The sequence below is a fragment of the Gardnerella vaginalis 1500E genome (genome assembly GCF_000263595.1).
Classification (GTDB): Bacteria; Actinomycetota; Actinomycetes; order Actinomycetales; family Bifidobacteriaceae; genus Bifidobacterium; species Bifidobacterium vaginale_E.
Genome location: NZ_ADES01000014.1, coordinates 115,344 through 173,014 on the forward strand (window position 1 = coordinate 115,344; position 57,671 = coordinate 173,014).

At 46.3% G+C, this 57,671-nt stretch carries 47 protein-coding genes (2 of these 47 cut by a window edge); 9 read left to right on the forward strand and 38 right to left on the reverse strand.

All coding sequences use genetic code 11. The features are described 5' to 3' along the window. On the forward strand, positions 1-1,941 hold the 3' portion of the coding sequence (locus CGSMWGV1500E_RS01725; protein ID WP_004128806.1) for a DUF4037 domain-containing protein. The gene continues 168 nt to the left of window position 1, outside the view; only the last 1,941 of its 2,109 coding nucleotides appear in the window; its start codon lies off the left edge, out of view; the stop codon is at positions 1,939-1,941. Beyond that, positions 1,938-2,609, forward strand: a complete 672-nt coding sequence (locus CGSMWGV1500E_RS01720; RefSeq protein WP_329503494.1) for a DUF4125 family protein — start codon at positions 1,938-1,940, stop codon at positions 2,607-2,609. The genes CGSMWGV1500E_RS01725 and CGSMWGV1500E_RS01720 overlap by 4 nt, the downstream gene beginning before the upstream one ends. A 269-nt stretch (positions 2,610-2,878) precedes the next feature. On the opposite strand, the gene CGSMWGV1500E_RS01715 is transcribed toward CGSMWGV1500E_RS01720, so the two are convergent. From CGSMWGV1500E_RS01715 to sufU, 5 genes are all read right to left on the reverse strand, one after another. Continuing rightward, the gene (locus CGSMWGV1500E_RS01715; protein WP_080572233.1) at positions 2,879-3,541 is read right to left on the reverse strand and encodes a DUF3800 domain-containing protein; all 663 of its coding nucleotides are present in this window, start codon (positions 3,539-3,541) and stop codon (positions 2,879-2,881) included. Positions 3,542-3,727: 186 nt separating this feature from the next. Further along, positions 3,728-4,351 (reverse strand): type IV toxin-antitoxin system AbiEi family antitoxin domain-containing protein, encoded by a 624-nt coding sequence (locus CGSMWGV1500E_RS01710; RefSeq protein WP_004128812.1) that lies wholly within the window; start codon positions 4,349-4,351, stop codon positions 3,728-3,730. 179 nt (positions 4,352-4,530) lie between these two features. After that, the gene (locus CGSMWGV1500E_RS01705) at positions 4,531-5,193 is read right to left on the reverse strand and encodes an HAD family hydrolase (protein WP_004128814.1); all 663 of its coding nucleotides are present in this window, start codon (positions 5,191-5,193) and stop codon (positions 4,531-4,533) included. A 57-nt stretch (positions 5,194-5,250) separates the two neighbouring features. Continuing rightward, on the reverse strand, positions 5,251-5,703 hold the full coding sequence (locus CGSMWGV1500E_RS01700; protein ID WP_004128816.1) for a metal-sulfur cluster assembly factor: 453 nt from the start codon (positions 5,701-5,703) through the stop codon (positions 5,251-5,253). 35 nt (positions 5,704-5,738) lie between these two features. Further along, the gene (sufU, locus tag CGSMWGV1500E_RS01695; RefSeq protein ID WP_004128817.1) at positions 5,739-6,485 is read right to left on the reverse strand and encodes a Fe-S cluster assembly sulfur transfer protein SufU; all 747 of its coding nucleotides are present in this window, start codon (positions 6,483-6,485) and stop codon (positions 5,739-5,741) included. A 357-nt stretch (positions 6,486-6,842) separates the two neighbouring features. On the opposite strand from sufU, the gene CGSMWGV1500E_RS01690 reads away from it, so the two are divergent. Further along, positions 6,843-7,517: a DUF3800 domain-containing protein gene (locus CGSMWGV1500E_RS01690; protein ID WP_004128820.1), complete on the forward strand. Its 675-nt coding sequence runs from the start codon at positions 6,843-6,845 to the stop codon at positions 7,515-7,517. 69 nt (positions 7,518-7,586) lie between these two features. Here CGSMWGV1500E_RS01690 and CGSMWGV1500E_RS01685 read toward each other — a convergent pair whose 3' ends face one another. From CGSMWGV1500E_RS01685 to CGSMWGV1500E_RS01595, 20 genes are all read right to left on the reverse strand, one after another. Next, entirely contained in the window at positions 7,587-8,930 is a 1,344-nt protein-coding gene (locus CGSMWGV1500E_RS01685) for a SufS family cysteine desulfurase (protein ID WP_004128822.1), read from the reverse strand. A gap of 96 nt (positions 8,931-9,026) precedes the next feature. After that, positions 9,027-9,803, reverse strand: a complete 777-nt coding sequence (gene sufC, locus CGSMWGV1500E_RS01680; RefSeq protein WP_004128824.1) for a Fe-S cluster assembly ATPase SufC — start codon at positions 9,801-9,803, stop codon at positions 9,027-9,029. A 9-nt stretch (positions 9,804-9,812) separates the two neighbouring features. Further along, the gene (sufD, locus tag CGSMWGV1500E_RS01675; protein WP_004128830.1) at positions 9,813-11,084 is read right to left on the reverse strand and encodes a Fe-S cluster assembly protein SufD; all 1,272 of its coding nucleotides are present in this window, start codon (positions 11,082-11,084) and stop codon (positions 9,813-9,815) included. Further along, a complete protein-coding gene (gene sufB, locus CGSMWGV1500E_RS01670) occupies positions 11,084-12,625 on the reverse strand; it encodes a Fe-S cluster assembly protein SufB (RefSeq protein WP_004128833.1) in 1,542 nt (513 codons plus the stop codon). The genes sufD and sufB overlap by 1 nt, the downstream gene beginning before the upstream one ends. Positions 12,626-12,879: 254 nt before the next feature. Further along, on the reverse strand, positions 12,880-14,562 hold the full coding sequence (locus CGSMWGV1500E_RS01665) for a CTP synthase (RefSeq protein ID WP_004128835.1): 1,683 nt from the start codon (positions 14,560-14,562) through the stop codon (positions 12,880-12,882). Positions 14,563-14,622: 60 nt separating this feature from the next. Then, positions 14,623-15,078: a type II 3-dehydroquinate dehydratase gene (gene aroQ, locus CGSMWGV1500E_RS01660; protein ID WP_004128837.1), complete on the reverse strand. Its 456-nt coding sequence runs from the start codon at positions 15,076-15,078 to the stop codon at positions 14,623-14,625. 19 nt (positions 15,079-15,097) lie between these two features. After that, entirely contained in the window at positions 15,098-16,765 is a 1,668-nt protein-coding gene (locus CGSMWGV1500E_RS01655; RefSeq protein WP_004128838.1) for a bifunctional shikimate kinase/3-dehydroquinate synthase, read from the reverse strand. After that, on the reverse strand, positions 16,762-17,949 hold the full coding sequence (aroC, locus tag CGSMWGV1500E_RS01650) for a chorismate synthase (RefSeq protein WP_004128841.1): 1,188 nt from the start codon (positions 17,947-17,949) through the stop codon (positions 16,762-16,764). The genes CGSMWGV1500E_RS01655 and aroC overlap by 4 nt, the downstream gene beginning before the upstream one ends. A 47-nt stretch (positions 17,950-17,996) precedes the next feature. Beyond that, positions 17,997-18,503 carry a hypothetical protein gene (locus CGSMWGV1500E_RS0106125; protein WP_032843581.1) on the reverse strand — a complete coding sequence of 169 codons (507 nt, stop codon included), beginning with the start codon at positions 18,501-18,503 and terminating at the stop codon, positions 17,997-17,999. A 70-nt stretch (positions 18,504-18,573) separates the two neighbouring features. Then, positions 18,574-19,761 (reverse strand): endolytic transglycosylase MltG, encoded by a 1,188-nt coding sequence (mltG, locus tag CGSMWGV1500E_RS01645; RefSeq protein WP_004128844.1) that lies wholly within the window; start codon positions 19,759-19,761, stop codon positions 18,574-18,576. A 46-nt stretch (positions 19,762-19,807) separates the two neighbouring features. Continuing rightward, positions 19,808-20,266 (reverse strand): Holliday junction resolvase RuvX, encoded by a 459-nt coding sequence (gene ruvX / locus CGSMWGV1500E_RS01640; RefSeq protein ID WP_004128848.1) that lies wholly within the window; start codon positions 20,264-20,266, stop codon positions 19,808-19,810. Positions 20,267-20,320: 54 nt separating this feature from the next. Then, complete coding sequence (gene alaS / locus CGSMWGV1500E_RS01635) at positions 20,321-23,005, reverse strand: alanine--tRNA ligase (RefSeq protein WP_004128851.1); 2,685 nt, start codon at positions 23,003-23,005, stop codon at positions 20,321-20,323. Between the two features lie 137 nt (positions 23,006-23,142). Further along, on the reverse strand, positions 23,143-23,388 hold the full coding sequence (locus CGSMWGV1500E_RS01630; RefSeq protein WP_004128853.1) for a hypothetical protein: 246 nt from the start codon (positions 23,386-23,388) through the stop codon (positions 23,143-23,145). Further along, entirely contained in the window at positions 23,388-23,837 is a 450-nt protein-coding gene (locus CGSMWGV1500E_RS01625) for a DUF948 domain-containing protein (protein WP_004128855.1), read from the reverse strand. Before CGSMWGV1500E_RS01625 ends, CGSMWGV1500E_RS01630 begins: the two co-directional genes overlap by 1 nt. Before the next feature lie 150 nt (positions 23,838-23,987). After that, on the reverse strand, positions 23,988-24,662 hold the full coding sequence (locus tag CGSMWGV1500E_RS01620) for a histidine phosphatase family protein (RefSeq protein WP_004128857.1): 675 nt from the start codon (positions 24,660-24,662) through the stop codon (positions 23,988-23,990). Positions 24,663-24,812: 150 nt separating this feature from the next. Then, on the reverse strand, positions 24,813-25,439 hold the full coding sequence (rpsD, locus tag CGSMWGV1500E_RS01615) for a 30S ribosomal protein S4 (RefSeq protein WP_004105277.1): 627 nt from the start codon (positions 25,437-25,439) through the stop codon (positions 24,813-24,815). 257 nt (positions 25,440-25,696) lie between these two features. Next, positions 25,697-26,494: an ABC transporter ATP-binding protein gene (locus CGSMWGV1500E_RS01610; protein WP_004128867.1), complete on the reverse strand. Its 798-nt coding sequence runs from the start codon at positions 26,492-26,494 to the stop codon at positions 25,697-25,699. Positions 26,495-26,498: 4 nt separating this feature from the next. Further along, complete coding sequence (locus CGSMWGV1500E_RS01605) at positions 26,499-27,710, reverse strand: ABC transporter permease (protein WP_004128871.1); 1,212 nt, start codon at positions 27,708-27,710, stop codon at positions 26,499-26,501. Positions 27,711-27,755: 45 nt separating this feature from the next. Next, positions 27,756-28,148 (reverse strand): DUF4418 family protein, encoded by a 393-nt coding sequence (locus CGSMWGV1500E_RS01600; RefSeq protein WP_004128873.1) that lies wholly within the window; start codon positions 28,146-28,148, stop codon positions 27,756-27,758. Between the two features lie 141 nt (positions 28,149-28,289). Then, a complete protein-coding gene (locus CGSMWGV1500E_RS01595) occupies positions 28,290-30,965 on the reverse strand; it encodes an ATP-dependent helicase (protein WP_004128876.1) in 2,676 nt (891 codons plus the stop codon). A gap of 144 nt (positions 30,966-31,109) precedes the next feature. Between CGSMWGV1500E_RS01595 and CGSMWGV1500E_RS01590 the strand changes: the two genes are divergently transcribed. The 4 genes from CGSMWGV1500E_RS01590 (at position 31,110) to CGSMWGV1500E_RS0106130 (ending at position 36,307) form a co-directional block, all read left to right on the forward strand. Then, positions 31,110-31,691, forward strand: a complete 582-nt coding sequence (locus tag CGSMWGV1500E_RS01590) for a xanthine phosphoribosyltransferase (RefSeq protein ID WP_004128879.1) — start codon at positions 31,110-31,112, stop codon at positions 31,689-31,691. Between the two features lie 694 nt (positions 31,692-32,385). Further along, positions 32,386-33,606: a thiolase family protein gene (locus CGSMWGV1500E_RS01585; protein WP_004128881.1), complete on the forward strand. Its 1,221-nt coding sequence runs from the start codon at positions 32,386-32,388 to the stop codon at positions 33,604-33,606. Positions 33,607-33,685: 79 nt separating this feature from the next. Further along, positions 33,686-35,020 carry a hydroxymethylglutaryl-CoA reductase, degradative gene (locus CGSMWGV1500E_RS01580; RefSeq protein ID WP_004128883.1) on the forward strand — a complete coding sequence of 445 codons (1,335 nt, stop codon included), beginning with the start codon at positions 33,686-33,688 and terminating at the stop codon, positions 35,018-35,020. Positions 35,021-35,044: 24 nt separating this feature from the next. Continuing rightward, positions 35,045-36,307 carry a hydroxymethylglutaryl-CoA synthase gene (locus CGSMWGV1500E_RS0106130; RefSeq protein WP_032843584.1) on the forward strand — a complete coding sequence of 421 codons (1,263 nt, stop codon included), beginning with the start codon at positions 35,045-35,047 and terminating at the stop codon, positions 36,305-36,307. A gap of 250 nt (positions 36,308-36,557) precedes the next feature. Here the strand turns inward: CGSMWGV1500E_RS0106130 and CGSMWGV1500E_RS01575 are convergent, their stop codons facing one another. The 10 genes from CGSMWGV1500E_RS01575 to mvaD form a co-directional block, all read right to left on the reverse strand. Continuing rightward, positions 36,558-38,105 (reverse strand): zinc ribbon domain-containing protein, encoded by a 1,548-nt coding sequence (locus CGSMWGV1500E_RS01575; protein WP_004128897.1) that lies wholly within the window; start codon positions 38,103-38,105, stop codon positions 36,558-36,560. Positions 38,106-38,402: 297 nt separating this feature from the next. Beyond that, on the reverse strand, positions 38,403-38,849 hold the full coding sequence (rplI, locus tag CGSMWGV1500E_RS01570) for a 50S ribosomal protein L9 (RefSeq protein WP_004128899.1): 447 nt from the start codon (positions 38,847-38,849) through the stop codon (positions 38,403-38,405). A 16-nt stretch (positions 38,850-38,865) separates the two neighbouring features. Further along, entirely contained in the window at positions 38,866-39,114 is a 249-nt protein-coding gene (gene rpsR, locus CGSMWGV1500E_RS01565) for a 30S ribosomal protein S18 (RefSeq protein ID WP_004105399.1), read from the reverse strand. A gap of 108 nt (positions 39,115-39,222) precedes the next feature. Then, positions 39,223-39,828 (reverse strand): single-stranded DNA-binding protein, encoded by a 606-nt coding sequence (locus CGSMWGV1500E_RS01560; protein ID WP_004128901.1) that lies wholly within the window; start codon positions 39,826-39,828, stop codon positions 39,223-39,225. Positions 39,829-39,927: 99 nt separating this feature from the next. Next, positions 39,928-40,224: a 30S ribosomal protein S6 gene (rpsF, locus tag CGSMWGV1500E_RS01555; protein WP_004128903.1), complete on the reverse strand. Its 297-nt coding sequence runs from the start codon at positions 40,222-40,224 to the stop codon at positions 39,928-39,930. A 255-nt stretch (positions 40,225-40,479) separates the two neighbouring features. Further along, on the reverse strand, positions 40,480-41,628 hold the full coding sequence (locus tag CGSMWGV1500E_RS01550) for a PfkB family carbohydrate kinase (protein ID WP_004128906.1): 1,149 nt from the start codon (positions 41,626-41,628) through the stop codon (positions 40,480-40,482). A 245-nt stretch (positions 41,629-41,873) separates the two neighbouring features. Beyond that, entirely contained in the window at positions 41,874-44,327 is a 2,454-nt protein-coding gene (locus CGSMWGV1500E_RS01545) for an ATP-dependent DNA helicase RecG (protein ID WP_004128909.1), read from the reverse strand. 108 nt (positions 44,328-44,435) lie between these two features. After that, a complete protein-coding gene (gene rpmB, locus CGSMWGV1500E_RS01540) occupies positions 44,436-44,630 on the reverse strand; it encodes a 50S ribosomal protein L28 (protein ID WP_004128912.1) in 195 nt (64 codons plus the stop codon). Between the two features lie 139 nt (positions 44,631-44,769). Next, positions 44,770-47,124 (reverse strand): type 2 isopentenyl-diphosphate Delta-isomerase, encoded by a 2,355-nt coding sequence (gene fni, locus CGSMWGV1500E_RS01535; RefSeq protein ID WP_004128916.1) that lies wholly within the window; start codon positions 47,122-47,124, stop codon positions 44,770-44,772. Continuing rightward, positions 47,121-48,245 (reverse strand): diphosphomevalonate decarboxylase, encoded by a 1,125-nt coding sequence (gene mvaD / locus CGSMWGV1500E_RS01530; RefSeq protein WP_004128919.1) that lies wholly within the window; start codon positions 48,243-48,245, stop codon positions 47,121-47,123. The genes fni and mvaD overlap by 4 nt, the downstream gene beginning before the upstream one ends. Before the next feature lie 372 nt (positions 48,246-48,617). Between mvaD and mvk the strand changes: the two genes are divergently transcribed. Together mvk and CGSMWGV1500E_RS01520 are read left to right on the forward strand one after the other, a co-directional pair. Then, entirely contained in the window at positions 48,618-49,637 is a 1,020-nt protein-coding gene (mvk, locus tag CGSMWGV1500E_RS01525) for a mevalonate kinase (protein WP_329503500.1), read from the forward strand. Between the two features lie 344 nt (positions 49,638-49,981). Further along, entirely contained in the window at positions 49,982-50,452 is a 471-nt protein-coding gene (locus tag CGSMWGV1500E_RS01520; RefSeq protein WP_004128925.1) for a hypothetical protein, read from the forward strand. A 546-nt stretch (positions 50,453-50,998) separates the two neighbouring features. Here CGSMWGV1500E_RS01520 and CGSMWGV1500E_RS01515 read toward each other — a convergent pair. The 3 genes from CGSMWGV1500E_RS01515 to CGSMWGV1500E_RS01505 form a co-directional block, all read right to left on the reverse strand. Next, positions 50,999-52,336 carry a hypothetical protein gene (locus CGSMWGV1500E_RS01515; protein WP_004128928.1) on the reverse strand — a complete coding sequence of 446 codons (1,338 nt, stop codon included), beginning with the start codon at positions 52,334-52,336 and terminating at the stop codon, positions 50,999-51,001. Positions 52,337-52,735: 399 nt separating this feature from the next. Next, on the reverse strand, positions 52,736-53,704 hold the full coding sequence (thiD, locus tag CGSMWGV1500E_RS01510) for a bifunctional hydroxymethylpyrimidine kinase/phosphomethylpyrimidine kinase (protein ID WP_032843619.1): 969 nt from the start codon (positions 53,702-53,704) through the stop codon (positions 52,736-52,738). A 313-nt stretch (positions 53,705-54,017) separates the two neighbouring features. After that, on the reverse strand, positions 54,018-57,671 hold the end of the coding sequence (locus CGSMWGV1500E_RS01505; RefSeq protein WP_004128936.1) for a hypothetical protein. Its footprint extends 5,916 nt past the window's final position; only the last 3,654 of its 9,570 coding nucleotides appear in the window; the start codon falls outside the window, past its right edge — the gene reads right to left on this strand; it ends in the stop codon at positions 54,018-54,020.

A 57,671-nucleotide genomic window follows, 5' to 3' on the forward strand; every position in this document is an offset into this window, starting at 1 on the left:
ACCGAAGAAACCGCATCAACCACAAAAACCGCGCAAACCAATTCCCTGCAGCTTTCAATTCTCAACGAAATCATGGGATTTTACCGTTCGCGCGGCGAACACGCAAAAAATCAGTCAATCATAAATCGCGCTCTAAATCTGGCCGATTCCATGCGCATAGCTGGCACCGAAGCCGGCACGACCACGCTAATCAACGCCGCCACAAGCCTTCGCGCGGCTGGCAGCTACGAGCGCGCAGCAGAAATATATTCTCAAGCTATTAAAGAATCATCGAAAACACTAAAACCAAACGATAGAAAACTCGCTGCCCTTCACAACAATCTTTCAATGCTTTATAGCGAAACAGGTAACACGAGTGAAGCAATTGATGAGCTTAATCAGGCGCTTGAGATTTTGCAAAATACGAGCACAGATCCTGATCACGACATCGATATTGCCGCTACGCACACGAATATTGCGCTTGCTATGTTGCAGGAGTGCTCACATCCCAACACCAGCACAAACAGCAAATCCGCAACTCTTGAATCCGCTTTTAATCACGCCTCGACCAGCGTTCGCATGTACGTCGCTGGAAATAACGAAAATCAACCGCACTACGCTTCTGCTTTGGCAGGTTTTGCGCAAGTTCAGTGCGCGCGCGGCGAGTACGCTCAGGCGGCGGAAAGTTACAGTAAAGCGCTTGATTTGATTGCGAAATGTTACGGAAAAGATAGCGAATCTTACGCGATTACAGCGGAAAATTTGCAGCAGACACGCAAGTTAGCAGAAAAAGTTACGGCGAGTGGCGCGGCGAATGTGATTCAATACGATTCGGAAAAGTCGCAAGCAACCGATGAGCAACAGCCAGAGTCAAATAAAACCATAAAATCAATCAAAACTGTAAAAACAGAAAATAATCCAAAAATAACAACCGGCATGCAACTATCGCAATCATACTGGCAAACTTACGGAAAGTCGTTACTCGATCAGCCAAAATTTGCGATGTACAAAAATCGCATAGCTGCAGGATTAGTTGGTCACGGTTCGGAATGTTACGGTTTTGACGACGAGATTTCGCGCGACCACGATTTTGGTCCCGGCTTCTGCTTGTGGCTCACCGACGAAGATTACGCGAAAATCGGCGCGGATTTGCAAAACGCTTACAACGCACTTCCGAAGAAATACGCCGATTTTGAATCTCGCAGCGAAACGCCGCGCGCCAAATCTTGCGAAAGCAGCAAGCGCGTCGGAGTATTTCGCATAAGCGAATTTTTCGAAAATCTAACCGGCTTCCCCACTGCCCCAAGCGAAAACGAGCCGCATTTATGGCTGTCCTTAGATGAGTCAACGCTTGCAGCAGCTACGAACGGAAAAATTTTCGCGGACCCACTTGGAGAGTTCTCAAAAGCTCGGCAAAGCTTCAAACTCATGCCGGACGACGTGCGAATCTCACTAATCTCCAGAAGACTTGGCATGATTTCACAAGCCGGCCAATACAATTTCCAACGCATGATAGCTCGCAAAGATGCATCCGCCGCGTGGCTTTCTATAAACGAATTCGTGCGCGCAACCGCTTCCCTCGTTTTTCTGCTCAACAATCCCGTAACCGCAGGCTACTTGCCTTACTACAAGTGGCAGTTTGAGGCATTGCGAAAGCTAAGCAATCGCATGGCTTCCAGGCTTCCGGAAGTGTGCGGCAAACTTGAGTCAGTAATGCGACTTTCTTCCGCTGCTTGCTTTGGTGGCGACGGCTCCGGCGGCGACGGTTTTGGAGAAGGTGGCAAAGGAGCGGGAATTGCGCAAAAGCAAGTTACGCAAATAATTGACAGTATTTGCGAGGATATTGTGCGCGAGTTGCAATACGAGGGCTTAAGCGATTGCGGCGAAACTTTTTTGGAATGGCAGCGGCCGTATGTTGAAGCGCATATTAATTCGCGCGCTGTGTGCTTAAGGAGCTTATGATGTGTGATTTATTGGCAACGAAAGCGCAAAATCAGAAAGCGCAAAATCCAAGATCAGAAAAGCTTGCGGAAGAAATTACAAAACTCGAGTGGGATCAGTTTCAGCTTACGCAAAACGAAGGCGGACGCGCGAATTGTCAAGGAAACTGGCCGACTTTTCACATTATGCGCGTGAGTCAGTTTTTGGCGTGGCCGCTCAATTTGCAAGAGTCTTATAAGCAGGATCTTGAGCGTGCGAATAGCGGTGGCCGCAATTTGATTACGGAAAAGTATGCGCGAATGATGGAGTCTACTGCGCCGGAAATTTTTGAGCGCACGATTAAGCCTTATATTAAGCCGATTTTAGAGCCTAGAAAAAGTTCGCAGGAGCAGATTATTTTAACGCAAGTTGAGTGGGCTGCGGATTTTCGCGAGCGCTACCCGCATTTAGGTCTTGCGATGCGCGTGCTTAAAACTAGCGAAGATACGGCAGAAAATACGTCTTTTGAAACGTATTTGCGAGGCGAATTAAGCACGTATTCTGACGCAACTTTCGCAAAATACCAGCGTTTTGTGAATAACTTGCGCGCGGAAAATCTAAATCTTACGCAAATGATAATCGCGAATACTGTGCGCATGTATGGCTACGATTCACTCGAAGCGGCTGAGATAGAACAACGACCCGCCTAAGCACATTGCCTGAGCCTAATAATTGCATAACACATTTCAAGCTCCTTCAAAATGCCAGACAGTTACAGCAACACAAACTACAGTATGTTGCTAACGTTATTTTAATTTGATACAATTTTAGGTAGTCCCTCGAATAGTCACCCGCTGGTGTGCGTTTCTTTACATAACGTAATGAATAGAGGGACTATAATTTTTTATCTGTTCTTTTCGAAATCAGTACAGAAGTTATCTGTTATTTGCGGCAAAAAATTTTGCAGATTAGCAAAATTTTATTTGTCATCTGTAAACACCCAATAAGTTCCAAATGGCTTATTAGTCCTATAAGCAAAAGTATTAAAATGCGCTAATGCTTTTTGGTTACCAGTTTCTAATTTTGCGCGAACAGCTCCAGCGGTCATATCCGCCAATTGAATCATTGGATTGGTTTTTGAATCAACAAAATCAACCTTACTTAATGTTCCTGGACATACTTTATTAACTATATTCATTAGATAATCTGCATCAGGAATAGAAAAAGCGCGAGTATCCTGCCCATCAATATACAAAATACATTCCTTGACCGCCCCAAATGTGTGCGTAAAAAGCTGACGTATCATATAACTTTTTAGTAGCCTAGGATTACTTAATAAATTTTTACTACGAATTTTAGTTTTGTCTGCAATAATTACTCGTACGTGATAATTGGCTAATTTCATGCAATCAAAAAACACATCTTTAAGCTTAGGATGCGTTTTATTATATTTAAATTCTCGATCATACTTATGAAAGAATTCACCATTTTGTTCCTCACACCTTGCTGTTTCCATCAACTTCCAAGCATGAGTAATGTCTTCAATAGTATCGAAAATACACGCTGCTATCACGACATATCTCGTCGAACCTCTGTCGTATTTAAACCCAGAGTCACCAGAATCGTCTATATAAGCAAACATAAATTAAACTATACAAAATGTACATGAATTGTAGATTATGAATTTATGAATTTAAAATACCATGCGTAGTTTTGATCGAATTATCGCACACTTTCGTGCTGGTTTTACCCTCACGAACAATGCTTTTGTGTATTACGCAAACGCTGCGTAACACTATCTCTAATTGCAGTACTTTTATTACTACTGTTATTCATCGAGAATCTCCAAAATATCGTCAACTTGCCGAAGAATACCAAATTGTTTGGCATATTCGCGCAATCTATGTACGTTTTTATTAGGATTCCTCACATACGCACGCAAAGCCTTACCAAATATCTCTGAATCCTGACACCTACGATTTCTAACCAAATCGCAGATAGTGCGCTCCATATCACAAGACATCACATAATTACCAATAATTGTGCGCACCCTTGTAACGCCAATTTTATACCATTCTTTCCTAATTTGATGCACTTCAACATCATTTTTTATACGCCATGTGTTATAACCCTGACATACCGTAACTTCGTTTATAAACGGCATGCGATCTGTAAGATTATGCAAATACAAAGCAGTTTGGTAAGAGTATATGCAAGCTTTATTGCGAAGTTGGAAAAAATAAAGTTCATCGTAATTATTTGAATTGCTATCAAAATACACACCGCGCGCAACTCTTTCCAAATCATTATTTTTGACCATGCTAGTTAGATACCAAGAGTCAATTCCTGCGGAAGAAACTTCTTTTGCTGTGATGATACCGTTATTTTTCTTAACAATTTCTTTAATCGCACTAATATTTGTTATCTTTTGATTTGCTGTTACTTTTACCATCACATACCAACCTGCTCGAACCATTTTACGAATAACAAAAGCTTATTAAAAACTTGCTTTTGTGCTTTATTATTATATAAATAACGCACGAATACAAGTAAAAGTTAACTATAGACTCATAGCGATAACTTTGATTCAGCCGAGCGCGCGCAGATTAGAATGCCGATTAAGGATGCTGATTAAGAATAGATCAGCGAGGCTGCAGAAGCGGCGCGAAAGTCGCCTTCGAGAAAAAGCGTGGAGGAAGCGGAAAGACCGGCTTGTTGCAAAAACGCGCGGTAAAGCATTACGTCGGGTTTGCGCAAATGCGATTCGTAAGATGCACAAACGCCGTTAAGCTCGCCAAGTATTGGGCAAGTTTTGCGCGCGCAGCAAAGCCAATCGCAAGAAGCATTACCCAACGCCCACACGCGCACGCCGTTCGCAATCAACTCGCGCGCCACGGCAGAAGCATCCGCGCGCTCGCCTGCAAAACCGCGCTCGAAACGCTCAAAATACAAGCGATACAGCCACGTAACCGCAGGGCCGTGATGCTCATCAAACGAATTCAACGCCTGATCGCAGCTCCACCCAGCCTCGCGCAAAGACTCGTGAAACTCAAATCCCCATTCCGGCTCGAAACTAAAAAGCACTTCCCCAATAAAATCCGGATAATCCGCGGCCAGAGTGCGGCGCGCATCCCAATCCACCAGCATATGCAAGTCAAAAACAACGTCGGAAATTCCGCGCGAAGCATACTTGCGAATACTATTTTCGCGCACATCACTTATTTCGCGCACACTATTTATATCGCGAATATCACAGACTCCGTTTGCACTAACTGCTTTTATTTCAGCGCCCATAATTCCCACTTGTTTAGTACGTTGCTATCAAAACAAAACGGCAAGTTAACCAAATACTCACGCGGTTGGCGGAATACCAGCGCCCCCAACTACCCCAGAACCATACATTCCAGCCGCAAAGTTCGCCTGCAAACTGTTGAGATTGTAGCCAAGCGCCTCAAGCTGCGCGCGACCGTCTTCATTAATGTTTTCAACGCTCCAGCGCGGCTTCCACGTCCAATCAATGCGAAACTCTTCCACCAAACCTGCGAGCGCATTCGCACACTCGTCCTCAATCAAATCAGTAAGCGGGCAAGCCGGAGTTGTAAGCGTCATTGTAAGAATCGCGCGACCCAGCTCGTCAATTTCAATGCCATAAACTAGGCCTAAATCAACAACATCAATGCCCAATTCCGGATCGACAACATCGTGAAGCGCTTCCTTAATATCTTCTTCGGTAACCCTGCCAATATCGTTCGCGCTTAAAGGTGTCGACGCCGCCACCTCAACAGCCGATTTATTTTCTTCCATAATATTCCTTGCTTTGCTTGTACCAAATTTCGATTTTACAAGCTGCCAAGAATTTGCGGATTCAAGTTTTGTGAAGCTTTTGCGATGCTGTCTTTTAAGCCTTCCCACGCCAAAAGCGCGCACTTAATTCGCATTGGGTATCGCGATACACCTTGCAAAACCATTGCGTCTTCCAGCGCATCTTCCTCATCTTCGTTTTTAAGACCTTCGCCGCGAGATTCCATAAGTTTGTGGAAAAGCGCGTCTAATCGCAAGGCTTCGTCAACCGACTTTCCTTCGACCAAATCAACCATCATCGAAAGGCTTGCTTGCGAAATTGAGCAGCCGTGACCATCCCACTTAACGCTTGAAATTACTGGGGTTTCGTTATTATTTGCGATATTTGAAAGCTCCACGCGCATTGTTACTTCGTCGCCGCAAGTTGGGTTGAATTGGTGCGATTGACCTAAAGCTGAGTTTTCTGCAAAGATTGCCACAGCGCAACTTTCGTGCGCATTGTTTAGGGTGATTTCAGCAGATTTTTTATTTTCAGAAGAGTTGGCAGATTCTGTATTTTCGGCAGATTCTTGAGATTCTTGAGTTTCTTGAGATTCTTGAGATTCTTCCTGCAGTTCCGCTTTTGCGAGCGCATCCGTGCTTTCAAAATGAGTTTTGCCATGCGGATTTCGCGCAGCATCCAAAATCACTTCTTGATACATGCTTTCCAAGCCGTCACCAGCCGCATCTGAAAAACCAGCACCTGCACCAAAACCAGCGCCCGCACCAAAACCCATATCAAACATACGCACTCCTTACCTACTTCCTAACTCGCTAACTATCCAACTCGCTCGCTAACAATATTTAATCACTTATTTTTTAATAAACGATTCATCATTAGAAAACTCAACAACTTTTTTCAATAACATATCAACTTCATCAAGTTTATGCTTTATATTTTCAAATTCAATTATTTCAAATATTATTTTTAAACAATCGTAGTAATAGCCGCAAGAAAATAAGTATTTAATAGTGTCGTATATGTGATACAATTATAAGAGGTCTTTTGTAAAGGCTTCCAAGTGCCGGGGACGTTTTCCCCGGCTTTTGTTTTACTTACTTATCAGTGTAGTTGGGTTATAAGTCAAAAAGTTGGGGAAAGCATGAGAGAACTTAGCATATTCATAGACGAATCAGGCAGCGATAATTTATCAGACTATTATTACATACTAACTATCGTACTTCATGACCAATCAAATAATTTAGATTATTCAATAAAACTTTACGAAAACTCACTCGAACAAAGACTACTTCCTAATATACCCTTTCATGCCTCACCTCTTATGAACAAAAAAGATAATTATAAATGTTTAGATATGTCTACAAGAAAAAAATTATTGCAATCATTTAGAATATTCTTCAGGCACGTTGAAATTCATTACCATACTTTTGTATACACAAACAGAAAATACGAATCAACAAGTCAATTGTCTGCAGCAATGCGCAAAGATTTAATTAATTTTTTATTCGACAATATGGAATATATGCAACAATATGAAAAAATAAAAATATACTATGACAATGGTCAGCAATCAATAGTTAATGCAATACACAAAGCAATGGAATATAGTTTGTCAAAAAATGCGACCATATACAGATACGCAAAACAATCACAGTATCGTCTAGCACAAATAGCAGATTACATTTGCATGGTAGAACTTACAAAACTCAAATACGAAAATAAACACATAACAAAGACAGATGAAAAATTTTTTGGTTCGTGGTCTGACTTTAAAAAAGGCATATTAAAAGAAACAAGGCATAAAGCTATTGAATAAAACAATGCATACTGACTCGCCAATTTGCTTGACTAACTCGCTAACTATCCAACTCGCTCACTAATAACATTATGCGCCAAAGTAGGCGCGAACGTGGGAAACGGCTTCAACAAGCGCGCGAGCTTCGTCAATTGTGTTGTAAACGCCAACGGAAGCGCGGTTTGAAGCGTACACGCCAAAATGACGGTGAATCGGCTGAGCGCAATGATGCCCAACACGAATCGCAATACCCTGCGCGTCCAAAAACTGTCCAACATCATGCGGATGCACGCCTTCAACTTCAAAAGCAACTGTGCCAATTCGCTGACTCAAATCAGTCGGCCCCAAAATGCGAACGCCAGGAATCTCACTCAATTTTAGCAATTCTGCAGCAATTTCCTGCTCGTGCTCTGCTACTCGGCTCATGCCAATTTCACGCAACCAATCCGCAGCAACTCCGGCCGCAACCATTTGCGCAACAGGCTGAGTTCCAGCCTCAAAACGGTAAGGCGCATCCATGTATTGCGCAGGCTTGTTAAGCCACGCAAGCTCCACCATTGAGCCGCCGAAATTGGCAGGCGGAAGCGCATCCAAAAGCTCACGGCGACCATACAGGAATCCAACTCCCGTAGGGCCGTACATTTTATGCGCACTAAAGGCTGCAAAATCAACGTTTAACGCGTGGAAATCAACCGGAATATGCGGCACTGACTGGCATGCGTCGAGCACAAAAATCGCGCCGACTTCGTGAGCGCGCTTGCAAATCGACGAAACATCCGTAATAGCACCAGTAACGTTGCTAATATGCGTAACTGCAACGATTTTCGTGCGCTCGTCAATAATCGTGCGCAAATAATCCGCGTCCGTGCGCACGCGGCCGTCTTCTGTTACGTCAATCCAACGAAGCTCCGCGCCTGTGCGAATCGCAAGCTCTTGGAATGGTAACAAAACAGAATGGTGATCCGCGCGAGATACGACTATTACATCACCTTTTTGAAGAGCGAAATTTTTGCGAAAATCACTCTTAGAATCAGCCAGATCACTACTGTCTTTTTTGCAGATTTTTGCCTTAGCACTAGCGTTACCAATAGCAGTTGCGAGAAGATTAAGCGCGCCTGTAGCTCCCGTAGTAACAACAATTTCCTCACGCCCAGCATCAGCACACGCTCCAACAAGACGCGCAACTTTAGCACGCGCTTGTTCAAACGCAACAGTCGAAAGCGCAGCCAACTCGTGCGCCCCCCTGTGAACTCCTGCATTAATTGTTTCGTAAAACTCTTTTTCGGCGTCGATTACAACTTGCGGCTTTTGCGAAGTTGCTGCAGAATCCAAGTAAATCAAGGGTTTTCCGTGCACAGTATCGTAAAGCGAAGCGCCGTGAACTGTGCGACGCAAAATCGGAAATTGTTCGCGCAAATCGCTAAATTCTCGCATAATATTTTCTTCAGTCATATTAAACCGCTATTTTTTACGCTTTTACGTAATTTTTTACGAATACATAAACAGGTTAAGCTATCACCTAAGCTGCGCTTAAGCCAGTGCCGACTCGGTTGCGCCTTCCGGCAAGTACTTGTCGTATCCTTCTTCTTCCAGCTCGTCCGCAAGCTCCGGACCAGCCGTCTTCACAAAGTGACCTTGCGCAAAAACGTGCACAATATCCGGCTTAATATATTTGAGGATTCGCGTGTAATGCGTAACCATCATAATTCCCAAACCGGTGTTTTCTTTAGCACGATTCACGCCTTCCGATACGATTCTAAGCGCGTCAACGTCAAGTCCGGAATCAGTTTCGTCCAAAATCGCAAACTTTGGCTTCAAAAGCTCTAATTGCAAAACTTCCGCACGCTTCTTTTCGCCGCCGGAGAAGCCTTCGTTTACTGAACGCGACGCAAATTTTGGATCCATTCGAAGCTTTTTCATAGCCTCGCTAAGTTCTTTCACCCAGCTTCTTAAAAATGGAGCTTTTCCGTCGACCTCAGTTTTTGCAGTGCGAAGGAAGTTCGTCATAGATACGCCAGGTACCTCTACTGGGTACTGCATTGCGAGGAAAAGTCCGGCTTTTGCACGCTCGTCAGGAGTCATTTTCAAAATATCTTCGCCATCGAGAAGCACCTGACCGGAATCAACTTCATACTTTGGGTGCCCTGCCAAAGTGTAAGCAAGAGTAGACTTTCCAGATCCGTTAGGACCCATAATTGCGTGCGTTTCGCCAGAATTAACTGTAAGATTTACGCCTTTTAAGATTTGCTTGCGTCCTTCTTTTGTTTCTACAGAAGCGTACAAATCTTTAATTTCCAAAGTTGACATGATTTTCTCCTATTCTTCCGTTCTTGCAAGACGGCGCTCAATAGCCTTCATTAAGTGATCAACAATTTCCGGAACGCCAATTTCTTCAATCAGCTCGTTAAAGAATCCGCGCACAACAAGCTTTCTTGCCTCAATCTCACTAATTCCGCGAGACTGCAAGTAGAAAAGCTCTTCGTCGTCAAATCTTCCGACTGAACTTGCGTGACCGGCACCAATAATATTTCCGTTTTCAATTTCCAAATTCGGCTCAGAATCAGCGATTGCGCCAGGAGTGAGCACTAGATTACGGTTCAATTCGTACGAATCCGTGCCAGGAGCTTCCGGCTTAATAAGCGCGTTTCCAACCCAAGTCGAATGCGCGTCCTTTCCTTCCAAAGCGCCCTTGTACACGACTCTGGACTTGCATTCCGGATAATTATGCACAACCATCGTGCGGTGCTCCACGTGCTCGCCTGGATCCACAAAATACATGCCGAGCATGTTCAAATCGCCCTGCTCGCCGCCAAAATCCTGATCCATGCGAATGCGCACAACATCTCCGCCAAGAGTAACCATAGCGTGGCGAAGCGAAGCTCCCTCACCAACGTGAATACGCTGATTTCCAACATGCTTGCTGCCTGAATCCCACTCTTGAATAAAGGTAGTAGAAACGTGCGCATGCTTTCCGAGTATGATTTCCACGCCTTCAGCAAGTTTTGCGCAGCCGGTGTGTTCGATAATAATATCTGCGTTTGTGCGAGAATCTGCTTCGATTACTAAGTGCAGTGCGTCAAGTGATTGCACAGCGTTTTCATTTGCGCTATTCGCGAGATTACCCTGAATTTTTAGCACGATTGGCTTTTTGATTTCGCCAGATACGTGAAGTACGTGCGCTTGCTTCGCCGCGTTCCATGCGACTGCAGCCGCGCGATCAGACGGCTTCATATCGGTGTGAGGCGCATCGTTTTGCGGCTTTACTTGCAAACTTACGGAACCGTCGCTTCCAACGTAAGAATCATCTAAAGCGGCTCCGCCAACGCCTTCAAGCGTTACTTGGATACTATTAGAAGGCTCGAAACGCTCGAAAAATTCGGAAATTCGCTCAACTGGAGTATATCGCCAATCTTCCTGCTTACGCGTTGGAATCGCAAAATCTTCAACGTTAAACGAGCGCACGGATTTGTCTGCGCTAGAAGGCATTGCTGCAGGAACCGCATAAGGATCATTAGGATCTGCTACAGGAATAGTAATTTCTTTTCCCGTCATTTTATTGCCTAAATTCTCTTTTAAATCTTCGCTCATCAGCCTACGGATCCTTCCATTTGCAACTCAACTAAGCGATTAAGCTCAAGCGCGTACTCCATCGGCAGCTCGCGGCTAATCGGCTCCACGAAGCCGCGCACAATCATGCCCATGGCCTCTTTTTCTTCAAGTCCGCGACTCATCAAATAGAAAAGCTGATCTTCAGAAACCTTGGAAACAGTGGCTTCGTGAGCCATTGAAACGTCGTCTTCACGCACATCAACATGCGGATAAGTATCCGACCTCGAAAAATCGTCAACAAGCAAAGCATCGCACACAACCGACGAACTCGAGCCTTTAGCACCTTTAATAATCTTCACAAGACCGCGGTAAGCAGAACGCCCGCCGCCGCGCGAAATAGACTTAGCAACAATCGTAGAACTCGTGTGCGGAGCCAAATGAATCATCTTCGCACCAGTATCCTGATACTGTCCGCGTCCAGCAAAGCTCAAAGACATGGTTTCTGCTTTTGCGTACGGCTCGGCAAGAATACAAGCAGGATACTTCATAGTAGCCTTAGAGCCAATGTTTCCATCAACCCACTCCATTGTGCCACCTTCGCGCACGTAAGCTCGTTGAGTTACCAAGTTGTACACGTTATTTGACCAGTTTTGCACTGTTGTGTAGCGCACGCGCGCATGCTTTTCTACAACAATTTCAACGTTTGCAGCATGAAGCGAATCCGTGGAATAAATCGGAGCTGTGCAACCTTCAACATAATGCACGTACGAGCCTTCGTCTGCAATAATCAACGTGCGCTCAAACTGACCCATGTTCGGCGTATTAATGCGGAAGTAAGCCTGAAGCGGAATATCCACATGCACGCCTTTTGGCACGTACACGAACGAACCGCCGCTCCAAGCCGCAGTGTTAAGAGCCGCAAACTTATTGTCGTCAACCGGAATCACAGTTGCGAAATACTTTTTTACAAGCTCCGGATACTTTTGCACTGCTGTATCTGTATCAACAAAAATCACGCCTTGAGCAGCCAAGTCTTCACGAATCGAATTGTAAATAACTTCCGACTCATACTGTGCTGCAACGCCCGAAACTAAGCGCTTTTTCTCCGCTTCCGGAATGCCGAGTCGATCGTAAGTTTTGCGAATATCTTCCGGCAAATCATCCCAAGTTTTCGCTTGATCGTGAACCGGACGCACATAATACTTAAAATCGTCGGCGTCAAAACCGCTTAAATCAACACCCCAATCCGGCATCGGCTTTTGCAAAAACGCACGGTAGCCTTGCAAACGAAGATTTAGCATCCACTCCGGCTCGTTTTTGTCTGCGGAAATTGCGCGCACAACCGACTCGTCAATACCCTTTTTTGCAGCCTCGCCTGCAGCATCCGAATCGTGCCAGCCGTAATTGTAATCGCCAAATTCAGCAACAATCTGCTCGTCTTGACGTATTTTCTCTTCGTTTACGCGAGCGCGATCTGCCACATACTGGCTCATTTCAACGTCTGCAGCTTTATTTTTTGCTGGATTATTAGCATCATTTGCTGTAACGCTTGTATGACTAATATTGCTAGTATCGCTCATACGCTTATAGCACCTCCATGCATAACGCATTGCTACGCTCTTACCTTAGAGCGCAATCGCAAAAGCTATTCCCCAACGTTACTTTTGCATTCTGTCTAGTCTATTTCTTACCTATTCAAGGTTACCGCGTAATGCGATTTCTTGGTATAGCTGTGTTACGAACAAAACGTAATGTTTGTCACAATCTAATAAAACAAAAAGCGGCAAAACTTAAGAATCCTAAGTTTTACCGCTTGTTTTTACTTGGCTTAATACTACTTATCTGCTTTGCTATTTTGTGCAGACGACTGATGTTCCAGTGCCGCCGCCACTAATCCAGCAAACAGTGGATGAGGCTTAGTTGGGCGAGACTTAAACTCTGGATGAGCCTGAGTTGCCACGTAGAATGGGTGAACTTCCTTTGGAAGCTCCACAAACTCAGTCAAATTACCGTCCGGACTTTGACCGCTAATACGCAAACCAGCTTCACGCAGGCGATCCTTATAAGCCACGTTCACTTCGTAACGGTGACGATGACGCTCGGTAACATGCGTAGTACCGTAAAGCTCGGCAACAATAGAGCCTTCCTCAAGTGTTGCAGGGTAAGAGCCGAGTCTCATTGTGTGACCCATATCTCCCTTACCAGCCACAATATCTTTCTGCTCTTCCATAGTTGCGATTACTGGATCTCCGCAATCCTTTTCGAACTCTGTGGAATTAGCATCCTCAAGACCGAGAACGTGGCGAGCGTACTCAATAACCATAGATTGCAAGCCAAGGCAAAGGCCAAGCGTTGGCAAACCGTGCTCGCGAGCGTAACGGAGCGCGCCAATCTTACCTTCAATACCGCGAATGCCGAAGCCGCCTGGAATTACCATTCCGTCCATTTGGTCAAGAGCCGCAGCAGCACCTTCCTGAGTTTCGCACTTGTCGGCAGCAACCCAGCGCACGTTTACCTTAGCCCAGTTTGCAAAACCGCCAGCCTTAATGGCCTCCGTAACGGAAAGGTACGCGTCTGGCAAATCAATATACTTGCCAACGATTGCAATGTTTAGCTCATGCTTTGGATGATGCACGCGCTCAAGCAAATCTTCCCACTCGTTCCAATCAACATCGTGGAATGGAAGCTCAAGCTCACGAACAACGTAAGCGTCCAAGCCCTCGTTGAACAAAATCTTTGGAACGTCGTAAATGCTTGGAGCATCCACGCAGTTTACAACGCCTTCGGCGTCAACGTCGCACATAAGCGAAATCTTGTCTTTAATAGCCTGATTAAGCGGACGATCCGAACGCAAAACAAGCGCGTCTGGAGAAATACCAAGCTGGCGAAGCATCATTACAGAATGCTGAGTTGGCTTAGTTTTCAACTCGTGCGCGGCTGCAATATAAGGAACCAAAGAAACGTGCACAAACATGCAGTTTTCTGGACCTAAATCGCGGCGAACTTCGCGAGCGGCTTCCAAGAATGGCTGGGATTCAATATCTCCAACTGTGCCGCCGATTTCCGTAATAATAACGTCTACGTCATCGGAAGCCTGCGCGCGCATACGCGACTTAATTTCACCAGTAATATGCGGAATAACCTGCACGCACTGACCCAAATATTCACCAGCGCGCTCCTTACGAAGTACAGACTGATAAATCTGACCCGTAGTAACATTCGCCTTTTGACTTAAGAAAACATCAAGGAATCGCTCGTAATGACCAATATCAAGATCTGTTTCTGCGCCATCTTCCGTAACATAGACTTCACCATGCTGGAATGGGTTCATTGTACCCGGGTCAACATTGATATAAGGATCGAGTTTTTGTTGCAAAACGTGAAGGCCGCGGCTTCGCAAAAGTCGTCCTAAAGACGATGCAGTAAGGCCTTTTCCGAGGGACGAAACAACGCCACCAGTGACAAAAATATGCTTTGTAATATGCTCCTGAGAGTTACCATGTTTTCTTCTAACCATGGAACTCCATAGTATCTTCGAGCCTCGACTCGGGTGTTGTATTAAAAGCGACTTAAAAAGTTATATTAAGTGCGCAACAGCCTCAATCGCAAGCTTGTAACCGTACAATCCCATGCCAGTAATAGTGCCGGTTGCAACAGGACTAATCACGCTTATTTTGCGGAAAGAATCGCGTGCGGAAGGATTAGAAATATGCACTTCCATCAGCGGCACTCCAGCGTCTAAAACCATGTGAGCCGCATCCGCCAGCGCATAACTGTAGTGCGTAAAAGCAGCAGGATTCATAACAACAGGAGTATGCGTGTCGGCAGCTTCGTGCATCCAATGAACCATTTGCGCTTCATCATCACTTTGGCGAACTTCTACTTTTAGTCCAAGCTCCGCTCCCCACTTTTCGCAAAGCGAGCGCAAAGTTTCAAAATCTTGACTGCCATAAACGTCTGGCTGACGCACACCAAGACGGCCTAAGTTCGGACCGTTTACAACAAGAACTTTTTTCGGTTGCTGATTTTCCATTATTGCCTCGCAAAGTTAATTATTTTTTATACACGCGCTTAAAAGCTTCTTTAACTGCTTCAATAGGCGGATTGTCTAAATGAATAGGATTAGAAATACCATCCAAAATTACGAAACGTAGCATGTTGCCGCGCGCTTTTTTGTCACGATGCATAAGATTAAGCACGCGCTCAAACGCAGCGTCAGAATCTTCTCTACTCTGCCACGAAGTTGGTAATCCAAGCGAATCTAAAAGCGAACGATGGTATGAAACGTCTTCAGCATCCAAATATCCTAAAATTTGCGCAAGCTCGGCCGCAAAAACCATGCCAACAGCAACAGCGTTTCCGTGACGCCAACGGAAGTGTTCAATCTGCTCAATCGCATGGCCTAAAGTATGCCCGTAGTTCAAAAACTCGCGCAAACCCTGCTCTTTTAAGTCACTCGAAACGTGATACGCTTTTACTCTAACAGTGCGTTCAATAAGATTCACAATAAGCTCGTGAAGTTCGCTATTATTTTCAATCTGATCCCCATTAAATTCACGCAAAAGCTTAGCATTATTCGAGTCGCTAAGAATCTTCAAAATTTCGCCGTCTAGAATAAAACCAGATTTTGCAACCTCACCCAAGCCTTCAATAAGAATATCGTTTGGCAAAGTTGAAAGCGTAGAAGTATCTGCCAAAACGCCAGCTGGAGTGTAAAAACTTCCAACCAGATTCTTGCCAGCATCCGTATTTATACCAGTTTTTCCGCCTGTTGAAGCGTCAACCATTGCAAGAAGCGAAGTTGGGCAGTTTACGTAACGAATTCCACGCATCCAAGTTGCAGCAACAAAGCCGGCAACATCCGTAGCAGCGCCGCCTCCTAAGCCAACAATCGCGTCGGAACGCGTAAAACCAGCTTCACCCAGTCTAGCCCAAATTCCGCTCGCAACTTGAATAGTTTTTCCAGCTTCAGCATCCGGCACAAGTATGTCTAAAACTTCGTAGCCTGCTTGACGCAAAATTGCGCGAGCTCTGTCACTGTGGCGCTGAACCAGCTGCGTGTGAACTAACGCCACTTTAACCGGCTTAGTTCCAAGCATTTGCGGCAAAAGTTGCATGGCTCCGTCGCCAATTCGCACATCGTACGGCTCAATCGCTTCGCCTGTAACATGCACTATGCGTTGCATAATCATGCTCCTTAACTTTTCTGCAGCCATATACGGATTTGAACCTTTTGTTGGCATGTGAATATTTGATACTGCCCTAAAAATTGGGTCTCGCTGCTCAAATAATTCCATCCAACGCTTTTTAGCGTCTTGGCCGATTAGCATAGGACGATTATTGCTCCAACCTGCGCGCTCAATAGCATCGTCTGCGCTGGTTTGCAAATACACTACGCGACCGCCAAGATTCACGTATTCTTTTAGCACTTCCTGCGTTTCTTTGCGAACAGGAGCGCCGCCGCCAAGAGAAACAATGCCGGAATCAGTCTGATTTTCTAAAATTACGTTTCTAACTATTCTGGCTTCTATATCTCGGAAGGATTCCTGACCAAACTGCTCAAAATATTGAGTAATTGGCATATTAATTTCGCGCTCAATCATGTCGTCTGTATCGCAAAAAGGCAGATTCATAAGATGCGCAACTTCGCGACCAACGCGCGTTTTTCCGGCGGCAGGCATGCCGATAATAACAACTAGCGGAATTTTAGTATTGCTCATTTCATATTCTCCGGCCAGGAAGTTAGGTAAGACTCTACATTCCGGCGCGTTTCTTGCAAAGAATCTCCACCAAACTTTTCCAAAGCATACTTTGCCAAAGTAAGTCTTACCATTGCTTCTGCTACTACGGAAGCCGCTGGAACAGCAGTAAAATCGGAGCGCTGGTTAATAGCTTGAGCCGGCTCTCCAGTTAGCACGTCTACAGTTTGCAAAGCGCGCGGAATAGAAGGAATTGGCTTCATTGCGGCACGCACGCGAATAATTTCGCCGTTTGACATACCGCCTTCAATACCTCCAGCACGATTAGTTAGGCGGGTGATTTTTCCATTTTCGTCTGTTACGATTTCGTCGTGCGCGGCCGAGCCTGGGAGATCTGCTTCTGCAAAACCGTCGCCAATTTCCACGCCTTTAATTGCCTGAATTCCCATAAGCGCAGCCGCTAAAGCAGCATCCAAACGGCGATCCGACTCAACGTATGTTCCAACTCCAGCAGGCATACCGTATGCGAGTACTTCTACTACTCCGCCTAAAGTATCCGCATTCGCTTTTGCTTCGTCAATGCGAGCCATCATGCGAGATTCGGCGTCTTTATCGAGAGTGCGAACTGGAGAAGCGTCCAAAGCCGCAACATCGTCAGGTGTTGGTAATGCTAAACTTTTGTTAGCGTAAACGCCTCCGATTCCAACAACATGCGCAACAGTGCGCACACCCAAAGCCTGCTGTAAAAACGCATCAGCAATAGCGCCCAAAGCAACGCGTGAAGCCGTTTCCCTAGCGCTCGAACGCTCCAAAACTTCGCGAGCATCATTAAAACCATACTTGCGCATGCCAGTTAAATCCGCATGGCCCGGGCGCGGCCTAGAAAGCGGCGCATTTCGGCCAACTTTCTCAATCTCATGATCCAAAGGATCTGCGCTCATTACTTCCGTCCACTTTGGCCACTCTGTATTCGCAATTTCTACAGCAATCGGAGAGCCAAGAGTCACTCCGTGGCGAACGCCGGTTAAAAGACGCACTTTGTCTTGTTCGAACTTCATGCGAGCGCCGCGGCCGTATCCAAGACGACGGCGCGCAAGAGCCGAAACCACATCGCTGCTAGTAATGCGCACGCCCGCAGGCAAACCTTCAATCATGGCAACTAATGCTTCACCATGCGACTCCCCTGCAGTTTGCCATCTAAGCATGCCATTCTCCATTCTCAACTAATTTACGTGTCTAAATACTTACTCTACTAACCACCAAGTATTGAGTGGGTTGTTATTGACAGCAATGCTGCGATTATGGCTGATATTGCTTCTACTGGCACGAATGGTATTGATGCGTTGGTTGGCATGCGGATTTTGCAGTAAATTTTCCATGCTAAAAGACAAAGTAGGCCAACTACTCCAACTAAAGCAAACCAGTAAATTAAGCAGTCAAAACCGAATAATACCAATGCTTGTGCGATCATTGACGCACTAGTAACATCTCCGAAGCCAACGGAATTTGTTGGAGCGAGTTTTCGCATAATCCAATAAATTACAAAAACAAATACGCAAGAAATACAGCCGAAAATAAGCACGCTAATATTTCTAAACAAAATAATCGAATATATAAGATTCGCAAAAGATTGAAAAAATCCTGCAATAACAATCCAAAGTCTTGGCACTATGCGACTTTTTATGTCGGTTACGCAAACTGAAATTAAACATGTAAGCGTTGGTAGCGCCGATATTATCGTAATAATTAATTGCCTCATTAAAGCAAATTACGAAAACTTATACAACTTTTGCAACCTAAACGCATCCATGTGGTTAAAAGCTATATTTTTAGTTGCCTTCGGGATTGTTGCGCTTGTACTCGTCGCGGAATTTCAAAAAGTCGTCTTTGTTATCCGCAAACTTCGTCTCACCAGTCTTCAAATTCGTGGTGACGAAGTAAAGCCACGGACCATCTTGAGGCTTAATAGTGGCAATAAGAGCGTTGTCTCCAGCAATACCAATAGGCGTAGGAGTCAAGCCCTTGTGAATGCGAGTATTGTAAGGATTATTTGGATTGTCTAGCATTGATTGCGTAAGCTTTATAGGCTTTACTCCCGCTCCGTAACCAATTGTAGAGTCCATTCCAAGAGGCATATCTTTTGCCAAACGGTTTAGTATTACGCGCACAACTTTGCCGTAATATTCGCGATTATTCACTTCAGCTTCGGCAATTGAGGCCATAATTAAAGCTTTTTCGCGATCTTCGCCTTTAGGAATACCGAGAGAGTCGAGCTTAGCAATACGCTTTTTTACCATTGCGGAAAGAATATCTTCCGCGCTTTTCATAGATTTTACGTTATAAACTCCAGGCTCTAGCCAGCCTTCGATGCTTCCTTTAGCTTCTGGAGGCAAAATTCCAGCTCCCCCATCTGCTAAAGCTGCTTTAAACTTATCCATGCTTATTCCAGATAAGCTTGAAGCGCGCTGCAAAACTTCAGTAGCGTGGTCTCCTGCACGAACGTCAAGGAATCCGCCGGCTTTTGTTTGATCGGAAAGAATATTAACCACGTCAATAGCAGCCATATGCTTTTTAAGCGAGTAAACTCCCGGGTACAAGATTTTATTATTTGCAGCAACTGCGGAAGTAAAAGCTGATTGAGATTTAACAACATTTGCTTTAACTAATTTGTTGGCAACGCTAATAGCACCCTCGCCGGTGTCAATAGTAAACTCAACCGTTCCAAAGCCTGGGCCTGGCCAGTCTGCAACCGACTCGCTATTTTGAGATAATTTCCACGCGCGAACCGCGCTGTATCCAAAATATCCAACAACAGCTAATACGAATACGAGCAGAATAGCTAAAACTACTTTTGCTCTACGCCTGCGTTTTTTTGCTTCAAGACGAGCTTTAGCGCGTTTTCTGGAGCTAACAGTCGAAGATTCGTCTTTAGAATTAGATGATTTTGACGACGGCTCGCCATCATGCTCAGTCCACTTTGCATGTTTGTCAAAAAATTCGTCAAAATTGTCAGACACGCTATGCTCCTCTTCGCTATTTCTACTTTTTACACGATTTTCAAAACTACTCTGCATTATTTGCGTCAAGCGCAGACTGCAAAATCAATACTGCCGACTGCTGATCTACCATAGGGCGATGCTTGCGAGTAGAAAAATCAGCTTGTAGCAACTGCCGGTGAGCACTAACTGTTGTTAAACGCTCATCCTTCCAAACAATATCAGGTATGTAAGAAAGCGTCCAATCTCCAACATTTTTCGCTAATTCAATGCGTTTAGCTAAATTTTTGCCCCACCGACGCGCTTTTTTCGCAGATTTTCCTTCAGAACCGTCTAATTGAAGAGGCAAGCCAATTACAACACGTTTAACTTGATTTTCTTCTATTAGATTCATGACTTCGTCAATAGCTCTAAAAGAATCTCCAAAAACTTGCACGTTTCCGATTGGATGCGCAAAAGTGAGCTCAGGGTCGGAAAGCGCAAGCCCGACCCTGGCATCACCTAAATCAATACCTAACCACACCATGATTCGTGTTGCTTTCGGTAAAGATTTTAAATTTTAAGCAGGAAGCTACGAGACTCAGGCGAGCTCAGCCACTTGCGCTTTTACAGCTTCCAACGCTTCGTCGATCTTAGAAGCGTCTGTGCCGCCGCCTTGAGCGAAGTCTGGCTTGCCGCCGCCACCGCCGCCAAGAACCTTGGAAGCAGTTCGAACCAAGTCACCAGCCTTAGCACCAAGGCCACGAGCAGCCTCGTTAGTTGCAACTGCAACCATTGGCTTGTCGTCCTCGTTTACGCCGCTCAAAACTACTACTGCAGGAAGGTCCTCACCTAGGCGAGAGCGCACGTCAAGAACCGTCTTACGAAGAGTTTCAAACGATCCGAAGTTTCCAACGTTCTTAACAGCCAACTTAACGCTTCCGGCGCTAGCTTTAGCGGACTCAATCAAAGCTGGAACAGAATCTGCAAGCTGAGACTCGTAAACGGCTACGAGCTTACGATCAGAATCCTTCATCTTGTTAAGCAAGGATTCCAAACGTTCAGCCAACTCATCTGGGCGAGCGTTAACCATGTCTGCAAGTTGAGCCACCAAAGTGTGCTCGCGAGCGCCATACTCGTATGCTGCCTCGCCGCAAAGAGCGTCAATACGGCGAACGCCAGAGCCAATAGAAGACTCGGAAAGAATAGTTACCATACCAATCTTTCCGGTGCTCTTAGCGTGAGTACCGCCGCAAAGCTCGCGGCTCCAACCGTCGCCGATTTCAACCACTCGCACAACGTCACCATACTTTTCGCCGAACAAGTGCATTGCTCCAAGCTTAAAAGCGTCGTCGATTGGCATTTCCTTAGGAACAACCTGCAAATCGTCGCGAATACGCTCGTTTACGCGAGCTTCCACGCGTGAAAGCGCATCCTTTTCAACAGCCTTTGGCCACTGGAAGTCGAAGCGCAAACGATCTGGATCAACCACAGAACCGCGCTGAGTTGCCTGCGGACCAAGCTCTTCACGCAAAGCCTTGTGAAGAGTGTGGGTAGCAGTGTGAGAACGTGCCAAAGCAGCCCTGCGAACCTGGTCAATATTGGTGTTTACAGGAGCGCCAACGCTAAGCGTTCCTTCAGTCAAACGGCAGCTGTGAACAATCAAATCCTTGATTGGACGCTGAACGTCGTCAACTTCCAAAATTGCGCCGTCGTCGGAAATAATCTCGCCCTGATCAGCAATCTGGCCGCCTCGCTCAGCATAGAATGGCGTGCGGTCGAGAATAATCTCAACGTTTGCAGGAGCAGTAACGCTTTTAACAGAGCCCTTGCCTGCTTCAACAATTGCCAAAACGTTAGAGCGGCTTGAGAAGTCTGTGTAACCGAGGAAGTCGATTGGCTTTTCAAGAGCCTTCTTAATATCGTCGTAAACGCTAACGTCCACATTGTGACGCTTCTTCAAAGCGTCAGCGCGAGCGCGACCTTTCTGCTCGCTCATAAGCTCGCGGAACTTAGCCTCGTCAACCTTAACACCCTGCTCGGCTGCCATCTCAAGAGTAAGCTCAATTGGGAAGCCGTAAGTATCGTGCAAAGTAAACGCGTCTGAGCCGCCAACCATAGGGTCGTCCTTTTTCTCTTTTTTAGCTTTTTCAACAGCCAAGTCGAGAATAGTTGTGCCCTTTTCAAGAGTGCGACGGAAAGCATCTTCCTCACCGTAGGCAGCTTCGCTAACCTCGTGGAAAGTATCGTTAAGCTCCGGATAGCTTGGTTCCATTGCAGACTTAGAAACTGGGAAAAGCGTTGGAAGAACTGGGTCTTGAACGCCAAGCATACGCATTGCGCGAACAGTTCTACGAAGAAGACGACGAAGCACGTAGCCGCGGCCAACGTTACTTGGACGCACGCCGTCGCTCATAATCATCAAAGCGGAACGCACGTGATCTGCTACAACGCGGAAACGCACGTCAGCATCATTATTATCGCCGTACTTTACGCCACTAAGCTTTTCTGCAGCTTCAATAACTGGGTAAACTTCGTCAGTTTCGTAAATATTTTCCTTACCTTGCATAAGGTAAGCCAAGCGCTCCAAACCAGCGCCGGTATCAATATTCTTCTGATCAAGCTCGCCAGCAATATGCAAATCAGTCTTAGACTTGACGTTATCAACCTGGTAGTTTTCAAAAACCAAATCCCAAATCTCAATAAAACGAGATTCGTCGGCAGCAGGACCGCCGTCACGACCATATTCAGGGCCACGATCAACGTAAATTTCGGAGCATGGGCCGCCAGGACCAGGGCCGCCGGTAGTCCAGAAGTTATCTTCCATGCCGAAAACTTGCATGTGTTCTGGATCAAAGCCCTCGTTCTTCCAAATTGCGCGAGCCTCGTCGTCATCAGTGTAAGTAGTAACCCAAAGCTTTTCAGGATCGAAACCGTAGCCGCCCTTATCTTGCGGACTAGTTAAAAGCTCCCAAGCGTAGTGGATTGCTTCTTCCTTAAAATAATCACCGAAGGAGAAGTTACCAACCATTTGGAAGAAGGTTCCGTGACGAGTAGTCTTACCAACTTCGTCAATATCAAGAGTGCGCACGCACTTTTGGTTCGAAGCCATACGTCGAGAAGGAGGCGTCTGCTCACCAAGCAAATAAGGAATAAACGGCACCATGCCGGCAATAGTAAAAAGCGTCGTTGGGTTCGGCGAAATTAGGGATGCCGAAGGAACGACCATATGACCATTTTTAGCAAAATAGTCAAGATAACGCTTTGCAATTTCTGCTGTGCGCATACGTACGAACTCCTTGTGTAATTTTTAGCAAGATCTTGTCATGCAAACATTCAATATAGTACTTCAACACTTAACTTAAACAAACTTTTTCGACTAGCATTTTAGTAAAAACGCAAGTCTAAGCAGCAAAAGATTAGTTAAAAATCCTCATGACGACTGTGAGCATAACGAGAATTAAGCTCATCCTCATGCTTTTTACGACTTTCATTAAAATCTTTAAACAATCCCAATATTGTGCTTAAAGTAATATTTTCCGGCTCTTTACTAAACACAAATTTGCGAGCAGAATCAGGCATTTTGGCTTTTAAGTAGGCACGCGCTTTTGTTACAGCAAGCACACCAATTACAATGCCAACACACATCCAAAATAGGCGCTTGAACATTACTCCCCCTTGCTTGCAGAGCTATTGCTTGCAGAGCTGTTAGAAGATTCTTTTGCAGCGTGACGGCCAGTAGAATGAGAATCGGTCGGAACAGTAGGCTTATTAAAGAAAGAAGCAACCGTGTCTTTTAGCGCGTAGCCGGCAGCCGCAACCTTAACAATAGGTTTTCCAAGGAAAGCACCATACAAATCAGTAAGAGCACCAATATTTGTAACAGTTGTGCGCGTAGCACCTGAAACAGCGTTCACATCGTCAAGAGTCTTATTAACTTGCTTAATCGTCGTAACAGACTCATCAATTGCAGGCATCGCATGCTCACCCGACTCTTTGACAGTTTTCGCAATCTGATCGAACAGCTTGCCCAATCTAATTAGCGGATAAATCAAAAAACCCGAAAGCACAGTAAACGCAATCGCGGCAATAAGAGCAGCTATGTCTCCAACGCTCATCGTAACCTCTTTCTGTACCATTTTTGCTTAAGACTTCACCGCGCTGAAAGCTAATACAACAGCAAATCAGACTACAGTTAAAACCATTCGCAATGACTTAAGACTAACGAACGGTAACGACGCATACGTTAAGAAAGCTGCAGCAAAAATCTACTCGTTGTAGCCTCGAATAGTAATAGCGTTATCAATAGGTTTAGTAGTGTCAAAATCTAGCCTAGTTACGCTTCCATTTTCCGGACGCTCGCTTAAATCGTAACCAGCAGGTGCAAAACGGTGCATAAGACTTAAAAGCGTATTTCCGTGCGAAATCTGCAACACGTTATCGCCATCTTTAAGCGAAGAATTTGAGGCGATAAGCTTAAAACCGTCTTCTACGCGAGTCCAATACTCAATATCCGACTCGGCATCGTGGAAAGGATCAGCCTCTTTAAGCATGTCGCGCGTGGCTGCGAGCCCAAACTTTTCAACGATTTCGTTGTAGGTGTGCGCTCCGTTCGGCGCTCCCGCAGCCCACCAAGCCATTTGCATATCTTGTCCTTCAAAATAGCCGTAGCATTGCTCGCGAAAATGCATATCGCTTACAAGCTTTGGACGCGCGTTACCAGCGGCTTCGTTTGCGTCGAGAATACGTTGAGCCGTGATTTGCGCACGCGTAGTATCCGAACAGTAAGCTGCAGCAAAAGTAATATTTTCTAGCTTTTTTGCAGCCTTGTCCGCATCCTTCAAACCTTTTTCGGTAAGCGGAGAATTTGACCAGCCTTGCAGACGATTGTAACGATTAAATAGCGTCTGACCGTGACGCACTAAATAAAGATGCAGCAACATAGCTCCATTATTGCACTACGCGATACATAATTGTCGAAAACATCAACAACACCAACAAAAACACCAAAAACACCAAAAACGCATTGACCCCTGCCACGCGAATGCGCAACAGGGGTCAAGCGGTATGTCCTTAAGAATTAAATCGGCGAATTAACGAGCGTAGTATTCGACGACGTACTGAATGTTGACTTCAACTGGAATCTGATCGACTTCCGGCTTACGAGTCAAAGTAGCCTTCAAAGAGGCAAGATTCACATCGAGATAACCAGGAACTGCTGGCAAAACGTCGCGATGAACGCCTTCTGCAGCCATCTGGAATGGAACCATGGTCTGGCTCTTGGCACGAACCTGAATGGTCTGGCCTGGCTTGACACGGTAAGATGGGCGATCAACAAGATTGCCATCAACCAAAATATGACGATGTACAACAAACTGACGAGCCTGGGCAGTGGTGCGAGCAAAGCCTGCGCGCAAAACCAAAGCATCAAGACGAGTTTCCAAATCGGTGAGCATTGCGTCACCGGTCTGGCCTGCAGTGTGCGTACCCTTCTCGTAAGCAGCGCGAAGCTGCTTTTCGGAGATGCCGTACTGAGCGCGAAGACGCTGCTTCTCGCGAAGACGTACTGCGTAATCGGACTCGGTGCGACGACGAGTGCGGCCGTGCTCACCTGGAGCATATGGGCGCTTCTCGAAGATACGCTGAGCCTTTGGGGTCAAAGCGATGCCGAGGGCGCGGGAAAGACGCACCTGACGGCGAGAACGCTGAATATTAGTCATAACTAATCCTTTAATTCTGTCGTTATCTGAACGGAACGCGAGCCAAACTTTTAGTCAATCGTAAAATCTCCTAAAAATTACTCACGCTGAGCCGGCCTCTCCAGTGCTTCTTCGTGCTAACACACGAACGCGTAAGTATTAAAACGTTGAAATAACGCCATAACTACCGCGCGCCGACCCACTGATGGGCTAAGGCTCCAGATGATGCTTACACAAAATAGGCATCGTTTCTAATTCTACACACCAGTAAGAATAAATTAGTGAAGGGAGCCAGCATCCATTGTGTAGGTGCAATCCGCGCTTCGAGCAGCTTCAGAATCGTGCGTTACCATAAGAACCGCCGCACCAAGATTTGCAGCCTCGCGCAACATTTCCACCACTATTAGAGTGTGCTCTGGATCTAAATCTCCAGTAGGCTCGTCCAAAAGCAGAAGCTTTGGATTGTTTATTAGCGCGCGCACAATCATTACGCGACGCATCTCTCCGCCGGAAAGCTCCTTTGGATAGCACCACAGCAAATCTTCAATATGCAAGCGTTTGCAAAAATCAAGAGCGCGATTTGAGTAGTAATCTTCAACGTCTGTACTTTTGCTTTTTTGATCACTACTTTTTTGATCACTACTTTTTTGATCACTACTTTTTTGATCACTACTTTTTTGACCGCCGCTTTTAGCAATCTGCACGGGCAAAAGAATATTGTCATACACAGTAAGATTCGGCAAAAGCGTTTGCGATTGCGTAACAAAACCTATATTTTGCGCGCGCAATCTAGATACTTCCCCATCGCTAAATTCAGGCGCGGAAATCTCCTTGCCTAAAACAGTTACACTTCCATAAGTTGGCTTAAGTAATCCAGCAATCAAATTTAATAAAGTAGATTTTCCATTGCCAGATTTTCCAACAACTGCAACAAAATCGCCACTATTTATCGAAAAACTTACGTTATTTACCGCAGAGAATCTGTGCTTTCGTCGCATAAACTCTCTAGTTACGCGAGTAAGATTCAGCACTGAAACAGGCGATTTTTCGCTATTTAATACCGTTTTTTCGCACATCTAATCACTCCCCTGCTCGAAGAGTCAAATACGTTTCACGCATTGCAATACGCCATGTTGTAAGCGCCGAAGCCGCAACAACCGAAAGCAGTGAAAGAACTATACTAACAGCCATCAAAGCTATTACAGGAAGTGCCGTAACTTCCAAATACGGAAGCTGCAATTGGGAGGAAATAAGCGAACTATAAGGGAAAATTATAAGACTTGCAGACGCAACTCCAATAACTCCCCCCACAAAACCAAGTATTGCAGATTCGCGCGTAGCCACGCCCAAAAGCATTTTTCGCGTAAACCCAAGTATGCGAAGAGAAGCAAACTCTTTTTTGCGCTCATTTAGCGAAGTTGCAAAAACAACAATCAGCACAAGCAATCCAACAATCCAACATGCGGCAATTATAAAAGTAAGCGAGCGCGTAAAAACACCAAGATTAGCCTGAGTTGTTGCGGTAATTCCTCCTGGGAAAACTATGCCAATGCTAGAAAGCCCAGTTGTTTTTTTAATATTTTGCGCAACTTGTTTAGCACTATAACCTTTTCGCACCTTCACTAAAACTGCAGAAATTGCTTTTTCTGCATACTCTTTTGGAATGGCTGTGTGATGCACTTTTGTAGAATACTCAACTACTTGCGGCACGCTTTCTCGTCGAACAAACACAGAATTATCAATGCTTGTGCCAGTTTTTGCGAGCTGAGCTACAACCGGCCATTGGTGACCAAAAAGCCGAACCGTATTCTTGTAGGAAACTAGTACGTTTGCTCCAGCAATCATTTCACCTTTGTGCAAAGTCTTTTTATGCTGCGAATAAATCCAAGGGCCTATAACAAAATCAGAGTCCGGATCAAAACCGATAATCTGCAGCTTTTCCGCGCAGCATCCTGCAGAAAGTGAGGAAATGTACGTTTGAGCGCTCGCCTTTTGAACGCCAGGCGAACGTCTAACTAAATCCTCAATATTATTGGTGAAGTAAAAAGTACTTGATCCGCCGTTAGTAAGTAGCGCTTCAGCTTTAGTATGCGTGCCGTTTGGAATAACCATAATATCGGCTCCCATGCGGGCGCGCATACTGTTCAAGCCTTGCGCAAGATTCATAGAAATAAGCGAGCCGCCGAAAAATATGGCAGATAAGCACGCTGCAGCTACCAGCAATGCGGCAGTTCTAAGCGGCTTTCGTTTAAGATTTTCCAGCGGCAAACGCTTTAGCGTAATAGTGCGCATAATTTTTGCTTTATTAAGCTGTTTTACAAGCTATGCTATTAGCTATTAGTCTTCTTTGCTATCCAAATACACGGAAATAGCTGCGAACACCAATGAGAGCACAGAAAGAACAATCAGCGTTGGGCGCGTAACCGATGCGCAATGCATCATTGGGCTCTTGCAAACGCCAATAAGGAATGTTGGAACAGCAATCATAAGCAAAGAATTCACGATTACAGCAATGCTCAAACCGATGCGAACATTTTCTTTAACAAAAAGCGCAACAATTCCAAGAACTGCAATAACTAAGCCAATTCCAAGGGCAGCGCGACCAGTGTAGTAGCATGCCATATGCATTCCGCCTTCACTTTGGCAAACTTTTGCGAAAGTTAGCGGAGCAATAGCAATCAATATGCCCAAAATAATAGATGGAATTGATGCGAATAATTTGTTTTTCATAATTGATACCTCATTAAATGTATATTATTTATCTTTTAGTGCTGCATTTTCCTTAATGCAACACGCTTCTCGGCGCCCACACCTTCAAGCGCCACGTCCCTGCTAAAAAATATCTTACCTTGAACCGCATAAAACGAAATTTTACAATTTTTCTATTGGTGCAACTCGAAGCATTAAGCGCTTTACGCCGTCAGAACCAAAATCGACTGTAATGATTGAGTTTCTGCCCTTATCTTGAGTTGCAAGAACAGTTCCTAAACCGTAAGTGTCGTGCGTAATTTTGTCTCCAACTTGGAAATCTTGAATATTGAGATTGTTGTCTTTGTCTACAACTGAGGAAGATGAGCCAAGTTTTGTTGAGCTTGTTGACGACGCGGATTTTGCTGTGATTTTGCGCGTTTTTACGGAGCTTGACTTAGACCAATTCGATTTAGAATAAGACGAGCTGGATCCGTAAGAAGATCCGTAAGAAGATCCGTAAGATTTGCCGGAGCCGTAAGATTTAGATCCGTACGACCTAGATCCGTACGACCTAGATCCATAAGATTTAGATCCATAAGATTTAGATCCGTAAGCGCTTCCGCCGTAAGTTGTTTTTTCGCCAAAAGCATCGCTGTAATCGTCATCCCAGCCACCGAAATCACTGTCGAAATCACTATTGAAATCGCCACCAAAATCGCCGCCGAAATTGCCTCTGCGCTCACGCGATGCACCCCAACGATTAACATCAGCCTCTTTGCGCTTCCAATCAATTAAATCATCTGGAATCTCATCCAAAAACTGGCTTGGAAGCATATCTTGAGCCTGACCCCACTGCGCGCGAACAGCAGCGCGCGTAACATACAAACGCTGCTTAGCACGCGTAATTCCAACGTAAGCAAGACGGCGCTCCTCGCAAAGCTCGCCATCGTCTTCCAAAGCGCGCGCATGCGGAAAAGTACCCTGCTCCATGCCAGTTAAGAACACAACCGGATACTCCAAGCCCTTAGCCGTGTGAAGCGTCATCAACGTAACTTTGCCAGTGTCTTCGTTTTCATCCGGCAACTGATCCGAATCTGCCACAAGAGCCGTCGTCTCAAGGAAACCAGCCACGCTAGCATCCGGCGTATTCTGCTCATACTCGGCCGCAACCGACTGCAATTGCGACAAATTATCCACGCGCGAAGCATCCTGCGGATCTTCCGAACGCTGCAAATCTTCCAGCAAACCGCTGTCTTTCAAAATGCTGTCAATAACTTTTGAAGGCTTCGAATCGTTATCTTGCATGCACGTCATCAAATTGTGCATAAGATCTCGAAACTCTTTAAGCTTCGCTGCAGTGCGAGTTGGCATGCCTTCGATTGATTCCAAATGTTCCAAAGCTTGCCAGAAGCTAACGCCCTGAGTTTGCGCATACAAGGTAAGTAAAGATTCTGCGCGCGCACCAAGTCCGCGCTTTGGAACGTTCAAAATTCGACGCATATTCACGTCATCGTCCGGATTTGCCATGGACTGCAAGTACGCAAGAGCATCCTTTACTTCGCGACGCTCATAAAACTTCGTTCCGCCAACCAGCTGATACGGCAAACCCGCCTTAACAAGCGCATCTTCCAGCGAACGTGACTGCGCATTAGCACGGTACATAATTGCCATATCCGAATAAGCAACGCCCTCTTCACCAGCTAATCGCGCTATTTCCCCAGCAATCCAAGCCGCTTCCTGCTGAGCGTTGTCTGCAGCGTAACCGCAAATTGGAGCGCCCTTGCCTAAAGCAGTCCACAATTTTTTAGGCTTTCGACCTTGATTATGGGAAATAACAGCGTTTGCAGCGTCCAAAATAGTTTGCGTAGAGCGATAGTTTTGCTCCAACATAATAGTAGTTGCGTTCGGGAAATCTTTTTCAAAGTCTTGAATATTGCGAATATCTGCGCCGCGGAAAGCGTAAATTGACTGGTCGGAGTCGCCGACGACGGTGATTGATGCAGGAGGATCAACGGATTGTGATTGCTGCTGCTGTACCGCATTTGCGTTAGATTGTGTTGCGTTTGCGCGAGATTGCTTTACATCCACTCCCGCAAGCTCTCGAACAAGCTCATACTGCGCGTGATTAGTGTCCTGATACTCGTCAACCAAAATATAGCGGAACTTGTGACGGTAGTATTTAGCAACCTCCGGAGCTTCTCGCATAAGTTGCACAGTTCGCATAATCAAATCGTCAAAATCAACAGCATTAGCCTGAGCCAAGCGATGCTGATATTCCGCATAAATCGAAGCATACACGGCTTCAGCATTTCCAGCGTGCGCAATCTGCTGACCCAAAATGCCCGGCTTGTAATCGTTGGCATACATGTCTAGCTGTTCTCGCCAACCAATCAAACTATTCTTACAATCCGAAATCTTCGCCAAAATATTTCGCGGAGTAAAACGCTTAATGTCAACATTAAGCTCGGTTGCAATAATTTTTACTAAACGCTCGCAATCGGCAGTATCGTAAATAGAAAAGCCTGGTTTTAAGCCAATACTTTGACCCGATTTGCGAAGTATTTTCACACATGCGGAGTGGAAAGTCGAAACCCACATAGTATTTGCTTCGCTGCCAATAAGACTGCTCAAACGTTCACGCATTTCAGCAGCGGCTTTGTTGGTAAAAGTGATGGCAAGAATTTGGCTAGGCCACGCACCTTTTTGGCTTAAAATCCAAGCGATTCTGCGCGTAAGAACTCGCGTTTTACCGCTGCCTGCGCCTGCTCCAATAAGAAGAGCCGGACCGTCGTATTGCACGGCTTTAGATTGCTGCGGATTTAATCCGTCGAGTAAAGATTTTTTAATTACGCACATATTTAATCAGGTTTACCACACACTGCAGTCGTTTTTGCGTGATTTGTGTCACACGTTTGGGTATGCTTGAGCGTACTGCAATTTAATAAGCAAATGCAATCTGCAATGCAATTGCAATGTAAGTTACGCAAGAAGGGGCTCATCGTGCAAGAACTGGAAGAACGCATCCTAAAAGATGGTATTGTAAAACCTGGAAACGTTTTGAAAGTAGACGCTTTTTTGAACCATCAGTGCGATGTTGAGCTGTTTGACCACATGGGAGCCGCTTGGGCTGAACATTTCCGCAACGCTGGCATCAATAAGATTCTTACGATTGAAGCTTCCGGAATTGGAATCGCTTGCATTGCTGCGCGTCATTTTGGCAATATTCCTGTGGTTTTTGCGAAAAAAGCGCAGTCAATTAATCTTGATGGCGACCAATACGTATCCACCGTATTCTCTTTTACAAAGCAGCGCGAGTTTCCGGTAATTGTGTCGCGTAAATACTTGAGTGCGGAAGATCGCGTGCTTATTTTGGATGATTTTTTGGCTAACGGCAAAGCTTTGCAAGGTTTGATTGATATTTGCGATCACGCTGGAGCTACAGTTGCAGGAATTGGTATTGCGATTGAAAAAGGATTCCAAGGCGGTGGCGACTCGCTTCGTGAAGCCGGATACGACTTGGATTCGCTGGCGATTGTGGATGCAATGGATCCTGTTGACTGCTCAATTTCGTTCCGTAAGTAGCGAGTGTGCTAGCTTATTTGCAATATTCTTGGCTTTCGTCTATGAGTTTTGACTGGCGTTTGGCTGGTGGGTCTCTGAAGTGGCTGTGTGAGATAGGAATTACTTGTCTCGCAGCGCTACGCTCCTATACCTTATTCGGACTTAGCGGTTGCGTAGTTGAGTTTATTTTTTACTTACTTTTTCTGCGAAGATAGTATTCATCAACAAGATTATTACTATCGCTCCGCTTTTATATTGCTCGACAAGCAATTCCTATCTCGCACTAGTAAATTCACCCACCGTTATTTTTTTGTGTGGTAGGAGTGCCTGGTGGGGCTTGTGCAGCAGCACGAATGCTAGCGTTCTCTAGGCAGTAAATACTCAACGTCAGCAGAGCATTAATGTTAAAGTTCTCTAATCAACAAATACTCACCGTTAGCAAAGCATTACTGCAAAGCTACAGGAACAACATTCGCAGAAGCATTACTGCAAAGCTTCAGAAACATTTGCCGGAGATTGTTCCGACATTTCCTTTACAAGCCTGTAAAGTTTTGTCGCTACGAAGCCGGCGCAAACTCACCGAATCAAGATTAATTGTGAAAAAACCGAGAAGAATTTTTTGAGACTCTCGATTTTGCTCAGGAATACGATAAAGTAGTCCGGTTGGTATGTTGCAATTCAAATGCAACAAACAATTGATTAGGTGGCTAAACATATGACTGAAGTGGTGATTGCGAGCGCTGTACGCACGCCCATTGGCAAATTCGGCGGCAGCTTATCTTCGCTTTCCTCAGTTGATTTAGGAACGATTGCCGCAAAAGCCGCAATCGAACGCGCAGGTCTTAATGCTCACGACGTAGATCAGGCCATTTTTGGCAACGTTTTGCAAGCAGGCAGCGGTCAGAACGTAGCTCGCCAAATCGCATTGCGCGCAGGACTCGACACTTCCAGCTGCGCAATGACTATTAACGAAGTGTGCGGATCCGGCTTAAAAGCAGTGCGACTAGCACAATCTGCAATCGCAATGGGAGACGCGCAAGTCGTTGTTGCAGGCGGCACCGAAAGTATGAGCAACGTGCCATTTTATGCAACTAACTCGCGATTTAGCGGTCATCGCTATGGAAACTTTTCGCTTATTGACGGCCTGCAGCGCGACGGCTTAAACGACGCTTTTACAGGCGACGCAATGGGCGTTACTGCGGAAAACGTGGCCGCAAAATTTGGTATTACTCGCGAAGCACAAGATATTTTTGCGCTTAAATCTCACCAAAAAGCTGTTGCCGCTATTAAACGAGGCGATTTTGACTCTGAGATTGTGCCAGTAACTCTTGCAGACGGAACTGTTGTAACACGCGACGAACATCCTCGCGAAGATACGTCTTTAGAGCAGTTGTCGAAATTGCGCACGCTGTTTAAGGCGTCGGACGAAAATTCAGGCGCGGAGCGCGAAGTTAGCGAGCGCGAATCTACCGTAACTGCCGGAAACGCAAGCGGAATCAACGACGGAGCCGCAGCCCTCGTACTTATGAGCAAAGATTACGCGCAAGCGCACGGAATTGAATATCTTGCGCAAATTGTGGGATTTGCAGAAGGCGGAATCGACCCAGATTTAATGGGATACGCTCCAAAACACGTGATGGAACGCATGCTACGCGCAACCGGAAGCAGCGTTGAAAGCATTGATTTGTTTGAGATTAATGAGGCTTTTGCTGCTCAGAGCATTGCAGTTTCGGAGCAACTTCATATTGACGAGTCGAAGCTAAATGTGAGGGGCGGCGCGATTGCGCTCGGTCATCCGCTGGGTGCTAGCGGAGCGAGAATTTTGACGACGCTTATGTACGCTTTGCGAGACAGCAATAAGAAAAACGGAGTGGCTGCACTGTGCGTTGGCGGCGGAATTGGCGTTGCGATGCAGATTAGAATGCGAAGCAATTAAGTTAGAATGCGAAACAATCAAGCTAGAATGCGAAGCAATCAGTAGCATTCGTAGTCGGTAAAATCATGAGGTGATTTCGATGACTGCTTTTCGTGAATTAAGCGTGGAAAATCGCATAAAAACCTTGCAAAATGATGGCGCAATAAACGAGTCTGAAGCAACTTTTTTACTTAAGCAGCTTTCGGAAAGTTCTGATACTACGATTCCCGCGGATGTTGCAAATCATATGATTGAGCATCAGATTGGAAAGTACACGCTGCCGGTTGGCGTTGTTCGCGGGCTTATTGTGAACGGCGAGGCTCGGGACGTACTGGTTGCAACAGAGGAGCCGTCTGTGATTGCGGCCGCGTGCAATGGGGCGAGGATTGCGGCGGAGTCTGGTATCGAAGGATGTATCGTAGCGCAATCGCCACAATACGTGACTACAGCGCAAATAGCTTTTGAAGACGCAGACGGGAGCGTGGCGGCGCGTTTGCGCGAGATTGTTGAGGATTGTGCAAAGGTTGAAGATCTGCTGCGCGTTGCAAACGAGTCACACCCATCAATGAGTAAAAGGGGTGGCGGCGCGCGAAAATGCCGCGTTTCAGCTTTGCACGGCTTCGCAAAGCTCGAGATTGACGTAGACACATGCGACGCAATGGGCGCAAACACAGTGAACACTATGGGCGAAGCCGTCAAAGCCCAGCTGGAAAGCTGGCTCGGCGTTGAGGCGCTTGTGGCGATTCTTACCAACACAAGCCGCGTTGCCACCACGGCAGAAGTGCGAATACCGGTTGAAGCGCTCGCTTCCAGGCTGCTTGAAGAAGCTAAACGCGAAGATGAAGGAAAGCGCCTCGCACGCCGAATCGCGGCATTAAGCGCGCTAGCCGCCAGCGACCCTGAGCGCGCCGCCACGCACAACAAAGGAATCCTGAACGGCATTGCAGGAGCCGCGCTCGCGTCCGGAAATGATACGCGAGCGCTAGAAGCGGCAACACACGCGTGGGCGGCGCGCTCCGGTCGCTACCTACCACTGTCAACGTGGAACACCGAAAGCTTAAACAAGCAAACCATACTCCATGGCCGTATTGAAATTCCGCTACAAATCGGCATTGTTGGCGGCTCAATCTCATCTCTTCCAATGGCAAAACTCGCGCTTAAAATCGGCAAATACAAAAACGCAAACGACTTTAGAAACACGCTTGCAGCCCTCGGCTTAGTGCAAAATCTTGCGGCACTGCGCGCGTTGGCCGGCCCCGGCATTCAGGCCGGTCACATGGCATTGCAGGCCTCAAATCTTGCAATCGCAGCCGGCGCTAAAGGCGAAGAAATCGAGAAAATCGCAAAAAATCTTCTGCAACTTAATCCTGCAGAAAGAACTACGGAAAAAGTTGCACAATTACTTAAAACATTTCGCAAGTCAAGTAAAAATTGAGGAAAATTTAGGGATTTAGGGAAAATGAACACACGAGATACCAAAACCACAACCAATACCACAACCCCACTTGCTGTCGGCATCGACCGCATCTGCTTCGCCACCCCGCACTACTACTTAAATCTCACAGATCTTGCAAACGCGCGCGGAATCGACCCTAACAAATTCACAATCGGAATCGGCCAAAGCGAGCAATCCGTGCCGCCAAATCACCAAGACATCGTCACTCTAGCCGCCCAAGCCGCTCTACCACTCCTACCCCACATCGATAGCAATCGCCTCAAAATGCTAATCGTCGGCACAGAAAGCGGCGTCGACGCAAGTAAATCAAGCGCACTATACGTTCAAAATCTGCTAAAACTCACTCCGTGGGTACGCTCTATTGAAGTAAAAGAAGCTTGCTACGGCGGCACTGCAGCTTTGATGATGGCATGCGACTACGTGCGCGCGCACGCCGAAAAAGATCCGCAAGTGCTGGTAATTGCGTCCGATATTGCGCGCTACGGTCTTGCTACACCTGGCGAAGTAACGCAAGGTGCTGGTGCTGTGGCAATGCTTGTGAGCGCGAATCCGCACGTGCTTAAAATTAACGACGATAGCGTTGTAAAATCCGCGGATATTCAGGACTTTTGGCGACCAGTTTACCAGGACACTGCGCTTGCTCGCGGCAAGTTTTCAACCGAGCAGTATATAGAATTTTTCTGCGACGTGTGGCAAAAGTATTGTGCGCAAAACTATTGTAATTTCAACGATTTTGCAGGACTTTGCTTCCATTTGCCGTATACGAAAATGGGTTTGAAAGCGCTTAAAGCGGCGATGGATTCTTGCGATAATACCAACTTAAGCGAATCTTCACGAAATCTCCTACTTGCGCGCTACGAAACAAGCACACAATACAGCCGTCGCGTGGGCAATATTTATACAGGATCGCTATATTTGGGATTGTTGTCTTTGCTTGAATTAGACGGATACGCTCACGAAAATAGTGAGTTTCCTACGCTTAAAAGCGGCGATAAAATCGGCTTATTCTCATACGGATCCGGCGCTGTTGGTGAATTTTTCAGCGGCACGATTGCACCAGGATTTAGAGATGCGCTGTTTGCGCGCGAGCATGCGGATACGCTTGACTCACGCGTGCGTTTAAGCGTTGCTGATTACGAGGAGATGTTTGAAAGCGTTGCACCTTACGCTCCGGAAGATTTCGTAAGCGATACGTCTTACCGCGAAGGTGCGCACTTCTTCCTCGACGGCATCACATCGCAAGAGCGCCACTATCGCTCGAACTAAAGCGAAACACTGTATACGCGGCATAAACGACTCAGTCGCGAGTAGTTTATGTCGCTTTTACGGCAGATTCCGACCAAAACTACTCAGTCGTGAGCAGTTTATGCCGCCTACACGCCAAAAACCGACCAAAACTACTCAACCACGCGCAGTTTATGCCGAAATCTCACGCAAAACCGACCAAAACAGCGCACGCGCGAGTAGTTTATGTCGCGCGCAATTCCACTCTCGCAGTTTCAGCCTAACCACCGCCCTACTCGCTATACTCCTTTATCAAATGAATCTCACCCACAGTAGGCTGACGAGCCGGCAATTCCATCCAATTTCCACCGTCGTAACTACCTGGGCGAGCCGCAACCATAATCTTTTTGCCCGCATACTTTTCAACAAACGCAGCCTGATCTTTATCCGAATTATCAAATCGAACAGAAACAAGATCAAATATCATGTGACTTGGCATAAACCCACCATACATTCCAGTGCAAAAACCGTTACCCGAACGCTTCTGATCTAATGCAATAATGTCAAAAGTACCGTTTCCTCCGTTCCCGTAGTTAAGAGATTTCATAACTTCATCCTTAGCATTTGGATCATTTGGAGTAGTGCCAGGATAATCGTACGCTTCTTCAGCGCTCAACCTCTTAACAGTTCCAGAAAAAACTTGATACCCTTTTTCGAGCCACTCATTAATAGTTTTATTCATCTTCTTCTGCTCAGGAGTTAAATTCGGGGTATCAATCAGATTGTTTATATCAGTTAAGTCGTTAACGGACACAAATTTTGGATACACAAAATTTTGCAAACCAGCCAACGAGCCTGTAGTAAATTTGGTCTTAAATTCTATAGGCTTAGCAACGTCAACCGTAGATTTATCAAAACTCTTACCATTAATTTTGTACGTATACACATGCCAAGGAAGGCCATCAACACCATCATTTTCAGGAGTTTGATACGATCTTGCAACAACAATACCGTCATGATTACCGCTGAAGAACATAGTGCCACGCTCTTCATAAATATCATGCTTATCTATAATGTCCGGATACGAAACAATCTTCCCATTTTTGTACGAGAATACGTGAATATATTGATCTTTACCAATATTGTATTCTTCAGACGCAGTAACAACCATTTCCGGAATATTGTCGCCATCAATATCCCACAATGCGTAGTAATAGCTGTAATGCTGAGGGAAATTAGTAGAAGTATAAGATCCGCTATCAATCACATTTTTGTATGCTTTACCAGCATTTGAGATAATATCATCTTGAGTTAAAGCTTTAGGTGCGCTTGCGTTATTAAAAGTGTTGCCTGCAGCATTCAGATTAGAATTTGCGCTGCGAGTTGATGAAGAATTATTATTTGAGCGGAAATACCATACGCAAGTGCATACAACTAGCACAATTACAACAACAGAGGAAATTATGGTAATAATAAGATTCTTAGGTTGACTTAGTGCTGTAAAGAACTTGGAAAACTTCGGTTTGACTGGATTAAGCTGCTGTGTATAAGCCGACGGTTGCGATTGCTGGTATTGATTAGACGGCTGATATTGATGAGTCTGCTGGTATTGCTGAGACGGCTGATATTGCTGGTATTGCTGATATTGCTGGTATTGCTGAGTCTGCTGAGGCGCGTAAGTCTGTTGCGGCTGCTGCAATTGTTGCGATTGCTGCGATTGCTGATCCTGCGGCTGCTGATTCTGCGGCCGCTGAGAAGCTGCATCTTCTACTCTTGCACCGCATTTTGTGCAAAACTTGACTGTACCATTGATAGGATTACCACAATTAATGCAAAACATACGAAACCTTCTATCATGCAGCAAATCATAAGCTAAATCGCATAACCTGCATCAATTCTAATAGATAAACGATAAAACAAATAATAAAAAGCTCTGCGCCGGTGTTACGTGAGTCTTAAAACCCAAGTAACACAGCGCAGAGCCAATGCTTAAGTTCAATCAACGCAAGTAAACAAGCAAACAGCTAAACAACAATCTGCCTGCCACACGCGTTTCGTAAAATCTCGTAAAATCTCGTAAAATTTCACAATCTAGCAATTTCGCAAAATTTACAAAACTGCTACCGAGAGCTATCTACTACTCAGCCACAACCTTCACGGTGAAGGAAGCGGTGATTTCTGGATGCAACGCTACGGTTGCTGGGAACTCACCAGTGGTCTTAATAGCAGCAACCTTGATTGCGCGAGCTTCCACAGCGGCCTTTGGAGCCAAAGCAGCAGCAATCTTCTCGGCAGAAATGCCACCGAAGAGCTTGCCGGACTCGGAAACCTTAGCAGCGAGCTCCACAACAGTGCCTTCAATCTGAGCCTTAGCTGCAACAGCCTCTTCGCGAGTAGCAACAGCCTTAGCCAAACGAGCGCGACGCATTGCCTCAATCTGGGAAGCAGCACCCTTATTCCAAGCAAAAGCTAAACCTTGTGGAATAAGGTAGTTACGAGCATAGCCAGCCTTAACTTCAACAACGTCACCAGAGTGACCGAGGTTGGCAACAGTCTTGGTAAGAATAACCTTAGTTTCAGCCATTGTTACAACCTCTCAATCAGCGACCGGTAGTGGCGTATGGGAGCAAAGCCATTTCGCGAGCGTTCTTCACGGCCTTCGCGATCTTGCGCTGTTCCTGCACGGTTACGCCGGTAATACGACGGGAACGAATCTTGCCGCGGTCAGAAACGAACTTGCGCAGCAAAGCAACGTCTTTATAATCAATTTCAGTAATTTTGGCAGCCTTCAGAGGATTTGGCTTCTTCTTGAAAGGCTTGACCGGTGGTTGCGGCCTCTTGCGTGACATAAGATGTCCTCTCTCAAATCCGTTATGCTATTTATTCGCATAACATTTAACTGATGATGAAATTATTAGTATTAAGCAAATAATATTAAGCAATATTAAGTAAACAGCCTAAAATTCCGGCTCTTGCTCGTCGCCGCCGAAATCAGCGCCGGCACCGAAAGTAGTAAATCCGTCGTTCGTTGGTGCAGAACTCCACGGATCTGCTCCAGCATTCGCATTGGAAGCAGCTTGACTTGCAGCGTAATTCGCGCCGCCAGCATAACCGCCCTGAGCGAAGTTAGGATTACTTGCACCGTTCGCACCGTTACCAGCTCCAGCTGCACGAGATCCGCCAGCAAAACCAGCTGCGGAAGTCTGTCGATTAACCTGAGCAGTTGCGTAACGCAAAGACGGACCAATCTCATCGATAGTAAGCTCTACTACCGTGCGATTTGAACCATCTTGCGCCTGATACGAGCGCTGCGACAATCGGCCCTGCGCAATAACGCGCATACCTTTAGAAAGACTATTAGCGCAATGCTCTGCCAGATCTCGCCAAGCTGAGCAGCGCATAAACAATGCAGGACCATCCTCGAACTGATTCGTATTACGATTGAACGTACGAGGCGTAGACGCAATGGTAAAGCTTGCAACAGAAGCACCATTAGAAAGCGACCTTAATTCAGGATCTGCCGTGAGATTTCCCACAACAGTGATAATTGTTTCGCCTGCCATAGTTTGCCTTTTCTTTCTCGCTTTTGCTTGATTTTGAGATCTAACTAAATTCTTGCTAAATCTTACTAAATCTTGCAATTATTTACTTTATTACCTTATTTACTTAGCGTCCTTGCGAAGAATCTTCGTGCGGATTACAGACTCGTTAAGGTTCAAAACACGGTCAAGTTCGTCGCTTACGGCTGGCTCAGCAGTGTAGTTAACCACAACGTAGTTACCTTCGGTCTTGCCTTCAATTTCGTAAGCGAACTTGCGACGACCCCAGTAATCGGTACCGTCAACAGAACCGCCCTCGTTGGTGACGAGCTCAAGATACTGCTCGGTCAACTTCTTAAGACCGTGCTCATCCAGCTCAGGATTTGCAATGAACATCAGTTCATACTTATGTGCAGACATCACCCACCTCCTTCGGACTATCGGCTATGGACTTTCCACAGCAGGAGTGTGTTTGCAAATATGCGCGGCATTTTGCTGATTTCGCTAGTCTTTAACTGAGAAGTCGCTAATTAGGCAGCTTGCAGCGTTAAAACCGCACATAACTTAGCTATTCTACCCCGCGCTCGCGACGACATATTTAAGAGATAAAAGTGAAAGACAGAAGCGGAAAATCCGGCCAAAACGACTCAAACGTGAGAAGTTTATGTCGTCGCGCTACGCGCGCTCGTGAATATCAACCATGCGATTAGCAATCAGCTCCGGATTGAGCGACTCGTGCACAGGCTGCATCGACTCAGTATTAAGAGCCGCCGCAGCAACCGCAAAACGACCAGTCTTAGCTGAATCAAACTCGTTATATCGCGCATAAATCAACGCCGCCGTCGCAGCATCGCTCGAACCGTTATCGTTTCCAACAGCTTCAACGCCAACGTTCCCATTACCGTGCGCAAGCATCATTCGCTGCACACGCTTTACAGGCACAGGGTAAAACGCCACGCCCTCATCTGCCACACCATAAGCCACGCCCGCGCGACCAGCATTCACAAACACATTCTTCACGCCGCGCTTAAGCAACGCACCCGCGCAACGCGTCGCGGAACGCTCGTCAATCGCATTAATGCCAGTAAGCGCCTGTGACTCGGCAGTATCCAGCACAAGAGTATCAATTCTAGACAATCTAGACAGCACGCGCGGAGCCTTCGCATCCGTAATTGCGCGCACAATAATTGGACGACGATACCTATCACACAACCACTCAAACGACTTCTGTGGAATATTAGTATCAAGCACCAAAATATCTGCGTTTTCAATAATCGACATTCGTTCGCGCAGAAAATCAGGAGTCATGTGGTCGTAAATACTCATGTCATCCAAAGCGAGCAAACGCTGGCCGGAAGCGTCGCCAACATACATGTAGGAAGCGGTCATAGAATCCGGAAGCTGCTTTGCATAACCAATATCTAATCCGTTTGCAGCAGCATCAATGCGGAACAATTCGCCATTGTGGTCGCCGCCATACACAGAAACCATGCTTGTGCGCACATTAAGTCGCTCCAAAGCAACTGCAATATTTCGCCCAACTCCACCGAGCATGTAACGAACGCGCGAAGCGTTAGACGTGTAATCCATCAAATCGCCACAAGCAATTCCCAGCACGTCCATGCTAATGCCGCCAACAACGGTTACGTAGCTTGGAGGCGTAACAATATAGCCCTTGCCGCGCAAGTAGCCTTTGCGAATGAGATTAGATATGTGAGCCGCAATACCAGAACGAGTAATGCCTGCAAGATTTGCAAGTTCCTGTTGACTAATCATTGGATTTTGTTGAATCCAAGCCAAGATTTGCTGTTCACGTTCTGTCATTGTAGGCCTCATCTCTATTGCTATTACAAATGATCCTTACCTTTGCTTACTTTCTAGGATATTCACAAATCTCATAATATGCACGTAAATTTATAAAATTTTATATATTTTTGTTTATTTTTGTGATAGGAACTACCGTTTTAGGAGTTTTATTTATTAAATTTGATTAGATTTGATTAGATTTTATTAGACTTGTCTAGACTTGACTAGATTTGATTAGACTTGACAGACTTGACTACGCAAGTTTAGTTGCTTACGATTTGCGCGCGTCCACCTCTAGTAAAGTCTAAAACAGCGCCAGCAAGATTCGTAAAAGTCGTAAGATGCACGTCGTCGCGCAAAATTTCAGCAGCGTCATCTCGCGCCTGCGCAATAATCTTCGCATCTTGAACAACGCGCAAAAGCTTCAAACTCGAGCTTCCACCAGACTGCGAATCGCCCAAAACGTCGCCAACATTGCGCAATTCCAAATCTTTTTGCGCAATAACCGCTCCATCAAGGGAATTTTCAACAACCTGCAAACGCTCCTGAGCAACCGTGTCACCATCAGTTTGCGCAACCAAAAACGCCCAAGAATTTGTGCCACCGCGCCCAACTCGGCCACGCAACTGGTGCAATTGCGCAAGACCAAATCGATCCGCATCAAAAATCACAATGCAGCTTGCCTGAGTCACGTCAACGCCCACCTCAATCACAGTAGTTGCAACCAAAACCTGCACGTCTCCGCGCGCAAAACGCTCCATAGTTTCGCGCTTTGTTGCGTCATCGTCGCGGCCGGTAAGCTGAGCAAACTTAATACCTTTGAACTGCGGAAGTGCGGAAAGTCGCCTTAGAATGCCGGTAACCGTGTGCAATTTACGGGCAGGAGTTAAGTTTGCTGAATCGTCGGAAGCGGCGCGAGATAAGTCGGAATCGCTACGCGATAAATCGTAATTGCCGCGCGCTAAATCATCGTCGCTTTCTAAATCATCGTCCTCAATATGCGCGCAAACCACGTAAGCACGCTCCCCCGCGTCAATTCGCGAGCGAATATGGGCAAACATGCGCGCCATAGTAGCAGCATCTGCTTCCTGCACAACAAAAGTGCGAATCGGCTTTCTGCCGCCCGGAAGTTCCGTCAAATACGAAGCATCCAAATCGCCAAACCAGGTCATTGCGGCAGAGCGCGGAATAGGAGTTGCTGTCATTACCAAAAGATGCGGGGTGATTGAAGAACCTTCAGCACGCGAAACTTCAGAATGTGAATCTTCAGCACGCGAAACTTCGCTCATTTTGCGCATTAGCACATCTCGCTGCGCAACCCCAAAACGATGCTGCTCGTCAATTATAACCAGCGCCAAATTAGTCGGCTTAAAAGTCGCAGAAAAAGCTGCGTGCGTGGCCACAATCAGCGCCGGCTCACCACTTGCAACATTCGCGAGCGCACGGCGACGCTCGGCAAGCTTCATGCCGCCAGTAACCAAAATAACAGGAACATTTAGGTTCGCCCGCTTAATCATCTGCCGCAAATTTTCGGCGTGTTGCGACGCCAGAACCTGAGTTGGAGCAACCAAAACCGCCTGATACCCAGATCCGACCGCTTCCAACATTGCGCTCACAGCCACAACCGTTTTTCCGGAACCAACCTCGCCTTGCAAAAGTCGACGCATTGGGCGGCGCTCATGCATATCGCCAATAATTTCGTCAATAACCTCTTGCTGGCCGCTCGTAAGCGAAAACGGTAAACTTTCCGTAAATTTGCAGCGAAGACGAGAATTATTACAGGATTTTGCCTGATTATTTTTAGAATTTTCGCGAGATTGCAGCACAGCCACTTGCGAAACAAAAGCCTCTTCGTAACGCAACGTGGCAAGAGCTTTGTAAAATTCGTCGGTTGATTGAGGATTGTGAATAGCGCAAATTGCTTCCGCGCGAGGCAAAAGATTGCGCTTTTTTAGCACGGATTCCGGAAGAATATTGGGGATTTGGGCGGAAAGTGTGGACTGAGCCGGTTGCGCGGATGAAGAAAGCTCGGATTGCGCGGATGAGGATTGCGCGGATTGCGCGGATTGCGCAAGTGCAGGTTGATTAGATGCAGAAAGCGCAGAAATCACAGAAAGCACAGTTTCGTGAATATGCTCGCTGGAAATCCTAGAATTTGCGTGATAAACCGGCTGCGGGGCGCAAAGTCTAGCCAAACCTTCCTCAACACTTCCAACAGTATCGGCAGACTTATTAAAACTATCGTGATTTTGTGAATCTACTATTAAAATCTGCGGATGCGCAAACTGAAGTCGACCATTAAAAGCGCTCGACACGCCGCCAATCACAACGTTTTCACCCACACGAAACTTAGCCGAAAGCCAATTAGCGTAAGCGCGATTTTTAGAAAAATAAATAAGTTGCGCAGCTGATTGCTGATCTTGCAAAACGTTGACTTCAAGCCTAAACCCACGGCGCGCGTTCATTGGCACAAGGTTAATCGACTGAATCTGCGCATAAAACGCAATCTCTTCGCCAATTTGAACATCACGCAAACGCGCAATTTTTAGCGGATTTGTAACCCTGAACGGGTAGTAAGTTAGAGCGTCTTCGATTGTGATGATGCCAAGTGACTTCAGAGCAGAAACGCGGCGCTTGTTACTGATTATTGAGGAAAGTGCAGCGTGCGTTTTGGCTGAGTTCGTGGGCATATTTAGCATATTTCGATTATAAATCATCCGCAAAGCATTTAGTTGGCGCGCTCCAAACGCGAGGAAAATCGCAAATACAAAAAAGCCCCGAGCACTGCTCAGGGCCTTACAATTTAAACGCAATCAATACGCGATTCACGCCTCAACGCGCTGAACCTTGCCAGCCTTAATGCATTTCACGCACACGCGAAGACGAACATTTTCGCCATCAATAGTGGTGCGAACCGGCTGAAGATTCGGGCGGAAGGTGCGCTTATTGCGGATATGCGAATGTGAAACACTGAAACCGGTCTGCGGTCCCTTGCCACATAATGCGCAACGAGCTGCCATAATGGACTCCCTATTTTCTTTGACTTGCAAGTCTTGCGTCATTCAATCATGCCACTTACCGCGCAAATTACGTATTCAAATAGACTACGCAAATAGCACAAACAAATAAGCACGCTGAACGCACAACTACACAAGTATATCACTTACCAAGACAATCCGAATGCACAAACTCCGTCTTATCTCGCAAGTCCGCAACAGTCCTGCACCCAAGAAGAGCCATAATAACGCGAATCTGCTCCTGCCAATCTGAAATTTGTTGCGTAAGTGCGTCCTCGCCCTCGTGCATAAGCGTGTGCAAAAACTCGCCGGCAACTCCAACAGCAGAAGCCCCTAACGCAAGCGCGCGCACAACATCAAGCGGTGTTCTAACTCCGCCGCTAGCAAAAATTTCCACAGGATTAGCTTTAAGCGCCTCGCACTTTCGAATATCAATCAGCGACTCAACGGTTGTAAGCCCCCAATCCGCCAAATAATCGTATCCGCCGTGCGAGCGACGAGCGTTTTCAATCGTCACAAAATTCGTGCCGCCGCGCCCAGAAACATCAACCGCGCGCACGCCAACATCGCGCAGACGCAAAACATCTCGAGCCGTCATACCGCAGCCAGTTTCCTTCACAACAACCGGCACGCGCACCCTTTCACACGAGCGCACAATCTGCCCAATATTTTTAAGCCAATTTCGAAAATCGCGGTCGCCTTCCGGCATCACAAGCTCCTGAGCCGCGTTCAAATGCACCTGCAGCGCGTTTGCCTGCAGCATATCAACGGCGCGCATAGCATCGTTTGCACTCGTGCCAGCACTTACGTTCGCCATTACAAAACCGCGTGGATTTTCGCTTCGAATCACACTAAAAGTGCCGGCTAGAGCGTCGTTTTGAAGTGCGGCGCTTAGCGATCCACTTGCGATTGCCACGCCGGTTTTTGCAGCAACTCGCGCGAGTTGTGCGTTTATTTTTTGCGCGTTGGCGCTTCCGCCGGTCATTGCGTTAATATACAGCGGCGAGCGCCAAAGGAAGGCCGCGCTGATGGAGGTACTGCAGTCGCTGGCAGAGGTACTGCAGGCACTGGCGGAGGTACTGCAGGCGCAACTTGCATCTTCCGCAAAAACGCGCACGCTAGAGTCAACTTCGTCCAACGCCACCTGCGGCAAAGCATTCGGCATAAATCGCACGGAGTCAAAACCGGAATTTGCGCGAGGATCATACTGAGCATCCGCAAGGGCAAGATGTGCGTCTTTGCGATTCTGAATTGATTTAGAAGGCTGATTTTCGGTCACTTTAGCGACGCAAGCTTCCGAATTTTCGCCGTCATCAATAATTTGCGCAACTTCAATATTTAAAGGCATAATTCCGTGATTTTCCCAAGCTGACTTCATACTTTCAATCCGATTCTTTTCGTAAATTGTTGTAAGCGCAATTGCGCAATCTCCCCCACCAGCGCCGCTAGTTTTCGCTGGAATTCCAGCCAAAATGGCGTCTTCAATAAGTTGCGTAAGTTTTGGCGTTTCGATTAGTGTTCCGGTAAGTACGCTTAATTTTTGTAATAATTCGCGATTTTGTGCAAAACAAGCGGAAATATTATTTAATTCTGATTCTTCTAGAGAAGATTCTTCTAGCGATTTCGCCAATTTCTGCACGCAAACTTCGCTTTGATTGCAAAAATCTTGGTAGGTAAATGAGTGCGCAATTTCGGAAGAAACGCTACTTTCTACGCTACTTACTACGCTACTTTCTACACTACTTACTAACTGCTCGCTAGAAGCTGGCGAACCGGTCCAGCCTACCAAAAGTTTTAGCGTTTCTGGCACATTTATTCGTTTAAATTCCAGTCGCGGCCACTTTTTACGCAATAATTTATTAAAATCAGATTCGCCGGATTTTATCAAGCCAAGCTCCAACTCAAGCCACTCTCGATCGTACGCGCGGTACAAAATCCAGCCGCCGCATGAGCTCGCGGCCACATCGCCGCCGCTGCCGGACCTCTTTACCATCGAAGACGCAATCAACGAAAGTTTGCAAATCGTTGCCACATCAGGCTTCAATCCATACCATTTGCACAGCGCGCGCACGGTTGCAACAGTTATTGCAGCAGACGATCCAAGACCGTATTTTCGCCCTGATTCTGCGTCGTCAAGTTCGCTGGAAATGTGCAAATTGTAGCTTTTTCGGTCCATATTTGGCGCGAAGCACTCGCCGGCATAAGAGTCAATTACACGCATGGCGGCTAACACATACGCGTATTTTTCGTCGCCTAGCATTTCGATACTTCCGTCAGAGGCGCGCGTCCAAAAAGTCGGCTTATAATTTTCTTTTTCAGATACGATTACGCCGTAATATTTTCGACTTTCCGACGATAATGTAGGCAAATTTTCATCATCAACCGTAACGGTTACATAACGATTCACAGCAGCAACAATCGCCGCCGAACCATCAACAACCGCATACTCTCCCGCAATATAAAGCTTTCCTGGAGCACTCGCCCGCACCTTAGTCATAATTCCACCGCCTGTTTCAAACTCGCACTTACACTTACGCTTACGCCGTCTCCTGGTAAAGCAATCGTAAATTTTGCAGATTCCGCCACTCGCCCGCGCAACTCCTCAGCCGCACGCGCCGCACAACCTGCATCAGTCAGCACCTTCACATTCGGCCCCGCATCCATCGTGGCCCAAACTGGCCATCCGCACTCGCGCATAGAGCGCACAGCATTTAACACAGCGTAAGTTTTATCTGTCAAATAATTTACAGGCGGATTGGCTTTACGCATAGTTTCGTGCATTCCCAACGAATTTTGCTCCATAACCTCGCCCAGCTGCTCAATACTACCAACGCGAATCGCATCAAGAGCGAGCGCAAGATCCTTCTTCGACTGCTCAACCCAAGGAATGTACGCGGGCGAAGTTTCAACAGTTCGACGCATGGCAGTTCGGCTCGAAATAGGCTTTTTACTGCGGTCTAGCGTGACAACAATCATTGCGGGATTCAAATTTTTTGGGGCGGAAAGAGAAGCGGAAATAGAATCGGAAAGCGGCTTATCAGCAGTCTCAGCAAGCAAATCCGCAATCGGCTCCGCATAAGACGTTTCGTCATACTCGCCCTTATTCCAAAGCACGAATCCGCCAAAAATCGAGCGACACGCCGAACCAGAACCTCGGCGAGCAAGTCTAGAAAGTTCGCGCGGAGTCAAATTCAATCCGGCGGCATAAGATGCGGCAGCTGCAAGAGCAGCAGATCCGGACGCGCTAGAAGCAAGACCTGCCGCAATTGGCACGTGATTATGCGAAACAACTTTCGCTTTCGTTGAAATTCCGGCCTTTTCGCGCACCAAATTGAGCATAGCAACTACGCGAAGACGCGTGGAATCATCCGTCGGCAGCTCAACTTCGTCCAAAGTGACGCAATCAGAAGTAAGACTTTCGTCAAAATGCACACTAGTAGTTGCGTACAAATCCGAAAGAGTGAGCGAAAGCGAGGAAGTATAAGGCAAAATCAGCCGTTCATCACGCTTGCCCCAGTACTTAATCAGCGCAATATTCACATTCGCTTTGGCTACAGCAAAGTTAGGAGCAAGACTTGAGTCAAACGTTACTTTTGGCTGAATTTCAACGTTTTGCATGCGATTCCTTTGCTGCGAATTGATTGGCGCTGCCGACAAGACTGGTAAGCGGCACAACTAAGTATCTATTTTAGCAATTGCCGGCGCAAAAGCTCACACGCGCGCAAACAAACACGCAAACGAACACGCAAAAACGCGCACAAAATCTGAAAATCTTCCGAAAAATCTGAAAATCTGCCGCAAAATGTGAATGTGTTGTAAGCGTAAGGCGCGTACCGTAGTTTTTTGACTTCAACGCGACTAAATTAGAACAATTGTTAAATCGTAAAAATTACAAATTAAATTGTAAAAATTACAAATTAAATCGCAAGAATACAAAGGAGACTTAAAACCGTGCAGCAAACGCAACGCGAACCGTCAAAAGCGCTTAATATCAACGCTAAGACGACGTCAAGTTATGCTGACGCGTCGGGAAATTGTGCGCGCGCGGGTTACGGCGAAACTTGCGCAAAGGTGATTCTTTTCGGCGAGCATTCTGTGGTTTATGGGTATTCTGCGATTGCTCTGCCGCTTAAAAACTTGCGCATGCGAGCTACGGTGACTGGCTGCGATCTATCGGGTGACGAAACTTTCATCCCTCTAAATTCCGATTCGCGCATCACGCTTTCCTGCCTCGACTTTAACGGCAAACTTTCAAAAGTTCCTCCTCGTTTTAGCAGCGTTCGCACCGCAATTCACGCGGCACTCGAGTTTGCGGGGCACGTCGGCGATTCACTGCATGTTGCAACAGAGTCTAATTTTCCGCCTGAGCGCGGTCTCGGCTCGTCTGCCGCTTCGGCTGGAGCTGTAATCCGCGCAATTCTTGACTACTATAAAATTAGTGCAAGTGAAAATGAGATTTTTGAGCTGACGCAATCTGCTGAGCGCGTGGCTCACGGACGCCCGTCGGGTCTGGACGCAACTGCAACTTCGGCTTCGTGGCCTGTGCGTTTTAGCAGCGGTGAGTTTTCGCGCATGGAAATCAACATGCGAGCATGGCTTATTTTGGCAGATTCTGGGTACAAAGGTATGACGCGTGTAACGGTTGATGCGTTGCGTTCGCGAATGGATGCGCAGCCGGATGCGGTAAAAAATCAGCTGGATGAGTTGGGGGCAATTGCGAATCAGGCGGCGGAAGATTTGGCGTTGGGGCGCGCTGCAGATATGGGTGCAAGGATGACGCGAGCGCACCGGATTTTAGCGGATTTGGGCATAAGTACGCCTCAGCTTGATGAGTTGGTGCGAACTGCGCGCGACCACTGTGCGTTGGGCGCTAAGCTAACTGGCGGCGGTGGCGGCGGATGCGTGATTGCGTTGGCGGATACCGAGGATGCAGCCGAGCAAGTAAGCACGGCTTTGCGTGCGGCCGGCGCGCGCGGCACGTGGATTGTGGACTTGAGTGCGCAGGCATAAACCGACCAAAACAGCGCGTGCGCGAGTAGTTTAGGTCGCTTTTACTGCAGATTCCGACCAAAACGACTCATCCGCGAGTAGTTTATGTCATTCTTAGTCAATCCCAACACTGTCAGTAGTATCTTATTGCTACAAAACATCTTTTATTTAGTGATTTTTCTAGAAAAACTTTTGATTTGCAAAGAATTGGTGTAGGCTAATTTTGTGGCCTGAAACAGGTTTACTTCGGTTAAATTTTTGACCGTCCTATTCCAGTTTTGGGTTCTAATTATTGGTATCTGACTTCTACGCGTTAGCCCTAACTTTTGCGCAGGTATCAGATAAAAGAGATTGAAGGTCTACAAATGTTGACTAAAAAGACCATTGCCGCATTCGCTGCTGGCGTCACTTTAATTTCTGGTTTTGCTTTTGCAACCCCAGCAATGGCTGATGCTACTTCACCATTGAATACTTCTGATCCAGTGAGCTACGATTCTGCTACAAGTTCCGAAGCTTTTGCAGCTCCAGCTCCAGCTCCAGCTCCAGCTCCAGCTCAGCTTCCTGATGCTCCAGATGCTTTGGTTGCAAGTCCAAAGACTCGCACATACACGAATTCTTTGGGCACTGTAGTTTACGAGCCAGGAACTACCCCACTTTACGATGAAGCTTTGTCTGGTAAGTTCGACACTCCAGCCAAGCCAGCTCCTAAGTGCACTAATAATTGTGGTACTAAAACCAAGAAGCTTCCTAAGACTGGTGCTGCTGTAGCTTTGCTTGCTGTTGCAGCTTCTGCTATTGCAGGCTTGGGTGTTGCGATCCGCAAGTTCCGCCATTAATACATGACTGATGAATAATTAAAAAAGTTAAACGGTGTAAGTTATTTTAATTTGCACCGTTTAATTATGCTTTGACGTGTGGTGTGAAATCGTTGGTTTTGCACCACACGTCTTTGTTTTGGATTAGAACTCATAAATTGGGAATACATACAATAATTGTTATACAAAGAATGACGAGAGTACTTATACCAGCATTCTTTATTAACGCAAAATGATTTTCTTATATCTTAATATATCCACAGCGCGGGCGTGAGTAGTTTATGTCGCTTTTACAGCAGATTCCAACCAAAACAGCACGGGCGTGAGTAGTTTATGCCGCCTACGCAAGAAAATCCGACCAAAACAGCGCGGGCGCGAGTAGTTTATGTCGCTTACGCGCGCACAGGATTATGGCTGTGTTAAGTAGGTTTGACAATAAAAAATGGGGACTGACGAATCAGTCCCCGAAAGCTTAGCATACTTGCCGAAGGAAGTTATCCTCCGACAAGTTTACTTAAGTTAGTTCAACGCCGAATCAACTAATTCAGTGCTGAACCAGACTCTAGCTTAGTGGCGGATCTTGCGAAGAGCAGCACCCATGCCAGCAAGCACGGAAGCAGCAACAGCAGCCAAAGCTACAGCAGCACCGGTCTTAGCCAATGGAGCAGCAGACTTCTTAGCATCAGCCTTCTTAGCATCGTTCTTCTTGGCAGAAGTTTCCTCAAGAACCTTCTTAACTTCCTGGCCGAACTTGCCGCTCAAAGCAGCGTCGTAGAGAGCCTTAGCGCCTGGAACCTGTGGGAAGTCCTTGGACAATGGGTCAGAAGTTACAACTGGTGGAAGCAAAGCTGGGTTTACACCATTAGCAATAGCCTTGTTGTAAACAGCCTTGTACTCAGCCAAAGCCTTGTTGTAAGCGTCAACTGCAGCAAAAGCCTTGGTCAAAGCATCTTCATACTCAGCCTTAGCCTTAGCAAAAGCAGCGGTTGCACGAGCTACGTGAGCTTCTGCGCGAGCCACAGCGTCACGCAAACGAGTCTCGGTAGCAGAATCGTTTACACCAGAAGCCAAGAATGCGTTAAGACGCAAATTAGCGTTTTCAAGATCGTTGACACGAGCCTTAAGTTCTGCAGTAGCAGCAGAATAAGCAGCGGTCTTATCCTTAAGAGTTGCCTTTGCGTGAGCCAAAGCGTCATCAGCATCGTCAAGCATCATCTTAGCGAAACGAACCTGGTCGATGAGAGTGTGCTGAACATCCTTGCCACCCTGTGGATCCTTTGGATCTTTTGGATCCTTTGGATCCTTAGGATCCTTAGGGGTTTCAGCCTTGCAACCAAGATTCTTAAAATGAATCTCAGCAAGATCAAGCTTATCCTGGGCTACAGATACTGCATCCTCAGCCTTCTGAGCAGCAGTATCAGCATCCTTGGTATCTAAAGCAGTAAGCTTATCCTTGTAATCATCAGCAGTTGCAGCAGTAACTTCCTTAGCAGCACCAAGCTTCAAATCATCATTAGCTTCTGCATCCTTAGCAGCCTTATCGAAATCAACCTTTGCATGTGCCGTCTTGGCCTGAGCATCAGCTAATTCTGCATCAGCCTTACCATTTTCAGCGGCTTTAGCATCTTTGTAAGCCTGAAGAGCAGTCTTATAAGCATTTACAAGACCTGTAGCTTTGTCAAGCTTAGCATGAGCACGACGCTTAGCAGCATTAGCAGTAACAAGATCATCCTTTGCATCCTGCAAATTAGCCTTAGCTTCATCAATCTTGCCTTGAGCAGCCTTGCATTCTTCAGCAGTTGGCTTCTTAGAATCCTCAGCAGCGAAAGCTGGGGCGGCGAATGCCATACCGGAAACGAGGGTGGCGCCAGCAGCGAGTGCGGCGATAGCCTTCTTGTTCAACATAATATTTTCCTTTCTTCTTCTCCTTCGTGCTAGGAACACGAAGAAAAATTTGCCATTTGCGGTTTCCCGCTAGCACCGGTGGAACTAGGGATTTCACCGGTAGCTGAGTTATAACTTACAGCATACTCTCAGAAAACTCAACACCTGTGTTCAATTTTTATACCCCCAAATGCAGAGAATTTTTGATAAATTTTCTGTTTTTCTGTTAAAAAGGCGAAATATTTACGGTTTTAATATTGATTTTGTGTAAAAGTTACAAGACACGCCGCAACCAGAACTTTTTAATACTTTTCTCAGGTTTCTTTAAGGTTTGCATTATTGCGAAAGAATCGCGCGCTTTTACAGGCACAGCCCGCATTCACACAGACTCACGCAGTTTGCATTCGCAGCTTGCTGCATTCACACAGTTTGCTTCAAGATTCGCACGGAGTGGTTCACAGGCCCGTGGCCGCACCCATGCCCACGCACACCCCCGCGCTCGTCGCCGCCCTCACTTCCGCGACCAACATGCAACACACTTCCAGCCGCAATCGCCTCTCGAAGCCACGCCGTTGACCATTTAAGAGCGCGCATCACAGTATCGTGATCGCTCAAATTCTTTCCCTCGCGCAAAGCAAGCCCAATTTTCGTAGCAAGTGCGGAAGAAAGCGAGCAGCCAGTTCCGTGAGTTGTGCTTGTTTCAACACGCTCGCTTGTTACGTGTTGCGCGTATCCATCCGGAAAAACCGCAGTATTTCCAACGTCTTCGCCGGTTAAGTGCCCACCTTTTACAATCACAACAACGCTATTTTTTGCAGCCAACTTACGCGCCTGATCGCAAGCTTCCTCAAAGTTTTCCGCAACTGGCAACTTACACAAAGCCGCCAATTCCGGCACGTTTGGCGTTACAACATCAACGCAGCTTATAAACTTGCGCATCACTTTTTCGGCACTCTCCTCAAGCAAACGCTTACCGGAAGTCGATATCATCACAGGATCTAGCACGCTTACAGGAACCGGATTATCACGCATCCAATCGCGCATAGACTCAATATATTCAGCGCAGCCAAGCATACCTATTTTTAGCGCATCAACCGTAACATCGTCGTACACGCACGAAAGTTGAGTGCGGAAAAAGCTGACCGGCGGCGTAAACACTTCGCGCACTTCGCACGTGTTTTGCGCAACCAGATTAGTTGGTATACACATGCCGTAGCCGCCTGCAGCCATGATTGATTTGAGATCCGCTTGTATTCCGGCTCCGCCTGTTGGGTCTGTGCCGGCCACGCTTAAAACGCGCGGGATGATTGGATTTGATTGCTGCGTATGCGATTGCGGAAGCGATTGCGTATATTGCGAGTCGTGTTGTTTACCTGATACTTGCGTCATACTTTTATTATATGCGCGCATTGACTTGCCGGAGCGCTTAAAGCGTAGCGCGCGTATGCACTTCAATGCGGAAACTCGCTTAAGTTGGAAGTCCAGTGGACTTCCAACGCGAGTTTCGCAAGCGAGCGTAATAAAACGCGAGCGTATCGTTAACAACGCTTAAGAATAAAGCGACGAAGGAACGCTCGCGCGGGTAACGCGCTCGCTACTGAGCTTGCGTTGAAAGCACCCCGTGCTTTCAACCTTGAGCAAGCTCGGCGCTCCGAATTGCCTTCGCGCGCTAAATCGCAGCGCTCAGGCAAATCGTCGCGCATCACAGCCTAGGCCACTTGAACTTTGACTTGAGTTTGAAGAACAGCTTTCCGCTTCGAAGTGCCTCAGCCGAAGCATCGCAGTGCTTGCTGTCGGTAAGAGCACCGAATCCGTTGCCACTAAGCACTGAGCTGAGCCATCCGCGTCTTCCGAACGCGCCGGATGCCAAGAACAGCGCCAACAGCACTCCGAACATGAAGCTGAACCATATTGCAGCCTGACCGCCGCTGTAAGGCAGAGCAACCGGACGCACCAAGTATCCGAAGCTAAAGTATCCAACTAAGTGACCTACGTTATTGTTGTCACCAAAGCCTTCACTCTCATTACTGGACTTATCTTTTGCACGTCCGTACAAAGCGTACTCAACTCCACCACCGTCAGTTTTTAGCTTCTTGAACGCCGTAGTATCCACGGAGCCATCTTTGCCCATTATTGACGTGCAAGTGCCAAAATCAGTTGCGCCGCCAGCCTTCTTGACTTTGCATGCAACCAGGCTAAGGTTGCTGAGATCACCGAAACTATCGTAATCGTCGTGAACATCCGCAAACAGAGTCTTTCCACTCTCCTTGCTTTGAGACTTCGAAACTTTTCCGTCCGTGTATTCCACAGGATCACCCTTAACAGTGAGCTTAGAGTAGTCCTTTTCTTCCATTGTTACAACGTAAGGATTATTAGCATTCGTGTGCCCACTTAGAAGCGATCCTCCAGTTGCTGCAACGGTCGGCTTCTCATTATCTACAGGAATCAGATACACAGGCATTACGAATTCGTAATTGGCATCATTATTCCAGCCGCCTTCTTTACCTCGCGTTGTATGAGTATTACCAACCCAGCTATCGCCATATGTCATAATAACCGACAAACGATTATCTGGATTTTCGAAAATCTTATGACTAATTAAGTTAGATCCAATACTGCCAGACCTACCCCATGCGCCAACACCAGCAAAGTCGGTAAGCGAAAGACCAGTATTACTACTCTCAGACGTTACGCCAGAGCTATTAGGAATAGAATATCCACCGCCGGTACCGCCTTTTGAAATCATATCTATGACGTTTACATACCAAGTTTCTTTAGCAGCACCACCATTGTCGTTATCAGCACCGTTAGCAGAAACGTTAGCAGCTCCATTAACACCAGACCTATGGTCTTCAGACGGATTATACGTATAGAAGTGTGTACTCCCATCAAAACTGAAGCCGTTTCGACCGTGCTCGCCATCAACCTTATCGCTACCTCTTACTTCTGGCAGCAAGGATGGCTGGCAATCATCAAACGCCCATTGACTTCCATCAACATACGTTCCACACTCTTTTTCTGGATGCAAACTACTGTTACGCTTAAGTTTCAACGCAGATTGCAAATCATTAAGCGTAAAGTTGTGCTTAGTTGAAGCATTATACAGATACAGAAGAGACTTCTTATCTTTCGAAAGAACAAATCCTGGATCATACGGACGCCCAGCTACGCGCAGAGCCTTATCACCCTTAGTTTCTTCGAAGCTAGTAGGCGCATCAGCTAAGTAGTCTGCAGCACCCTTACTATCGCCACCATGTTCACTATCTACGTTTTCAGGTGCGCGCAATCGCACAAATCGCGTAATCTTATTTTCTCGCGGATTTGGCACAAGCACGCGGCTTCTCCAGCCTCTAGTCATAACAGCCACGTCTTGTATATTTCCTACTTTGCGGCTACCATAATCAGGCAGATTCAAAGGCTTATGGTCACCGTCCATAGCATTGTAGTCATACTTCCTAAAAGTCACCATCGTTTTACCAGGCTCAAGCCTTGGATCCTCATCCGTAACGATTTCACTATCGTTTTGAAGCCAAATTCCCTTCTTTGGTTCGCCTGCAAAGTTGTTTTCGCTGCGCAAATCCATTCGTATTGCGCGCTCCTCGCGACCACTTAGAAGCATTGGGTGTATTTGCACTATTTGACGCTTCATAGTAACACCGAAGTACACGCAGTCGGACGGCTTCTTCAAACCAGACCAGTTGTCTGCGCTCAAGTAATCCGGACGGCATACTTCGCTAGGCTTTTCTTTTGCGTAAGCCATTGGCAGCACGTCAAGAGTATCTTCTGAACTAGCGTCGTCTTTGTCAGCGTTTCTACCTTTTGCAGCACGCGCATTTCCAGCACTTCTGCTACTACCAGCGCTTCTTGCAGTCTTATTTCTGTCTCTATTACGCGAGTCATCGGAAAGATCTTCAGGGCTTCTAACACCAGGCATATACGTCCATGGGCCAACTTCAAGACGGCTGCGTGCTCGAACCACGCTTCCTGGAGCTAAGAAACCGCTAGGGAATGTTATAACAGCATTACCATCTTTATCTTGCTCAAATTTTACTTCATTCGGCTTGGAAGTGCCAGCACATACTTCCCACTTACCACGTCTTAGCACTCCACGTTCTACCCAGCACACGGAAATTGTTTGACCAATGCTGGTTTCCAAGTTAGTCTCATTTGAGTTTGCAGCAGAGCCAAAAAGACCATTAATAGCAACAGGTTTCTCAAGCTCTGAAGCAGGATGATAGTAAACTACCATTCTTTTAGCTCCATAGCCTGATTTAACTACAACTTTATAATCGCGGTTTTGTGAAGAACCATCTTTGCTAAGCCAGCTATCGTACTTTGCAAATTCATCGCTTTTACCATCGTACGCAACAACAGATGGTTTCACCATGTCTGTCCACATCGCCTTAAAGCATCCAACAACAGTTCTAGCACTTTGCTTTCCGGCACTATCCGTAGTTTCAGCATACATTGTAAATACAGTTTGCTTATTAACACTTGGATTTTCCAAATCCGTGCTTCTGTATTTTTCAATAAACCTTCTAATCAAATGTTTATTTGTAACGCCGTTACTAACAAACTTCACCATCGGACTAGAAGTTTTACCACTAGAATCCTGAATATTATTCGCTTGAATATACACATTCAGATTATTAAGCAGCACTTTACTGTTTATACTATTCGGATACAAAGTAACACGTAGTCCACCTTCATTATGCTGTTCACCTTTACCAGGTTCATACGCATTGAAATCATCATCCAACTTTAATGCTGAAGGCAAATTCATTGTGCCATTATCAGCTTCATACCAAGCTTTAGTGCCACGTACATAAGCTTTCTTATCCAAGATAACAAGATTATCTTTATTCACATCGCAGTGATTCACATCACCATTAACCATGCATTTTCCGTGAATATCCCATGGATTGCCATTACTATCAATACTCTTCGCACTAATAGTCGGCTTCTCATTATCAACCGGCATAAACCACACGTTTATTACGTTCGTTGTGTTATCTGGCGTCTTACCAGGCTCACGAAGCAGAAGGTCGTTCGTAACATTACCATTATTCACATAAAGTTGCGCATGCGTGAACGGCCTGTTATTTGCGTATCCCACAGGCTTTGAAGTACCTTCACCGTACGCGTCGTAGTCGTTAATAGTGTCGACATCAATATTCTTAGTTATAATGTCGCCAATATTTTCACCGTCTGCTTGACCGTTCAGATCTTCACCACCAGGCATAAGGAAGTCCTTGTGAATAGCATATTCACTAACATACTCATCTTCACCAGCATGTTGACTACTCTTATTTTTAATAAGCTTATCTGTAATATGTACTTCACTTCCGTCCTTCAT

What these genes read in the sequence shown, in the direction of transcription:
- CGSMWGV1500E_RS01720 (WP_329503494.1), top strand. Translation starts at nt 1,938, where the DNA reads ATGATGTGTGATTTATTGGCAACGAAAGCGCAAAATCAGAAAGCGCAA.
- CGSMWGV1500E_RS01715 (WP_080572233.1), bottom strand. Translation starts at nt 3,541, where the DNA reads ATGTTTGCTTATATAGACGATTCTGGTGACTCTGGGTTTAAATACGAC.
- CGSMWGV1500E_RS01710 (WP_004128812.1), bottom strand. Translation starts at nt 4,351, where the DNA reads ATGGTAAAAGTAACAGCAAATCAAAAGATAACAAATATTAGTGCGATT.
- CGSMWGV1500E_RS01705 (WP_004128814.1), bottom strand. Translation starts at nt 5,193, where the DNA reads ATGGGCGCTGAAATAAAAGCAGTTAGTGCAAACGGAGTCTGTGATATT.
- CGSMWGV1500E_RS01700 (WP_004128816.1), bottom strand. Translation starts at nt 5,703, where the DNA reads ATGGAAGAAAATAAATCGGCTGTTGAGGTGGCGGCGTCGACACCTTTA.
- sufU (WP_004128817.1), bottom strand. Translation starts at nt 6,485, where the DNA reads ATGTTTGATATGGGTTTTGGTGCGGGCGCTGGTTTTGGTGCAGGTGCT.
- CGSMWGV1500E_RS01690 (WP_004128820.1), top strand. Translation starts at nt 6,843, where the DNA reads ATGAGAGAACTTAGCATATTCATAGACGAATCAGGCAGCGATAATTTA.
- CGSMWGV1500E_RS01685 (WP_004128822.1), bottom strand. Translation starts at nt 8,930, where the DNA reads ATGCGAGAATTTAGCGATTTGCGCGAACAATTTCCGATTTTGCGTCGC.
- sufC (WP_004128824.1), bottom strand. Translation starts at nt 9,803, where the DNA reads ATGTCAACTTTGGAAATTAAAGATTTGTACGCTTCTGTAGAAACAAAA.
- sufD (WP_004128830.1), bottom strand. Translation starts at nt 11,084, where the DNA reads ATGAGCGAAGATTTAAAAGAGAATTTAGGCAATAAAATGACGGGAAAA.
- sufB (WP_004128833.1), bottom strand. Translation starts at nt 12,625, where the DNA reads ATGAGCGATACTAGCAATATTAGTCATACAAGCGTTACAGCAAATGAT.
- CGSMWGV1500E_RS01665 (WP_004128835.1), bottom strand. Translation starts at nt 14,562, where the DNA reads ATGGTTAGAAGAAAACATGGTAACTCTCAGGAGCATATTACAAAGCAT.
- aroQ (WP_004128837.1), bottom strand. Translation starts at nt 15,078, where the DNA reads ATGGAAAATCAGCAACCGAAAAAAGTTCTTGTTGTAAACGGTCCGAAC.
- CGSMWGV1500E_RS01655 (WP_004128838.1), bottom strand. Translation starts at nt 16,765, where the DNA reads ATGAGCAATACTAAAATTCCGCTAGTTGTTATTATCGGCATGCCTGCC.
- aroC (WP_004128841.1), bottom strand. Translation starts at nt 17,949, where the DNA reads ATGCTTAGATGGCAAACTGCAGGGGAGTCGCATGGTGAAGCATTAGTT.
- CGSMWGV1500E_RS0106125 (WP_032843581.1), bottom strand. Translation starts at nt 18,503, where the DNA reads ATGAGGCAATTAATTATTACGATAATATCGGCGCTACCAACGCTTACA.
- ruvX (WP_004128848.1), bottom strand. Translation starts at nt 20,266, where the DNA reads ATGGTGTGGTTAGGTATTGATTTAGGTGATGCCAGGGTCGGGCTTGCG.
- alaS (WP_004128851.1), bottom strand. Translation starts at nt 23,005, where the DNA reads ATGCGCACAGCAGAAATTGCAAAGCGTTATCTTGACTATTTTGCTAAA.
- CGSMWGV1500E_RS01630 (WP_004128853.1), bottom strand. Translation starts at nt 23,388, where the DNA reads ATGTTCAAGCGCCTATTTTGGATGTGTGTTGGCATTGTAATTGGTGTG.
- CGSMWGV1500E_RS01625 (WP_004128855.1), bottom strand. Translation starts at nt 23,837, where the DNA reads ATGAGCGTTGGAGACATAGCTGCTCTTATTGCCGCGATTGCGTTTACT.
- CGSMWGV1500E_RS01620 (WP_004128857.1), bottom strand. Translation starts at nt 24,662, where the DNA reads ATGTTGCTGCATCTTTATTTAGTGCGTCACGGTCAGACGCTATTTAAT.
- rpsD (WP_004105277.1), bottom strand. Translation starts at nt 25,439, where the DNA reads ATGACTAATATTCAGCGTTCTCGCCGTCAGGTGCGTCTTTCCCGCGCC.
- CGSMWGV1500E_RS01610 (WP_004128867.1), bottom strand. Translation starts at nt 26,494, where the DNA reads ATGTGCGAAAAAACGGTATTAAATAGCGAAAAATCGCCTGTTTCAGTG.
- CGSMWGV1500E_RS01605 (WP_004128871.1), bottom strand. Translation starts at nt 27,710, where the DNA reads ATGCGCACTATTACGCTAAAGCGTTTGCCGCTGGAAAATCTTAAACGA.
- CGSMWGV1500E_RS01600 (WP_004128873.1), bottom strand. Translation starts at nt 28,148, where the DNA reads ATGAAAAACAAATTATTCGCATCAATTCCATCTATTATTTTGGGCATA.
- CGSMWGV1500E_RS01595 (WP_004128876.1), bottom strand. Translation starts at nt 30,965, where the DNA reads ATGTGCGTAATTAAAAAATCTTTACTCGACGGATTAAATCCGCAGCAA.
- CGSMWGV1500E_RS01585 (WP_004128881.1), top strand. Translation starts at nt 32,386, where the DNA reads ATGACTGAAGTGGTGATTGCGAGCGCTGTACGCACGCCCATTGGCAAA.
- CGSMWGV1500E_RS01580 (WP_004128883.1), top strand. Translation starts at nt 33,686, where the DNA reads ATGACTGCTTTTCGTGAATTAAGCGTGGAAAATCGCATAAAAACCTTG.
- CGSMWGV1500E_RS0106130 (WP_032843584.1), top strand. Translation starts at nt 35,045, where the DNA reads ATGAACACACGAGATACCAAAACCACAACCAATACCACAACCCCACTT.
- CGSMWGV1500E_RS01575 (WP_004128897.1), bottom strand. Translation starts at nt 38,105, where the DNA reads ATGTTTTGCATTAATTGTGGTAATCCTATCAATGGTACAGTCAAGTTT.
- rplI (WP_004128899.1), bottom strand. Translation starts at nt 38,849, where the DNA reads ATGGCTGAAACTAAGGTTATTCTTACCAAGACTGTTGCCAACCTCGGT.
- rpsR (WP_004105399.1), bottom strand. Translation starts at nt 39,114, where the DNA reads ATGTCACGCAAGAGGCCGCAACCACCGGTCAAGCCTTTCAAGAAGAAG.
- CGSMWGV1500E_RS01560 (WP_004128901.1), bottom strand. Translation starts at nt 39,828, where the DNA reads ATGGCAGGCGAAACAATTATCACTGTTGTGGGAAATCTCACGGCAGAT.
- rpsF (WP_004128903.1), bottom strand. Translation starts at nt 40,224, where the DNA reads ATGTCTGCACATAAGTATGAACTGATGTTCATTGCAAATCCTGAGCTG.
- CGSMWGV1500E_RS01550 (WP_004128906.1), bottom strand. Translation starts at nt 41,628, where the DNA reads ATGACAGAACGTGAACAGCAAATCTTGGCTTGGATTCAACAAAATCCA.
- CGSMWGV1500E_RS01545 (WP_004128909.1), bottom strand. Translation starts at nt 44,327, where the DNA reads ATGATTTATAATCGAAATATGCTAAATATGCCCACGAACTCAGCCAAA.
- rpmB (WP_004128912.1), bottom strand. Translation starts at nt 44,630, where the DNA reads ATGGCAGCTCGTTGCGCATTATGTGGCAAGGGACCGCAGACCGGTTTC.
- fni (WP_004128916.1), bottom strand. Translation starts at nt 47,124, where the DNA reads ATGACTAAGGTGCGGGCGAGTGCTCCAGGAAAGCTTTATATTGCGGGA.
- mvaD (WP_004128919.1), bottom strand. Translation starts at nt 48,245, where the DNA reads ATGCAAAACGTTGAAATTCAGCCAAAAGTAACGTTTGACTCAAGTCTT.
- CGSMWGV1500E_RS01520 (WP_004128925.1), top strand. Translation starts at nt 49,982, where the DNA reads ATGTTGACTAAAAAGACCATTGCCGCATTCGCTGCTGGCGTCACTTTA.
- CGSMWGV1500E_RS01515 (WP_004128928.1), bottom strand. Translation starts at nt 52,336, where the DNA reads ATGTTGAACAAGAAGGCTATCGCCGCACTCGCTGCTGGCGCCACCCTC.
- thiD (WP_032843619.1), bottom strand. Translation starts at nt 53,704, where the DNA reads ATGACGCAAGTATCAGGTAAACAACACGACTCGCAATATACGCAATCG.